The following is a 57,671-nucleotide window of genomic DNA, read 5'->3' as shown; positions in this document are numbered from 1 at the left end:
GAAAATCCATGAAAACCTCGAAGCAGTGGAATCCAGAGAAGTACCAGGATGCCAATAACCAGAACACAGCTTGAATATGATGCTAAAAACCAGCGCCAACGGGGGAGTGTTAGCAGCTTATATGCAGCTACAGATGCGCTGAACACACTTTCTTGTATTCGGTCTTTGAAACACTCTTTATTACCAGTAATCGTGCTCGTGATAGCGGCATGTGCAGGATTTACCATTTTGAGAAAGAGCGTAAGTATTAGTGCACCGACCATGAAAGCAATTGAGCTCATAAGTGACATGGAGAGACCCACGTAAAGAATTGCAATTGTTCCGATAGTTGGACCTAGTACACCAGCCATACCGTTAAACACTGCAATTGTGCCATTGATAGTAGGAATATCATCTTTTGTGAATAGGAATGGTACCAAGGAAAAAACGATAAGTTGTGAATATTGATGGATAAGATCAACAAAGAAGGCAAAGAACCAGACAAGAGAGACGGTAGTATTATCGCGGCTGAGAACCACTACTGCTGCAGCGAAAACAACTATATTAGCTATTTGTGTCACAAGAAATAGCCGCCACTTGTTGAAGCGATCGATGAAACCAGCACCGAGAAGAGTAACCAGTATTTCTGCACAATAACCTACCGCGTAGGTTGTAGTAACGGAAATGGTTTTGCCCGTGATCGTGTAGGCAATATTAGCAAACACCAAATCATAAATGGCCTCAGATAATGTGAGGAAAACCCCAAGCGCCACAAAAATAGTGGTCACCTTGGGATTATAAAGTGAGGAGGGCTGCACAATTATTTTTTCTAAATTAGACGGTTACAATTTCGATGTCTTTTGGCAGTACGGCCTTCAATTCATTCAGGTTTTGAAAGCTGCCTTCAGCTATAATGGCATCAATAGCACTAGTCGTGGGAGCTTGAATCTTTCCAAGAAGAGTTCGTAATGAACCAGGCTTATCGAGATACGGACTAAGTGCCTTTTCGAAAGCGATCAGTGCAGCAAGCTCTTCTTCCGTCTTCGCCGAAGCAACAAGAGAAGACAGTTCTTCTTTCCAGAAATCTAGAGATATATCTTGAACAGGTTTCATATGAATCTCCTAATAAATGAATAAAAGAATTTAATAAGTGAATAACAGAAAAAGTACAGCCCTATTCGGTAATTTCCATCTGTTGTTCTAGCTTCGCCATCTGATAAACAACAGAGTCAGGGCAGCGTATCTTTGGACGCTGTAGCCCATATTCCAATATGTCGTCAGTTATCAATATCAAGTCGTTGTTGAACATAGGAATGTCGCTACGAGGTTCATTTTCATCGACGAACACCTCATGCTCGCAGCGAACTAAAACATTCTTTGCACACCGTATAGAATAGGCGATGCCATTCTCAATAGTGATATTTATGCGGGGATCGCAGGTTATTTTAAGACGGGAACTTACCCCGAAAGTTTCAGAATCATTTCGCAAATCGACAAACTCGAATTCAATATCTAATCCTTGATGATTCAGAAGCGTGTAGCATTTCTTAGTTCGAGCATGGAGATATTTTGTTTTGTTTATAATATTCTCATCAATGGCAGTGGGAAGATGTAGAATGTCAGCCACGCATGCTGATGTATTTGGTACAAGTGTCCAAGAGCTTGGGCCAGTAAGCGCATACCGATTGCGTCTCACCTCAACGCCTGGAATAGTTGGAACATTGAGCAGTCTTTCGAGTTCATTGGCGTCGTCGCCCCATGTCTTTGGTTCTAACATGATAAACTGTTCTGTAGCGCCGATCTTTACAGGATATCTTGCAAGGTAACTTTTAGGTTTATCGAGTAATGCCTGAGAAAGTTTAGATAAAAACAGATGCCCGTCGTCTGGAAGACGATGTTTATTAACCTGTATTATTGGGAATAAATCTAGTTTAATATTTCGTATAACGGAGATAAGATCGTTGTCAATATTCCAAGCTGGATTGTTTGTATCGGAATACCAAATGGGTTCATCGCGGGTTACGATATGTTCTAGGTTATCAAACGTATGAGCAACTCCTCGAGGAATGATGAGTCGACGGTGAACACTTGGCGCAAACTCAAGAGCAACGAGTTTATGTAGAGTTGAGCTGCCTTGTCGACAATCAACGAAATATCCATGAATTAATTTACCATTTTCACCCATAAATGTGAGCCGATCATCTTGACCCACGTGAATACCATAAGTCGAATACTGAAAGTTTGATTCGTGCGTTACGAAATCCGATATAAGTGGGCCCTCACTAGACATCAATTTCTTGGTAAACCAACCGCCAGGCCCGCTAATTTCAACAACAGAATTGGACTCAAATTTCAATCCATCGATTCCAAACTGCTTATCACAAACATGATCGTCAACATTGAGCATTTTGGTTACCTATAGTTAAATTTCAATGGCACAGTTGTGTTAAGTGTCGTATTTCGGACAATCATCTAAGCAGAACCGCTACGGCAACTGCTATGCAAAGAGTACAGCCAGTTTTGCGATTCTTCGAGCTTTGCAGCAGCGGCAGGATTTATTCAAATGTTGCTATCATAGAGTATTATTATCCCAATATTGCCTATCACCACCAAATGAGATCGTGAACACGTAATAAGGAACCATTCACATTCAAGCCAATCATTTACAGCAACCATCTTAAAATCCAGTTTCGCTGCCGTCTGGAATATTTCATTTAGTTGCCTACCGCAATTAAAATGTTAATAACATGTTAATAAAGTGTTATATAAGAATGTTGTTTGAATAGCAATAGAGGAGACTGTAATTAAAATTATGCAGTTTTCTATTTTTGATATAGGTGTACATTACAATCGTGTGCAGCCATGGTAACTACTCCTGTTAGTTGCTGATGGTGAGCGGTGTCGTACTTCAACACTCTCCGTGCTGCTCCCCAAAAGTTGGGTCATGACTCCAATAGTTAGATATTGAGATAAACTGCCACTTTTTATTATTGGTGAGATATGGCTAAGGTTGATGTGGTTTGTCGTTACTGTCACAAAACAGAAGATGTTAAAGGACATGGAAAAGGGCGTAGTGGACATCCCCGTTATCACTGCTATGCCTGCCAAAACCTTTCAATTGAACTATACCTACCAAGCCTGCAAGCCCGGTATGAAAGAGCAAATTGCAGATATGGCGATGAATAACTCAGGTATCAGAGATACGGCTCGGGTTCTCAAAGTCGGCATTAACACCGTTCTTCGCACATTAAAAAGCTCACGCCGAGAAATGTAACCACACTGCCCCTGCCGGGATGTCACATTCAGATTATCTGTGAGATAGACGAACAAGGGTCATTTGTGGGTAACAAAAGAAATCAGCGCTGGCTTTGGTATGCTTGGGAACCCCGCCTGAAAAGGATTGTGGCTCACGTATTTGGGGCCGCAGCAAGAAGACATTGAAAAAATTGCTGGCGTTTCTCACCCCTTTTAACGTTCATTTCTACTGTACAGATGATTTTGCTCCTTACGCCATTCTTCCTGAAGAAAAGCATATTGTTGGAAAGCATTACACCCAACGTATTGAAAGAATAAACCTAACACTTCGCACTCGTTTAAAAAGATTAAACAGAAAAACAATCGGCTATTCCAAATCGGAAGAAATGCATGACAAAGTGATAGGTACCTTCATTGAAACGGAATACTATTTTTTTTTAATCAATCTAACTATTGGAGTCATGACCAACTTATCCCCTCAATTCACGGATAAAATATATAATCACTCCAAATCCGCTTTATATGGCTGTCTCTTGATCGTATTTCCGACTCAAGAGGCACCACCAGATGGTAGCCATCAAGGAGAGTTTGGACAAAATTAGTTGATGATGGCTCAGTAAGATTAGAAGGCTTTTACAAGCCTTCTAGCTCATCAAAATGCAGACTTTATTTCCAATGTTGTGCAATCAACACATGAGCTAACACGGCGATTAAAACCACCTAACGAACATGACGAGGTGTACGTTCTAGCAGTTGACCATCCCGATCGAAATATCGACTAGGCCAAATCTCTGAGGGATGTAGTTTAAGGTAATTGGCAATAATCCATTCGCCTTTAGGCCACGGACGTGCCAGTGTGTTGGCTAATGTTGGTGAGCTGAGTCCGGCTTCACGGGAGACGGCGCCTAAGGTTGTCCCACACTTACGTAATGCAGCAATAATGTCGGCTGGATGCCAGTCATTTTTAATGTTATTCATTCCTGCTACCCCTTCCACTAATTAACCTGAATTCCGTTTACGCCGTCATTGGAAAATCTTCTTCTGAGTAGAAAACTTTCAGTGACGGTTTTTTCCATTTTAGGCAGTAAGCAATTACACCACTTAAAACGGTCAATAGAAATCCTTTTATACTTCGATGCCGAGAATGCTCTATTTGAGAAATGGTTTTTAATTGCCCATTAATTGTCTCAATAATAAAACGCTTTAATAACATTATATTATCCCACTCAGCCAGCACTTGCGCTTTCATGTTACGGCGCTTTTTCGTCATGAAAGTCACACCGGTTTGCGCTAAATCGTCTGCCAGTTCCTGACTAAGATAGCCTTTGTCACCATAAAGAGAACCCGTTAATTCTTTTGCTAATTCCAGAACCGGTTCCCGATCATCCACATTACCGGCGGTGACTTTGAGTGCCAGAATTTCGCCCTTATGGTTAACAATCAAGTGTAATTTGAAACCGTAAAACCACCCCATTGAGGTTTTTCCGCGCTGTGCCACCCCCTCAAACATCTTATGACGCGGAATACGGATGTTATGGCACACGCGCAAACTCGTGGAATCAATAAAAGCAATCCCCGTGGGTTTTCCTTTTAATTGAGTCAGATAGCTGCATAGTGGCACTAAGACAGAAGGGGCGACACTCACAAAACGGGTATAACTGAGTAAGGTTGAAAAATCGTGATGATGATATTTCCAAATATGCTCCAGATAAAAATATTTAAAATCACGGTAATGTGACATGTGAAAGAGGATCAGGATGGTCATAATTTCACTGGGATACATTCGACCTTGTCTGCGGCGTAGGCGATGCTTCTTATTGAGACAAAACTGCTCCCATTGAGGAATGAAAAAACGACAAAAGTCATCGACATCGCAGAAAATTTCAACTAATTTGTTCATTGCCTGTTCCTTTTTAGAGCGGTTTTAGGTGTGCACCAAAATTTTGCTCTTGGAACAGGCGCTACAGCAATCCTTTATCCAGAATTCAGGTTAATTAAACATTGATGGTGGTGATTCAAGGCAGGGTTAGCAGACCGGGAGTAACCAACCGGCGAGGCCGAAGCCTCCCCTACCTGAATCACCATTGAAAGGGTGATAGCAAGCACCACTGATAGAAATCCTACCAGTGGGGTTACTCTTCAAGGCTGCTAAACCTTACCACTGGATTTTGCCAATGGCGGGGCTACTTTAACGGATTGTTTTATCTGACTCAATAAGCGAACCCGTATAACGAGCGGTATTTTTGCCGCGTTCTCCTGCGAATACCTATTTGGCGTTATTTCGAAGAATCCCTAATGCAATTAACCGTTCCCAGTAAGACTCGTCCGAAATAACCCAAAAACCAGCCTTACATAAATTAAATTTAACGAATATTCTCGTAAAACCCCGTATTAATCCCATCAACTTTAAACACACATAAATATTTTCGATAAAATACCGATGGAGGCTTCATCGAAAAAGGAACGATGTGAAAAACTTTGAACACTATTTTCAACATGAAATTGAATATCTCCGCGCACTACAGCGGTTGATCAGTCAGGAAAAGCCTCATCTGGCGGATATCCTCAATGGACAAGAACCCGATGTGGAAAGAACCCATGAAGGCTTTGCCTTTTTGGTTGCGCGCCAGCACCAAAAAATTGATGATGCTTTTCCTGAAATCACCCGCCCGACATTGCAAAGTTTGGACTCTCAGGTACTCAAGGGCTTGCCGGCAACCAGTGTCATGCAGCTGCACAATGGTATTGGCGCCGACTACGCGTGTTCAGTACCGAAAGGCAGCCAAATTACCACTGAGAATGAAAGTGTCTTTGTCACCAGTCGGCAATGTGACATTGAACCCCTGACCCTTATCCGGCGAGAAATTTATCATCAGGCGCAAGAAACCCAGCTGAAACTGACCTTTCAATATACCGGTAAGGATGACCATTGGCCGATCACACCCATCAGCCTGTTTCTCAGTGCGGATGAAACGGTTGCGGACAGCCTGATGTTGGCGCTGAGACAATATGCCTATGGCCTTCGGTTATCTCGGGGAGAGACGTTGTATCCAATGGACTGCATTCGTCTGGAACCGTTGCAGGGCACATCGCGGTTGATCCTGTCTCCCCCGCAAAAATCAGGCAACTGGGCACCTCAATTATTGTTGGAATCCCTTTATCTGCCGCATGTCCACCACTTTGTGACGTTGGTGTTGCCTACCTCGATGCTGCGCCGTTTATCCATGGCCGAAGCCGGTGAATTTTAAAATATTCACAATCTGAGTTTCAGTAAATCGTGCTTTTTTCATGTTAACCTCTGCAAATATTGGGGCAGAAAATCTAATTATAGCTGTCTCATTTTAGGGGAAGTGGACAGTTGCAGTCGATACTGTAAGAAAAGGGTAAACTATAGTATCTCTACATTTCCAATTTAAAGAAGACAAACAAATAAAATTATCTTTTTAGTCTTTATTCTCATTTTAATTTAACTTTCTTTATAGTAGGGTTTTTGGAATTATCGAGTTTCATTTGAAATTTTTTACGCTTACATCTACATAGAAGGAATTTTTATGGCTAATTTAATTTACGCAACTATAAAAGGAAAAAAGCAAGGCATTATTTCCGCGGGTTGTTCTACTTCTGATTCAATAGGAAATAAATATCAATTTGGCCATGAGGATGAAATTTTCATTATTTCTTTTGACCATGAAATGACAAGGATGAGCAACGTAAATCATCGCCCTGTTTCATTTATTAAACCAATAGATAAATCATCACCATTACTTGGTGTCTCAATATCTGACAATGAAGAGCTGGAAATAGAATTTTTCTTTTATAGAACTGCTATTAGTGGCGGAAACGAACTCTATTATTCGGTTAAATTGAAAAAGGCTTTTATAGAGAGAATCAATGTTAGTTATCCTCATGCTATAAATCACGCGAATCAGCAACCAGAGGAAATGATTTCTGTAAGATATGCCAGTATAACATGGCAGCACTTTGCTGCCGGGACATCTGGATATAGTTTCTGGGAAGATAGAGTTTATTAATATATATGAAAGCTCCTTTATGTATTGGAGGAGCTAACAATACATTAACCGTATGAAAAAACGCCATGCCCAATATGCTACCAATGTCAGCAGCATAATATTTAATTTCAATGAATTAAATTTAATTTTTATGACTTTAAACAATAGTGGCAACATAAACAAAGCTGACACGGGCACTGAAACATCTCTTGTATCATCAACTACGAACGTGCGATGAGCTACACATGCATTTTTGATTTCATCTCCATCAATATATATTTCCTCCTCAAAAAAAGAAAAAGAATATATAATTAACAGGCAGAACAAATAATAAATCACATACATTATTCTACTCATCACCGTTAATCCCCAATATCATATATATGGATTTTTTCTTCTCTAATATTCTTCTTCCATATGAACTATACTCCCTGCCTTTAGAACCGGGGGGTAATGATATTGAGTTTATAATATCATTTTTATCTCTAGCTATACCTCTATTGTATCTAGAACCAGCTAATATTAATTGTTCATCAGTTATAATACTTGTGTTTTTTATATCTGGATAATCATAAATAATGAGATCTCTTAAGTGCATTGCAACAACCTTTATATTAAAATCATCTGTGAGAAGACAATTTGAAAGTTGTAACTGCTGTTTTGTTGTTAGTGTCGATGGGTCTATTCCTAATGTTTCTGCCGCTGCTCTTAATTGAATAGCTAATACACCAACAGATGTTGAATTTGATTTTTTATTGTCGCCATTGAATGTATCATTGAAAATTTGTCTAATTTGTAGAACACCATATGCTTTAAATCTATCTGGCGTTCCTCCGGCCTCAGCAACAGCAACTCCAGCCAATAGGAGCACCGGTATATTAGCTTCATGTGCATATTTTATTATCAAATTCTTATTGTATTGAAGGTAAGCTGCTTTATATGCCCATAAATAGCTTTCTCCTGTTACAAGGGTATCACTGTTAAATAATAACTTATATCTAATAAAATCAACACCATCAAATCTTGGAAACCCTAATTCATCAACTGTACAGTAAGGATTTTTCACTTTAATATCATCCGTGTAATTATTAGTTATAACAATTCTGTAGTAACAGACAAAGGAAATCCACATTTATTTAGAGTCATTATGTATTAACCATAAACTGAACTCACATTGTAATATATTTTATATGCCAGCTAAAACAAAGAGATATTCCATAATGTTATCCCTTTAAATAACCTATTTATAAATATTTTCCCTTTTTTCGGAATTATCTGATGATTGTAAAGGCTTGTGTTCTTAATACCCCTATTTGCTTGAAAGTATCATTAACCACATAGAAATGTCGACCAGCAGATTAGCCAAAAAAAAGTTGGCACTGGAAGCGGGCAACAAGTTTTATGATAACCACGGATACCATGCCAGGCGGGAATATACGACCCAAAAACGGGAATCAGCTTATGAGTTCTGGTGCCGTTTGGCCGCGGAAGAAGGCATTATCTTCTGGTTTGAAGAAGATAAGATGTTCTTCAGCAACAGTCATTTGGGCATGACCGCCGATCTCCCGTTAACGTATAATCCGCAGCCGGATACCGACGAGACTGACGCGACCGTCTGGCAATGGGAATACGGGGAATACCTGTGCCCGGATCAATACCGCCATAAAGATTACAATTTCCAGCGACCTTCCCAGCCCATGTTGACCCAAAGTACCTTGGAGCCAGCGGGCAATCATGCCGTGTTCGAAAGTTACGGGCGTTTTCAGTGGAGTAAGGAAGGCCAGCCCTTGGGGGATATCTACCTTAATCAGCTGAACAGTGAAAGTCAGCTCGGCTCCGCGCAAAGCAACTGTATCAAGCTACGTCCGGGTAAAATATTCACGCTCAGCACCCACCCCGCGTTATCCATGAATGACCGTTGGCAGGTTGTCGGCATTACGCACACGGGGTCACAGCCGCAGGCTGCGGGGATCGGCGGGGAAGGCACCACCTTAACCAGCAACATGACCTTTATCCCCGGCCGCGATGACTGGCGGCCACCGTACCGTTACAAACCCTTGGCCGATGGTGATGAATTGGCCACCGTGGTTGGGCCAGAAGGCGAAGAGATTTTTACCAACGAGTACGGGGCGATTAAAGTGCATTTTCACTGGAACCGCTATGACAAACCGGGGGATGGCTCTTCGTGTTGGGTGCGGGTTGCCCAGGGCTGGAACGGCAACGGTTTTGGGTTTATGGCCATTCCGCGGATCGGTCAGGAAGTCATCGTTTCTTACCTGAACGGGGACATTGACCGGCCGATTGTGACCGGCTGCAATTACAACGGACGCAATAGCCCGCCATTGGATTTGCCGGCACAAAAAACCCGCACAACCTTCAAAACCCATACACATAAAGGTGAAGGGTTTAACGAATTGCGTTTTGACGATGCGAAGGGCAGCGAAGAAGTGTATATCCATGCCCAGAAAGACATGAATACCAAAGTGCTGAACAACCGCACGACGCATGTTGATGTCGATCATGAAGAGCGAATAGGGCAAGACCAGAAATTGACGGTGGTACGGGATCAATTTGAAGAAATTCAACGCAGCCGTCAAACCCTGATCAAACAGGATGACGACGAGTCCGTTGCCGGCCATCAAACCTTACAGGTTGAAAAAAATCAGTCCACCACCATCACCGGGCAGCAAAGCGTCAAAATAGGCAAAAGCCAGTTGCTGGAAATTGCCGATAACCAGGAAATCAAGGTGGGTAAGCATATCGTGCTGCAATCCCAAAGTGGACAAATCACGATAGGCAATGCCGGCGGCCAAATTATTATCGACCCGACAGGGGCTATCACGATTTCCGGCACCTCCATCTCAATGACGGAGCACGCCGCTGGAAAAGCTGGCAACGAGGCGCTGTTTGATTATTCCGCCCGTTATATTCTGACCAACAGTAAGAACGGGAATAAACCGTTGGTCAACACGCTTTACCAGATTAAAACCCCATCGGGGATGGTCTCCGGCCTCACTGATGAGGCCGGACGAACTGCCATCGTGCAGACTGAGCAAGCGGATACACTGGAATTGAGTATACCGGAAGAACAGTTACCGAAAAAAACCGAAACACTTTACCACGTGGGGAATAATCAGCCAGTAGATTACATCATGGAATTTAAGGAGAAATAATCATGAAAGGCAAAAAAACATTAACGCCTGGTGGAATATGCCCCGCTATTCCTTCTGTAACTTGTACAATAGAAGGAGCTGAATTCCCCGTAAATGAAAATCCCTGTTATCTTGCCCAAAAAGCAGCTTATGCTATTTGGGCGCCGAGAGTTGTGTATACCAAAGATGGCGCTAAGCGTTCACTGAAACAATTGGTGATGAGTGGCCTTATTCGTAAAGAAGAAACACATCATGACTGGCTATGGCCATATAAGGCAGAAGTGGTTTTTGCTATGAGGGGGAGAAGGACGCCATTGCCCATGCTTTCAACGAGTAAAGTTGGCGATCCTAAATATGACGGCAACTTACCGCAATCTATGAATGTATTTGCCCGCCCATCACCCGAGAAAGCAGTTGAATTTAAAGTTACTAGAATTAGGCGGCCAGATATCATTCTGGTAAAGAATAAGCAAGTTCGTTGGCCTGGGCGTGCGGAAACCTATTTTGATGGTTCTAAACATCCAGATAATCTTGAACGTTTAATTGAAGTTAAATTTCCAGGTGACATCTTATCGGAAGCACAAGAATCAGATTACAAGAAGATCTGCAAACCAGAACGTTTTTGTGTTCTGCATGTCAAGGATAACCGGGGTACTAAAGAGTGGGAAAGCCAAACAGAAGAAGCTAAGGAATTGGAATGGGAAAAAGTACAACAACATTCATCACAATTTAGTGGTCTGCCTCCACTTATTCAGGGGAATAAGCCTTCTCATACTCCAATGCCAGATTTACCAATGCCAATTCAGGATGGTATTCAGCGCTTATTGCTTGAGCATGTACCGCTGGTCAGCGAAAAAGTATGGCAATATAAACCCGTACTGAGTATGTGGCTGGCATTGGCTACGATTCCTATAAAGTTATCATTATTGCACGCATCTGAACCTAAGCCGGCCTCCTCTTTCTGGGAAAAAACCATAGAATATGCTGGAATGCCTATTACCTGGATTGTTAAGGGATATGATTATACTACAAATGCTATTGTTCGAGGCTGGGAAGTCACGTGGGATATGGCAGAAAATGGTCTCTATTACGTTACCGATAAAACCCGTGCTGCATTGAATGCTTGTGGTGCTTGGTTCCAAGACGCTGGAAAGTGGGTCGTTACGGAACTCATTGATCCAGTGACAAAGACGGTGGGATATTCCATTGATTGGATATGCCAGAAAACTGGCGAGGTTTTCCATCTGACAAAAGATAAATTGATCGAAACTTGGCATACGGTATGTAAATACACAGATATATCTCTAGAGGCATTAAAGCAGGTTAACTGGGTACAAATATCTGCGGATATGGGTAATGGTTTGATCGAGGTGGTTGTCGGTTTTGGGGAATTTATGAGGACGTATATTGTGCCTGTGCTCGCCGCAGCTGCAGTTATCTTGCTGTGTTCAATAGTCGTTGTACTTGCTGCGCCAGTAGAAGTAGGGGCAGCTGTAGCAGCAGCAGTAAGTGGTTTGGCTGTTTTAATATGGACGACATTAGAAGAAGCTACACCAGAAAATACTATATGAGGGAAATGTCATCATGAATAAAGAAGAATATTATGCTTCTATCAAGGCACAGTTAACCGGATTTACTCTGCAAAGTGAACGTGATGCCACTGTCACTCGTTTAGGATTGGCAATTACATTGTTTTTTAAGCAAAGCTATACATCCAATAAGAAAGGGAAAATTTTAGCTTGCTTTGCCCGTTTCCGTGAGAAATACGGTGAAAAATTAAAATATCATACCCATGAATTTAAGGGGTTGAAGAAATTTTCAGCTGAAAATATTGTTGAGGTTGAACAGAAAATTCTAAACAGTGAGGGGAATGATCCAGTTAGTTGGTACGTGAGTGATGCCAAAAATAGTGATCTTGCTCCAAATTATGTAATGCGTTTTCTTGGCTCAGATGAAGTTGATGAAAACGAAAGCAGTGCTTATCTATGTTTAGTCATGCCATGGGATATTTTAAGCACAGACGAAGGGCAAACTGAATTTCACGAATGGCTCAAATTTCTTTGTGAACAACTAAAACCTGATCATGGAGAATGTGGTTATATGTTGGTATTACCACGAGATTATCACGAATATATGCCTCAAGAGTACCAGCTTGCCATTCGTTACCCTGCTATACAAGTCAATTCAACCGTTCACATGATGGCAATGGATTATTTTAATTCTATACGTAGTATAGGTTGGATCACTTTGTTATCTCATCGCTTTATCAAACGGTTGGGCGGTGAACAATGGGTAAGAAAAAAACTCTCTGCTTATCCTGATGTACTCATTACTGAATATGAAAATGGGTTAATTATTCGTGCCGGTGAATACCCCGATTTAACACCACTTCCCGCTAACATACCGGAAAGTTATCTTGCGCTTAATGAATTGATTCGACCTATACGCTATGTGATGCAAGAAGGTGATTCTCTCCATATTTACGGTGAAGGCCATTTCACAGGCGAAACTAGCGCGCTCTGGTATGCCCGTTATGACCGTGGCGCGTTACAAGTAGAGCCACTAATGGCGGGTGAGCCTGCCAGGGTGGATGGTTACTGGACAACCAAAGGGCGTGAAGGGCTGGAAAACGTCATCCTGCAAGGGGATATCGCCCCGGATGTTGAAGGCAATGCACCGGGTACAACCGCGTGGCGGTTGGTGCGTCAGATTGAGCATGATGATATGAAAGATATGAAAGAACTTGAGGCGCAACAAAATGCGGGCAACCATTGACGGAAAGAAGATCATCCTGAAAGGGGACACCACAAACACGGGCGGTACGGTGCTGACCGGTTCGGGGTTAACTAAGCAGGGTGAACCCGTTGCTTGTGTGGGCGATGAGGTCTTTTGTCCTGCGTGTAAGGGCACCGGCTCTATTGCTGAAGGTTCCTCGCTGACGGTGATTCAGGGGAAGGCGGTTGCTTTGGAAGGGCACAAGGTAGATTGTGGCTGTCCTTCTGGCTGTACCCTTGTTGCTGCGGGTTAATTAAATAATCGGGCACATAGGTTATTGTAGTTAAAGTATTACTGCCACTGATTTAGTTGATCCTCAAAAAGATAAAATTATGGCGTAATGCTTTTAATGTTAAACAATTATGTTATGTATGAGGGAACCTATGAAAAAATCAACAACGGTTGGTAGTGTTGGCACTTTAGCAACAGCAGGTACAGCAGCTAGTACAGCATCAGCTGTAGTCGGTGGATCAGCTGCAACTATTATGTCAGCAACAGCAGGTACTACAGGTGCGGCTATAGCATCTGCGGCAGGTGCTTCTGGATTAGCGGGAGGAGCAGCAATATCATCAGGCATGGCTACGGTTGGCTCAGTTGTTGGTGGCGGTATGGCTGCAGGCGCTATAATTACTGCGGCAGCACCAATTGCAGTGATTACAGCTATTGGATTCGGACTATTCAAACTGTTTGAGGATTAATCATCTGTTAGGATAGATGATCAGTAGCACTCATTAAGCTGGATACCCTATCTCTAATGCCGTTATGTTGAATTGGCGGACGGCAATAATTTCAATACGCCGCCCGCCAATTTATATATAATGCGATTGTAAGAATTTCTTTAGTTAGGCATTGTGATTTGCTGATTATTACATTCCTATAAATCTGCCTAATGCGATTAGCCCAACTAACAATGCTATTCCCATTTCTAAGTTCATTATCTATCTCCTATTTTTACTGTCTTGTATGGTGTAGGTATGTTACTGGAACTATGGATATTGAAAATATTCAGCGTAATATGATGTGGATTATGCCGTACCGTTAATACTGTTACTCATATAAAAATCAGTGTATAGCATGTCTATTTCTCTTTCAGAAAATGCGTCCTGAATTGTGCCATTTTTTAAGTTGATTCTTAGTCGACTTATTGGCATCGAGTGAATTTCTTTTACTAGTTTTTTGGTCGGTTCGTGATTTTCAAACATATTAATGGCGACATCAGCCAATTTTGGTTCGCTTTTGTCTTCTATGTTTGATATGAATATGCCAGCTGCAATTATTTTTTTCTTCTTATTCCGTATTCCAACGATGTATGCTGTTTTCAAGACGTTATATGTTTCATCAGCCTTAAATCCAGTGTCTATATCATATTTGGTTTGTGTCACATCTGTATAAATACATAACGAAATAGGGATGTTTAACATTGATTGCCCTTTTGGTGGTATTGAAAATTTAGTTTTTGCTAATGAACTGAAATTAAAGATTATATAACTCTTTAATTATGAATTCTTGTTCTGGTTCCGTGCTTTTGATTAACTATTAGTCTTATTTCAATATGTTATAAGAGGTAATGGATTGATTGCCATATTCAGAGTTCTGAGGGAATGTTCCCACCAGCCGATTTGGCTATATACAATTCGGCAGTAAATTATAATATGCCTTTATATACTATTTTTTCACAGTAAGTCTATGGCCTATTCAATATAAACTACTGCCACAAGTGCATGATAAACTTCTTGGTTAATGTCGCAGGCCAATGAAAGCATATTGTGTAATTCGGTTGAACAGGCTTGGATGTTGGTTGGACTAGCTTGCTCAAGAATAATCTCATACAAAGATGTTCCTAATTTTGCCCGATGCATCGCCAGATCTAATGAAATAGTCCGTTTATTATTCAAACAATTCAATAATCTTAGTGACAATGGCGCAGGGGTATATTTCAAAAGGGCGTTATGAACCTCTTGATTGATATCACTCGCCAATGTAATCAGATTATTCAAATCTATTGAGCATTCATGTTTCGCTTTCTCGAAAATGAATTTGAATAGAGACGTTGCTATACCCGAAAGATATACCGCTTGTTTCAGAGAGATAGGGTTATTCATCACGATTTACCTCTGCAATTTCAACACGCTGTAATAAGTGAATTATTATTCCTGAGCGGTATTGCGAGGTGCACGTTCTAACTGTTGGCCATCCAACGCGAAATACCGGCTAGGCCAAATTTCGGAGGGATGTAGTTTGAGGTAATTGGCAATAATCCATTCGCCTTTAGGCCACGGGCGTGACAGTGCGTTAGATAATGTTGATGAGCTAAGTCCGGCTTCACGGGAGAGTGCTGCTAAGGTTGTACCACGTCTACGTAATGCAGCAATAATATCGGCTTGATGCCAGTCTTTCTTGCAATTAATCATCCTGCTACCCCTTCCATTAGTTGATGGTGGCGATTCAAGACAGGGTTCGCAGTACCGGGAGTCATCGTCCGGCGAGGCCGAAGCCTCCCCTGCCTGAACCGCCATTGAAAGGGCGATAGCAGACACACTGGCAGAAAAATCCTACCAGTGGATGACTCTTTACAAGGCTGCGAAACCTTGACCATTGGATTTTGCCAATGGCGGGGGTACTTTAACGGATTGTTTTATCTGACTCAATAAGTGAATCAGTATAATTGGCGATATTTTTGCATCATAACTCTATTAAAACTTATTGGGCGTTATCCCTAATATTATATTGTGATACATCATTAAACTATGCTGAATATGACTTACGCTAACAACCATTCAAATTAAGACTCGTCCTAAATAACAAAATCAAGCCTTACTTAAATTAAATTTGAAGAATAATCCAGTAAAATATCGCATTACCCCATCAATTTTAAATATACATAAATCTTTTCGATAAAGTACCGATGATTAATTCATCGATATGAACATGCAAAATAAGATGAAAAAAGGGCGTTACGATACACTGGAATTCGGCCTACCGGAAGAAAAGAAGGTAAAGAAAACCGAAACGCTTTACCACGTGGGGGATAACCAACCTGTAGATTACATCATGGAATTTAAGGAGGAATAACAATGGCGAAAAAACCGCAACAATTAAAACCGGGCACCATGTGTCCTGCCGTGACTTCAGTCAATTGCCGGATGGAACGCGTTGAATTCCCCAAAGATGAAGACCAATGCTACCTGGCAAGAAAAGCCGCATTAGCAATTTGGGCACCGAAGATAAGTTTCAGAAAAGGAAAATCGATCTCTCTTCGGCAGGCAACGCTGAGCCAATTGATTAAAGTAGAGGAAGAAGCATCTGATTGGCAATGGCAATATAAAGCGGAAGTGAGTTTTTATATGAGAGGGGAAATTGCACCATTGCCTAAATTAGCAACCAGTAAGAAAAAAAAGGCAATGTATGGAAGTAATTTACCCCACTCTGCAAGCTGGTTTCCCAATTTGTCTATAGAAAACATCATTAAATATGGCATTACAGGTTTGCGGCGACCCGATATTATTTTAGTCAAAAATAAACAATTACGTTGGCCGGGACTTAAGGCGACATATTTTGATAATTCTCAACATCCCGATAATTTGAAGATATTGATTGAAGTAAAATTTCCGGGAGACTCACTGTCAGAAGGTCAGGAAAAAGATTATCCCCTCATTGCTGGCGGTAGGGAGCGATTTGGCCTCTTTGTGGTTGAAGATAACCGGGATTCGGAAGAGTGGAAAAATCAGTCAGCAGAAGCCAAAGCCGCTGAGATGGACTACATTAAAAAGCATATGGCGCTATTTGGTGGCCTATTTCCGCCGGTTGGCGGTAGTAATCGCCCTCCATCACCTGCGCCCGCGCCCGCGCCATCACCTGACGTTAAACCGACACCCCCCCCATCCCCGCCATTACCTATTCCGACCCATACGGGAATAGTACGGTATATGCCGAAAAATCTCCCGCTGGTGAGTGAAAAACCGTGGCAGCATAAACCTGTGTTCAGTATCTGGATGGCGTTATCACGTGATCAAACTGTTCCCGCATTAATTCCCTCCCCTGATGAATCTTCATTTTGGGAACAAGTCGAAGCATTCTATGATCAGGGTATACAATTAGTGCAAGACGGATTTACTTATACCAAGGATAAAATTGTCCGTAGTTGGGAATGGACATGGGATTTTACGGCCAGTGGGTTTAATTACCTCACGGATAAGACGCGTGAAGCACTGGCCGCTTGTGGTGCCTGGTTTCGTGAATCGGGAAAATGGATAGCCGATGAAATTATCGATCCGGTGACGAACAAGCTGAGTTATGCCATTCATTGGGTCAGCGAAAAGACAGGTGAAATCGTCCGCCTTACCGAAGAAAAAATCACGGAAGCGGTAGAAATGGTATACCAACACACTGACTTAACCATTGAAGCATTAAAACACGTCGATTGGTATCAGATAGCGGCGGATTTGGGCAATGGAACCGTTGAGTTAATGGTAAAAATCGGCGAAGAAATCGTTACCCTGATTGAAACCATTGTTGTTATCGCGGCTATCGTTTTATTGGTTGGTTTAATTATTTGGGTGGGGAGTATTGTCGGCGGTGTTGCGTCGGCGGTATGGGCAATGTTGACCGTAGCAGCAGCGGGGATGGCCGCATTAAATGCGGCAACCGCATAATAAGGAAAAAGGATCATTATGAATCAAGACGCTTACTTCGAGCATATCAAGGCACAATTAACCAACTTTACCCTGCAAAGCGAACGCGATGTGACCGTGACACGTCTGGGGTTGGCCATCACCCTGTTTTTCAAACAAGGGTATACGCGTGAAAAAAAGGAACACATTCTCGCCTGTTACCGTCGATTTCGGGAAATGTATGGTGAAAAATTACGGTTCCATACTCACGAATTTAAAGGGTTAAAGAAATTTTCAGCCGACAATATTGAAAAGGTTGAGCAGCTAATATTAAAAGCTGACAATGGGATATTTGTAGGTAATAAGATATGTGGTTGGTATGTCAGTGATGCGAAAAATGCTGATGATGCACCGCAATATATTATGCGTTATCTCGACTCGTGGGAGACGTCAGGGAATAAAGCAAGTTCTTATTTATGCTTGGTATTACCGTGGGATATGCTGGCAACAGAAAAAGGACAAACGGAATTTAATGAATGGCTGGCCTTTCTTTGTGAACAACTCAATCCCGATCATGGTGAATGTGGGTATACGCTTGTCTTGCCCAGAGATTATCATCTCTATATGCCACATGAATATCAGCTCGCCATTCATTACCCTACTATGCAGGTTAATGCGATAGTTCATTCATGGGCGCATGAATATTATAATTCGATACGTAGTATTAATTGGATGACTTTGCTATCCCATCGCTTTATCAAGCGCTTGGGCGGTGAACAATGGGTAAGAAAGAAATTGTCTGCTTACCCTGACATTACTATCACAGAATACAGTAATGGATTAATCATCCGTGCCGGCGAATACCCTGATTTAACCCCGCTACCCGCCAGTGTGCCTGAAAGTTATATTGCGATTAATGAACTAACCCGCCCTATTCGCTATGTTATGAAAGAGGGCGATTCTCTTCATTTTTATGGTGAAGGCCATTTTACAAATGCCACCAGCGCGCTCTGGTATGCCCGTTATGACCGTGGTTCATTACAGGTTGAGCCATTAATGGCGGGTGAGCCTGCCAGGGTGGATGGTTACTGGACAACCAAAGGGCGTGAAGGGCTGGAAAACGTTATCCTGCAAGGGGATATCGCCCCGGATGTTGAAGGCAATGCACCGGGTACAACCGCGTGGCGGTTGGTGCGTCAGATTGAGCATGATGATATGAAAGATTTGAAAGAACTTGAGGCGCAACAAAATGCGGGCAACCATTGACGGAAAGAAGATCATCCTGAAAGGGGACACCACAAACACGGGCGGTACGGTGCTGACCGGTTCGGGGTTAACTAAGCAGGGTGAACCCGTTGCTTGTGTGGGCGATGAGGTCTTTTGTCCTGCGTGTAAGGGCACAGGCTCTATTGCTGAAGGTTCCTCGCTGACGGTGATTCAGGGGAAGGCGGTTGCTTTGGAAGGGCACAAAGTGGATTGCGGCTGTCCCTCTGGCTGTACCCTTGTTGCTGGGGGGTAATTCAATGTCACAGGCATATAGATAAAATGAAGCATCAAAAATCTGTACCTGTTCTGCATACCAAAATCGCTCAGTTTGATTTTTTATCTTCTTAATAAGCAGAATATTGTGTCCCCACGGTAATAGTGCCACAACCTGTGGCACTATTACCGAAGAAAAAATCACGGAAGCAGTGGAAATGGTATATCAAAACACGGACTTGACCATTGAAGCATTAAAACACGTCGATTGGTGTTGCTGGGGGATAATGAAATGTCACAGGCGGTAGAATGGCTACCGCTTTGTGAATACTTAATATTTAATCTTCTGCTCGCCCTGATATATCACATCTCCTCTCACCACTTGATTTTCATTTGCATATGAAAGCCAATAGCGAATTCTATAAGGGGTTATTTCCTTTTTTATCAAAACGCTCGCGTTATCTTTTGACATGACGTAATACTTAATTGGTTTCATTCCATTTTCAAATTTATCAAAATTTAACAGTAATCCCCTTTCATCACTGGAATCCGGGTCATAAAAGTACCCTTCATAATGAACAATTATGTTATCTTTAATAAAAAAAACACCTTGGGAAAAGTCCAAAAAACCATCAAATTTTAAGTTGATAATACGTTCAATACGGTTTGGATCTTGGCCACTATCGATGAAATACATGTAATCCCATTCAAATGGGGTGACGTTTGCCATGTTAACCACGCATTCCTCATTAGCATTACAATGCTTGTCTGTAAAATCAAATATTTTTTCGACGATATTATTTTGCTTATATTTATACAAAAAAAACACAGAGAAAAAAATAACAAACAAAGAAACTAATATACTCTTTCGCACTGATAAATGATTTTTTTGGTGAGAAATCATCTCTTACTCCCTTTATCTACGCTGTCCATTCATATAAAAAAGCCGGCTTTTGAACTGTCCCCCAAAAGCCGGGCTTAAGTTTACATTATATTGACATTATTAACCCGGATAATCTCGGACAACTAATGGTTCGTTCTTCATTTTCTCTACTACTTCGGGGGTGAAACCATTTTTATTGGTTCGATCAATTTCACTGTTCATATAATTAAACTGTTCATTTGTGATTTTTTCGTTCACCACGGCATATCCAGATGCATCTTTTTTGGCAACGTAAAGACCATTTTTATGAAAGTGATTTAAGACTTCTTTAGCCAGGTTTTTTTGTGTTGCCCCTGTGTTTTTCATGCCAACTGCACGTCCCTGTGGGTTATTGAGCATATCAATTGTTTGGTCGGCCTCTGGAAGTGTTTTGAAGTGGCGAACATTTAAATCCAGCGTGCGATACGTTTCATGTGCATCTGCAACACGAGACGCTGTTTTCTCACCAAATTTAGCGGTAATGGTAGCTTGCCATAGTGCATGTCGAAAGGCATTCACTTGGCTACCCTCAAAGTTGCCGTTTTCTTGGAGCACTCCATGAGGGTATTTATCACTATCTCCCAGCGTTGAAAAACGGGCTGCATTAGTTGAAATATTCGTTCTTCCAGGTGTATACATCCCTATCTCGAGTGCTGCTTCCATGTTTTCGAGGCCAAATATGGCTTGTTGTATGTCTCGTTGCCATTTGCTTTTCACTCCCGTTCCTGGGATAGCCCAATTGTATTGGTTTTCGACAATATCACTATTATTGCTATTTGCACCTGCTAGAAAATCTGACGTTAGCTCACCAATTTTTTTTACTTCTGGGCTAACTTTATTATTGTGCTCTTTTATAAGTTCATTTAATACAAAAATATTTCTCTTTGTGGGATTCATATTATTATATAATTCTTTAATAGCAGAATCATGATCTCTACCCGTTAATCCGGAACTACGCCCCGTGCCTTCAACGATACCCATATAGTGGTAGAAGCTATTATATTTGGGTTCCCTAGATTCATTGCCATAAGCAAATATTTGTAATGTGGTTTGGGTGTTAGCTGATAAGCTCTTAAATGAACCTATTTTTCGGTCGAGCAAAAAGCGATCGTTAAAAAGCCCCTTCAGATTATTTGTGGTTGAATAAAATTTCTTATCCTCAAGCATGGATAGGTGGCTCATGACAACAGGTGCTGTAGAGTTAAATGTGTTTTTGATAGTGAGTAGTGGTCGATAAAAATGGTAATCAGATCTTAGTAGTGCAAAATATTCACCATTAGGTTTATGGCGATATTTGTCCAGTAACCCTAACGCCTTATTCATTTCTTTTTCTATAAAAGGGCATTTTTTCCTTGAGCAAACAGGACATATTTCATCTTTTTCCCCATTATTTTTCCAAAAATCAAGCATATCGTAAGCACCAATCCCTCCGTCTGGCGCACACAAAGCACCATCTGTTAGAGCTGCACTAGGTCTTACAAAACCACCAGCCTTACCGTTTCCGCCAAAATCATGAAAAGAAGGCACAAAACTTGTTGGAGAATGCAAGTTCAATCTGTCGAAGATATCCATCCCAGCGCTTCCATTATCATAATATGGCACGCCATTTTCATAATAGGCAATTTTACTCATTACAATATCCTTAATTAAATTATTTAGTTGCAATAATGAAACAGCCCTCCTCAAAAAGGGCAATAAATGCTATAGCAACTTTAATTTAAAAATATAAAGTAAATATTGGTTTTATTATTTATGAATTCATAATTCAAATAAAATTGGAAAGTTTATAGCTTAATACTTTAAGAATATAAAGAGATGAGCAAATAATATCATCAATGATGAAATCAGGGGGCATTCGGTTCTTTTACTGACGATTAAATAATTAAGGAATGCAATCTAGAATAAATTACTGTTCAAACGCTTCGCAATCATTCATCTAACTCAGTTGTCTTGCCACAAAGAGAAATGACCGCTGCGATAGCTGTCAGTAGATCTACAGGATTTATGTCGTACCGGGTACTATTTTCTTGTTGACAGTCGCACCCTGTACGACTATAGTGATTCATATTGATGACAAGGATGTTTTTTATGGAATACTTAGTTTTTATCGAAACCCCCGTATTTAGTCGAGAACGGGTAGGGTTATTAACCGATGATGAATTCAGATTATTACAGGCGCACTTATTAAAGAATCATGAGCAAGGCAGCACGATTAGTGCCACTGGAGGGTGTAAAAAGATCCGCTGACAACGTGAAGGAATGGGTAAAAGTGGTGGTGTCAGAATTATCTATTACACCATAACCAAAACGGGAAGGCTCTATCTGCTTTTGATTTATCCTAAAAATAAAAAAGATAATATCACGGCAAAAGAAAAAGAAGTGCTCAAAGCCATCAGTAGCAAATTACAATAATCAACTCCGCGCAAACGTGCGGCTATGTACATACAACGGAGAAATTATGGACAAAAAATTGTTTAACGATTTGGTCGAAAGTATGGAACAGATGGTATCAATTGAAAAAGGTGAGCTTTCTGTTCCTAGTGAAAATATCTATTACCATCGTTTACCCGATGTAAAAAACTTACGTGAATCTTTTGGGTTAAAACAGAGTGAATTTGCTAATGTTGTGGGTGTTTCACCTTCTCTTATTCAAAGCTGGGAGCAACATCGCCGTATTCCTTCAGGTTCATCATTGAAACTACTCAAAATGCTTGAACGTAATCCAACCCTGATTAATGAGTTAAATTCACTTTAGCACAGCCACCAGCTTAAAACCCTATTCTTTTCAATGGAATATGTGTAATCCCTTGTAGACAGAGAGGAATTCAACCTATAGAGATTGACAGAGGGCGTTATGGATACAATGTTAAGAGAACCGACGACTGTGGGTGAAATGCTCTCAGAGGAATTTTTAAAGCCATTGAATATCACTCAAGTAAAATTAGGCGAGGCACTGAATCTTTCCCGCCCACGTATTGCTGAAATTATCAATGGCAAGCGCCGGATCAGCATTGAAGAGGCTGTCATGTTGGCGGCTTTGTTTGAGACTGACGCTGATTTCTGGATTAACGTACAAGCCACTCATGACCGTTGGGAAGCCCGGCAGTTGATGGCGCAGAAAATGAGTACCCAACCTATCAAGGCACTATTGGCGCGATGATTTCCATTAGATTAGAAGGCTTGTATAAGCCTTCTAACTTACCAAAATTCAAACCGTGTTAATCAGCACATGTGATAATACGGTGATGAGAAGCACGCACGTACTATTCAGCGTTATTCTGTTCTGACACACTTTCACGCTTATATTCAGCTAACTGAGCCACCAGCGCTAATTTCGCTTTTTCAACCGCCAATTGCTCCTGCTCTTCAGGAACGCCAATCACGGCATACTGATCGAGTTCAGCAACGCGGACGCAATACGCCCAGAAAGCAGGTTCCTGTTTAATCACGTTAGCGGTTTGCGACGAGATAAAAACCACATCATAGGTTTCCATATCGTTCTGGAAATAAACGTATGCGTTGCGATCAATACCGGCCTGCATTAACCCATTGTGGATGATGGCTTCAGTGATGCTGTCGGATTGAGTTACACAGAATTCAGGCAGTTTGTGTTGAAATGCGGTAGTCACATTGATGCCGGTGGATGCGCCATTTGAAGCAACACGCCATTGCCCCACTAAGGTACCGTTTACCGTGACGATAGGGTCAATGGTGACGGGATACTCCCGCATGATAAAGCGCGTAAAGAGTTCGTGCGTGATTGGATTGTAACAAGGGCAGTTATATTGTTCCGATAAGGCTTTTTCACGCTCCACATCGTGATGCTTGGCAATCATCCAGCTTAACCCGTTGGGCGCGCTCATCATGGCATCGCCTTCAGACGTGATGCTGTCGAGTTTAGAACCCGCCAGTAATGCCGTGGCAATATTGAGATCGAACGCGGAGTAGGTGCCTTCATCGCTGCGATTCAGCGTAAAATTATCAGCTAAAATATAACCGGTCATAATAATCCTTATTTCTCAGCCTTTGATTTTTCCGCTTTCACTTTCTCTGCTGAACGGGGTTCAATGTTAGCGGGGGTATCTGTGTGGCCAGCTTGGCCTTCAGCGCCTCGCTCAGCGAATTTGTCTTCTGTGACATCCTCAAACGAGGCTTTGGCCACTTCTTCAATGACGCCCTGGGCGACGCACATTCCTTCGCTGAAATGAAGGGTACGGGCGCCTGATTCAACAATCAGCTTAATGATAATCTCATCACGATAATCACAATCGATAATGCCGACACATTCCACCGGACGTGCATGATGTTTCTGGGCAAGCTCTGTATTGGCGTAAATCTTCATGCAATACCCTTCAGGTATCGCCACTTTTAACCCTGTGCGAATAAGATAGGCAAGGTGTGATTTACCTTTATCAATGTAGGTATGCAGTTTGTAATCTACAGCGATTAGATCGAACCCTGCCGCGTTTTCAGTGCGATAGGTAGGGATAGTGGCCTTGGGATGTGTGCGGCAAACAACGACAGGGATATGCTTAGCCATGAGAGGGGGCTTTCCTATATGAATTCAAACGATCCATATTAGAATGGAGCTTTAACGTAAAAGTAAATTGGTAGTTAGAATGTTGTATATGCACACAAACGGTGCTCATTTCCATTACAGGGATTAATAATAAAAATGTGTAAGATGCTGAAGATAAGGGAGTGTCTCAACTTCAGATTACTCCCTGTTTTTTCTTAAAAGGCGTTATCGGGACAACAGAGATAACACAGGCATCGATGTGAAAGTAGATATTGGTGAAGACAATACTGATTAATGCTTTTGTGCTGGTGGCAGTTGGTGACTTACCTTTTTCAAGGTTTTGTTTATGATTAAACGCGCGACCACCTCCATTCTATGGAGAGTTCGAGTATCAGTTTGAAACCTTGTCTTTTCCTCGTATATATGCTGATCAGATAACAGCCAAAAGATACATACAGCCTCAATATCTGCCTGAAAGCCGTCATACGACTGTGCAATTTCAATAACCTTGTCCCTTAACACAGTGAGGGACTCTGATTCCCACGGTAAGCTGATCAGGGTGCTTGTAATTGCCTCTTCAAAAACACTCGCATTGTAATCTTCAATATATTCCGCCAGAACACGATCCATATTCACACCTATATAATGATATGAGGGTCATTGTGCTTTTGAAGGAAAGGTGACACGAAAATCAAACCTTTCTATGATTTCTCCCACAACGGCCTCATATTTGTATAACAATTCATCTGAATGGCCATCATCACGGAATTTTTTTAACAAAATAAAGATGCAAGACATCCCCATATAAACCGGATTGTTAGCAATGGAAATACATGCAGAAATTTGGCCGGATAGCACCTGAGTGCTTTCATCTTGCCACGGCAACCCCTTTAAAAAATCAATATATTGAATCTTCTTTTCCAACAAACACCTCTCGTTCTAACCAAGATAATCAACTTAACTAAACATACTTTCATTTGTTATTATTTATTGTGTAAATTTAAAAATTCCCTGGTGAGCATTGAGTAGTTACGAAATCTCACTCATTGAGTCATCTTAATTAGATCATGGTGATCTATTCACGATGCCTATCAAGCATTCTGTAACAATGGTAAAAAAGAATCAAGATGCAACCCTAAATAAGATTAATATTTTTTATACATGAACCCACAAAGATTAGTAGACGCAAGAAAAGCCAAAAACCTCTCCCAACGTGAGGTTGGGGAAGCATTGGGGGTACCCAATAAAGAGCGCGCAAAGGCAAAAATAAGCCAATATGAAAGAGGTGTCTTAACCCCGCCATACAATGTGGCCAGCCAGATTGCCGCAATTTTAGATGTGCCAACCTGCTATTTTTATATCGATGATGACAGCTTCGCCGCTCAGGTTTTGCTCCTGTACAAAAAGAATTTTTGCCAAGGCAATGGATTCGAAAACGAACTCATTACCACGCTGACAGCGAAAACAAGAGAATACGAAAAAGCCTTCGAGCACTTTAAAGAGACAATGGAGTCCATCAAATCGGCTCACGAAGGAAAGCAGAAAACGTAAGGATATCTCTGGCACAAAGCCCCTTTTTACTGATATCCTTGCCCCTATGATTCAGCGGAAACACCCTGTTTTGGTTGGATTTGTGCGCTTAGAGAGCCGGTGCTTATGCATCGGCTTTTCTATTTTACTCCGTAAGGGTCTAACCCCACAAAGTCGTTCAGGTTTCACATAGAATTACCTTTATCAGTAGTGAACATCATCCGCAATTAGTTGCAAACTTCACACTATCAATGCCCTCGGTCTTCTGCTAATTTATTTTTAATATTGCACATCGTGTAATACTGTAATATAGTATTACACATTATGTAATACGGATCAGATAATGATTAAATCATTCAAGCACAAAGGGTTGAAGCAACTTTTTGAGAAAGGAATTACGTCTGGTGTACCGGCGCAAGATGCCGAGAGGATTAACGACCGTTTACAGGCCATTGATGCAGCAAATGAAATAGGTGAGCTAAACCGGCAAATCTACAAACTTCACCCGTTGAAAGGGGATCGCGAAGGTTACTGGTCTATTACCGTTCGGGCTAACTGGCGCATTACTTTCCAGTTCATCAACGGTGATGCTTACATTCTGAATTATGAGGATTATCACTAATGAGACAGTTTAAAATTTCCCACCCAGGAGAGATTATTGCAAGAGATTTGGCTGATATGGGTATTAGTGGTCGTCGCTTTGCACTCAATATTGGAGTAACACCGGCTACTGTGTCTCGTTTTCTTGCCGGTAAGACGGCGTTAACTCCATCGTTGGCGATCCGTATCGCAGCTGCGTTAGGAAGTACACCTGAGTTTTGGTTACGTCTCCAGAGTGCTTACGACCTGCGTCAGTTGGAAAATCAAATAGACACATCTGGGATCGTTTCATACGGCGATCAAGACGAAACAGAGGAATTCATCGCAAAACATTAAGTAGAAAATGTCGGGATCTACTACTTAATAATTGGAGGCATATAACGTGTTATATCCTATAGCGATTGAAATCGGTGATGAGAACGGCGCTTACGGCGTGGTAGTGCCTGATATACCCGGCTGCTTCTCGGCCGGTGGTTCAATGGATGATGCAGTAAAAAAGGCTAAGGAAGCCATCATAGGGCATTTAGAGATATTGACTGAGATGGGTCAATTACCTCCCGAAGCAAAGTTTTTGAATTACTGGATCAAAGATGAAGAATACGCAGGATGGGCTTGGGCTGTCGTTGAAATTGATGTAGAACCGTATTTAGGTAAATCGACAAAATTCAATGTGACTCAACCTGACCTGTTATCAAAGAAAATCGATGATCAGGTCAAAGCCAGTCCCAATTTATACAAAAACCGCAGCCACTTTTTGCAAGTGGCGGCTTTGCATGAATTGCAAAACAACATTTAGCAATCAATAACACCCATAAGCCTCATGTTTTTTGTGAGGCTTAAGAGAGTGTTAACAACTACTTTTTTACTTCCGCTAAGTATTTTTTTAACAAAGCTATCGAATGTGTAAAATTACCTAATTGACCTCTTAATTCATATGCCCATTTCAAGCCATGGAAGAAGTTATTTCTAAAACGAAAAACTATAATTAGGCAGACTATAAGTTGGTCTGTTGGATTATCATTTTCTTTAGTAAGCACTGAACGCACTAAATCTGCTTTATGGGGTTTTGCGCCCAACGCATCCAAAAGTGCCATGATAATAAATTAATGTTTTAAAATCATTGAATTATAGAATTATTCTGAATTTTTGATGGTTTTTGAAACTTTGGATATGGTATGTCTGGAACATCCCAATAAATAAACAATCGCGTTATAACTTTTTTTCTCTCTGAGAAGCCCTTCTATTTTTTGATGCAATTTTTTATCCACCGGGCGACCTTTATATTTACCTTCCTGTTTAGCTTTATTTACACCCTGAGCCTGACGACGGCGTCTGTCCTCGTAGTCTTTCCGGGCAACGGCGGCCAGCATATCAAGCATCATGTTGTTGAGTGCCGTCAACATACGTTCTGTGAACTCATCGGATCCCTTCATGAACTGATGGCTGGTCGGGAGATCCAGAGAAACCACTTTCAGTCCCTTATGGCTAATCATATATTTCAGTTTTTCCCAGTCAGCCGTATTCAGCCGACTGAGACGGTCGACTTGTTCAACTAAGAGCACATCGCCCGGCATAGCCACATCAAGCAAACGGAACAACTCTGGACGATGAAGCCGGGCACCGGATTCATTTTCTTCAAACCAACAGGCAACCTGAACGCCTAATTCACTGGCGAACTCAATCAGCTCATTTTTTGCCCTTGAAGCATCCTGCTCACTTGTCGATGCTCTCAGGTATCCGTAAATCCGCATATTGGCATTCATCAGTGCACTACACATGGTGTCATTATTATGGTGCATTATACATAGCGTTACGTTATTTTCTGCACTGGTATTTAGCCAGTGTATTAAAAGTACACCCTATCAGCACTCTTCGTGAACGTTTTTGGCCACCTTTGTTGGTACAAAAATCTATCAAGGAAAAACATGCAGCCGACGCGCCCAAGCCGGATACAAATTCTTAAAACCGATGAAATTGATGAGCTGTATCGCCGCCCCGAATTCAGTCAGACAGAACGTGAAGAATATTTTGCCCTGAATGACACACTGCTTGAACACATCCGCGCAATAGAGAAACTCGAAAACCGTATTTATTTTATTCTCTTTATTGGATATTTCCGGGCTAAGCCCGTTATTCCCAAATTCCATTTAAAGGACGTTAGACCGGATGTTATGTATATTTGCCAGACCTACTTTTCAGGCGCAAAACCACGGTACACTGAGTTGGCCAAATCAACCCGATCCCGGCTAATCAATCAGGTTCTGGCCTTGCTTAGTTTTGAGCAGCTAACCCCCGCCATAACTGACAATTTGGTCTTACGTCTCCAGGACGTCGCAATCATCTATGCTGATCCCCGATATATGTTCGATGAATGCATCGCATTCTTTAGTCAGCAGCGTATTGCCCTTCCGGCATACAGCACGATCCAGACGCTTATTACCCGGACGCTCAGTGCCGAGAGAAAGCGAACCGAAGCCATTCTATCCCGACAGATGTCGGAAAATACGGTTAACACCCTACAGAGCATCATGGCAGACAAAGGACTACTTAACAGCCTGTCCGGATATAAGGGATCAGCCCGTAGCTTTTCGCCCTCAGAGCTGGAGCGTGAGCTGAATACACACAGAACCATAAAGAGTATTTACCCTGAATTAAAATCTCTGCTTGAGGCTCTTCGATTATCCCGTGGAAATAGGCTCTATTACGCCTCCGTTGTAAAGCACCGTTCAGTTTATAAAATCAGGCGAATGCCCAAGTGGCAGGGGCTTCTCTATCTGTGTTGTTATCTCTTTTTTCGATATAGAGAAAACAACGACAGGCTGGTGACCGCATTTTGCTATCTTGTCACAAAACATCATGAATCCGCAAAAACGTTTGCCCAGCAAAAAATCGCTGAAGAACTGGAAGTGGTCAGAAATAAGCTTAAGTATGCAGGCAACGTTCTGAGCTTATTTGTTGATAATACACTCAGTGACAGTGTTCCGTTTGGTGAAATTCGCAAACAGGCATTTTCACTGATTGATGAAGGTGATATGAGAAAAATCAGCCAGCATCTTTGCAAGGAGAATTTTGATCTCATTGACTATCAATGGCAATACACTGACAAACACGCCCGCAGAACATCAAATTCTCTGCGCAAGCTGTTCAGGGCTATTGATATTGAGTGTTCCCCTGACCAGCCTCTGATAGCGGCGCAAATAACCACTGCAAAAGCTGACCTGGACAAACACAAACGAATCACGTGTGTGACGCAGGAATTCATCCGTCCACGTGACCTGCGTTATCTTCTTGATGGCGATGACATTCATCTCCAGCGGTTTGAGTTCTATTTGTATCACCGGATTGATCATATGATTAACAGCGGCAGAATCTATGTGACCGAGAGTGAAAAAAATAAACGTCTGGAAGATGACCTTATTCCGGTGGATGTCTGGATGAAGGAAAAACCAGAGCTGATTGAAAAAACAGGACTTAATCGTCTTAGTGAGCCCATTACTCAGACGCTGATGCAGTTGGAAACGAGGTTAAATACCTTGTTTGATCGCGTAACAGCTAACATTAATGCGGATGCCAATGATTTCGTAAAATGCCAGCCCCGCTCTAACCGTCTGACATGGAGTCTGGCGAACCGTCGCTGGAAAGCCGGTATTGACAACCCGGTTTACAGCCAGCTCAAGCACAAAGGAATTATTGAGATTATGAGTTACGTCAACCGCAAAACAGGCTATCTCAGCGCCCTTGAAAACATGACAACCTATAAGAAAGAGTCAGAGAAACGGGAAGGCGATTTGATTGCCTGTATTTTCGGCAACGGCGCAAACTATGGTCTACATCGAATAGCCGCTGTTTTCGATCGCAGCGTAGGCGCGCTCCGGGCTGTCAATGATAGTTATATTCGACCAGAAACGACCCACGCTGCCAATGATATTATTTCCAATGCGATCGCCCGCTTACCCATATTCAAGTATTACACCATCAATGAGGCTGCGCCTTTTGGTAGTATCGATGGACAAAAACACGGTTGCCGGATAAACACATTCAAGGCTCGCTTTTCTGCCAAGTATTTCCGCAAAGGTAAAGGGGTATCAGCATTGTCGCTGGTCGTCAATCATGTTCCGGTCAATACTGTCGTGAACGCACCGAATGAGTTTGAGGGGCATTTTGCTTTTGATCTGCTCTATAACAACAGCAGTGATATCCAGCCGCTCTCGGTTTCGACGGATAATCATGGGATCAATAATGTCAATTTTGCCTTGCTGGATATTTTCGGTTACCAGTTTGCCCCTCGTTATGCCAAGTTCAAAAAAATTTTTGAAGAATTGTTCGATATCACCTTACTGGGTGAAAAACTCCATATTTCTTTGAAAAAACAGATAAAGTACAAGTTAATCATGGAGGAATGGGAACATATCCAGCATATTGTTTGCTCATTGAGCCGCAAGGCAACCAATCAGAGTACCGTGGTCAGAAAACTGTCAAATGGCAAAAGAAGTCACTCGACGTTGTCTGCCCTACGTGAGTATGACAGGTTAGTAAAATGTATCTATTTGCTTGAATACGTGGACAATCAGACACTGAGGCAGTTTGTGCAACAAGCATTGAATCGGGGAGAAGCCTATCATCAACTCAGAAGAGCCATCGCGTCTGTTAATGGCAATCAGTTTCGGGGCGGAAATGATTATCAGGTTGAACAATGGAACGATTGTGCCCGCCTGATCGCCAATTGCATTATCTACTACAATTCAGCCTTGTTATCCGGACTGGTAGAACGATTTGAAAAACAAGGTAACAGCGAGGCAATTGAAATATTGGCCAATCTCTCCCCAGTGGCTTGGAGCCATATCCAGTTGGCAGGGAACTACATTTTCGCAGAACAAAGCGACACCTTCAGTCTTGACAGTTTACTAGAAAATGTAGACCCGCTGCTCGAATCAAAAATGGATGATAGTGATGAGTATGATGCTTACGAGGAAGCAGGCTGATTATTTTCATTTAATATATTGAAATAACTGGATAATATTAACATTATGGAACTTTTCGCTGAATTGGGCGCAAACCCCCATTTTCTCACAAAGAGTTAAACGACAATAAATATTTATCTGATTACTCTGGATCATCTAATCCTGCATTTTGGCATGATGGATATTATAATGAAGCAATATATTCTCAGTTAAATGAATTTCCATTGGGTTATCCTTCGGCGATTTCATTAGAAGATGATGTGACTACTTTTTTGAAAGTACGAAATTTTTCTAAACGAATTCCTGTCAAAGATGGCAGTGTTTTATATTTTAAAACATGCCAAAAATCAATATCTGGAACCCCTCAATCTTCCATTGTTATTAGGCTATATGATGCTTTAAATAATCTAGTTGCGGTAGATTTTTTAGGTATTACATTGACTGATGAATGGAAAGATTATTACCGCAGTTACACTTTCAGTTTAGAGAATGTGACTTTCTGTGAAATAGCTATAACTCCAGGGAGTTATGATAATTCTCCATCAAAAATGGGTAAGATAGGTATTGCAGTATTGAACATATCAAGAACAATTATTGGTTAATTAACCTGAATTCTGGATAAATAAATTGAACTAAGTGCCTGTTCCAAGGTCGAAGTTTTCGACCAAGGAAAAACCGATCTAACAAGGAACAGGCATGAACAAATTAGTGAAACTTTTCTGTGATATCGACGATTTTTGTCAGGTTTTTATTCCTCAATAGGAAAGAATGCGTCTCCAAAAAGGCCTTCGCCAACGTAATAGCCGTATTAGTCCGTTAGTTTCTCTAGGTAATCACTCCAATGTGGGAAGCGCATTCCGCGTAAGTTTTCAGTTTTAATAATATTATGGCCAAAATTTTCTTCTCCAGACACCAATACAGTACCATAACGTGACAAATTTTTTCACCGTAAATATCATTCCGTCTCTTTGATTAGCATAGGTAAACGTCGGGTTTTATCCAAAAGTAAGCAAGTCACATCTGGCCTTGAATAATGCCCCGCAGGATCTGCAACCGATTTTGCCAATGTAATATCACTCAGATCAATATTCGCATATAACAGCCCTTCTTCATTGGGAGGCAGCGGCTTGGCAAGCTGTTTTCCTTCGGGGCCGTAAATACAGGCATAGCCTCCCCCTGTTTCAAGCAACGTTCTGTGCATTTCTGTTTGGCACATCATATCAATCATTTCTTGTGAAACCAGGCCACAGGCGCCAATAACAAAGCACTGGCCTTCTAATGCATACACATTACTGACAGCCGTATTCATTTCACCTGACAGAGCATGAACATGCCCTTTATATATAGAAAAGCTCGGCCAAGAACCAATATGAATTTGTTCATTTTGGGCAAACATCGCGTATTTGGATAGCGGTTGGAGATGCTCCCAACAATTTAAAGCGCCGACTTTCCCGAGAGATGTCTCTATAACATTTAAACTGCTGCCATCACCTTCGCCAAAAATCGTTCTTTCTACATGGGTGGGCTTCAGTTTTCTTCGTGTCAGTAATGTCTTGCCTGTCGGGTCAATAATAGATTGGGAAATATAAAGACTACTGTTGTTTTTTTCACTGAAACCCAGCACGACCATAATGTTATTGTCAGCGGCCGCTTGTTCAATTCTTTTATATTGCTCGCTATTGATAACCAATTAATTGTCATGATATTGCTTGAGGAATTGCATACCCCATAAAGGTGAATCCAGCCATATGAACCACGGATATCCCGGTATCCAAGTTTCAGGGAACGCAATTAATTTAGCGCCGTGATCGGCTGCTGACTCGATAAGTGAAATGGTCTTTTCGAGGGTAGCTTCCAGATCGAGAAAAATAGGGGCGGCTTGCACTGCAGCGACCCGAAATGTTGTTATCGACATAATATTTAGTTTCTCCGAAAATTTGACAATTATGGATAATTATCATCATCCATAAAGTGAAGACATCTAAATATTATAAAATACTCTTAACTCCCAAAAAAAAATCTCATAAAAGCTGCATTTTGATTTACAGCGTGATTTTATTCTTTACAACATCACTTCAGCCACATAACGTTATCTATGCTCACTGGGTTTAATGAGAGTTCTGCCTTTCACCAGAAACCAGCCTTTGGCTGGGGAAATTCATTCCGACGAATGTGTCTTTCCCTTGCTGTCGTGCTGCACCTTGAAATCCATTGGATATGCGTCTGACTTCTAGCTGACTGACTAATCTCTGAGATTTGGGAACTATAAAATGAATACACAGCATAACGACACATCAGATAATGTTCTAACTTTCGGTTGTGAACTCCCTCTAAGTTCTACTCAACAAGTTATTTGGTTTGATCAAATTACCCATCCTGATTCTTTCGATTATAACCTTAGTATAATAATTTGCTTTGAGGGAAAACTGGATGAAGCGTTATTTACTCGAGCACTTGAAAATGTGGTTTCTCGCTATGATGCATTGCGTTTACGACTGGTCAATACACACATAATACCCCGACAAACAGTTGTTAAAACTCTCCCGACATCCTTAATCCGGTATGATTTTTCACAAGTAGCTGATGCTGAAACCTGTGCTGAACAGCAGATCCGAGCTAATTTCATACGCCCCTTCCCTTTGTATGAAAAATTGTGGCGCTGCGGGTTATTTCGCGTCAGCAAGGAGCGTTGGTACTGGCAATTTTGCTGTCATCACTTAATCTCAGACGGTATAGGATTGAAGCTGATTATCACCACACTGTTAGAAAACTATAATCGTTTGGTCAACGGGGAAACATTACCCGACGATATAGCCCCTTCCTATCTTGATTTTATTGTTGAAGACAGCACCTATATTAGCTCTAAATTGTACACTCGAGATCTGGCATTTTGGAAAGAGCGTTATGAAACGTTGCCACCGGCTCTGCTCCCTCCTCCGAGTTCAGTGAGCTCCGATACTCACAAATTCGCCAAACCGGTTCTTTGGAAATTGAACGAAACACTTTCTCTACAGATCGAAAATACAGTAGCTGCTCATGGGCTATCTGTTCTCCATTTTATGTATGCCATTCTGGCTTGCTATTTTGCACGCACGACACTTTCACATACGACAGGTGCAAAAGAGATTGTTATTGGCATTCCCGTGCATAATCGAAAAAATGCAAAACAAAAGTGCACACTAGGTATGTTTTCGTCAGTTATCCCTATCAAAGTAGTCATTCATTCTGGGGACTCATTTCTTGATATCATGCATAAAGCTGCGGCTGAGTTACATCACTGTTATAAACATCAACGAGTTCCAATCACAGAGATTAATCAGCACACACAGATAAAACAGAAAACAGGACACTCTCAACTTTTCGATATCGCTCTGTCATTTGAGCCTTTTGATGTGAATGTCAATCTTAATAATACCGTCGCAACGTTAAAAGGAACGTATCGTGGCGTCACGTTCCCTCTTATGATAGCCATTCATCAATATCTATCCTCCTCATCCCAAATTGAAAAGGGAAATCAGCCTTTCACCCTTGAATTCCGCTATAACATGGATTATCTGTGCCATGAAGAAGTTGTTTCCCTCCAGTCCCGTTTGGCATTATTAATAGAATCAGCCGCCACATCTTTGGATGTATCTGTTGAACAAGCTCCTTTATTGACAGAAACGGAGCGGCAAAAATTATTAGTTGATTTCAATGCCACACAAGCCGATTTCCCCCAGGATGCGCTGATCCATGAACTGTTTGAGCAACAGGCCACCCGCACCCCAGATGCTATCGCCGTGGTATACGAAAAACAGGTTATTAGCTATGCTGAATTGAATCGCCGAGCTAATCGGCTGGCCCATCACCTGATAGAATTGGGAGTACAACCGGATGAGCGGGTTGCACTTTGTATGGAACGCAGTCCAGACATGATTATTGGATTGCTGGCTGTCCTCAAGGCTGGTGGCGCTTATGTTCCCCTTGATCCGACTTATCCTACAGACCGGCTGACATATATGCTGGAAGACGCTGCACCTGTAGCTCTGCTCACTCAGAATTCACTGGTTGAGAAGGTTGAGAAACTAGTCAGCTCCATCCCTGTCGTACTACTCGATAAGGCAACGTACCTTGCCATTCAGCCAGACATAAATCCGAATATCGCGGTTCTGGGATTGACATCACGCCATCTGGCCTATGTGATTTACACCTCTGGCTCTACCGGACAACCCAAGGGCGTGATGATCGAGCACCGGAGTGTACTGCGCCTGATTATCCATAATGGCTTTGCTGACATTGGCCCTGATGACTGTATAGCCCATTGCGCTAATATTTCATTTGATGCTGCTACGTGGGAAGTGTGGTCAGGTTTAGTGCATGGTGCCCGTATTTTGCTGATCCCAGAAAAAACCCTGCTGCATCCCGCTGAATTTGGTCAGTGCCTGTCATCGGAAAGCGTCAGCGCACTGTTTCTGACTACCGCCCTATTTAACCAATACGCAGGCTTGATTGCACCATCGTTATCAGGCCTGCGTTATGTCCTGTTCGGCGGGGAACAAGCTGATAACCGATCAGCCATTCGCCTCAGGGCGGAGCATGCACCAAAACATCTGTTGCATGTTTACGGGCCGACAGAAACCACCACATTCGCCACCGCTTATGACATGCCATTGCTGGAAGGAGAAGACAGAAAACTCCCCATCGGGAAACCCATCAACAATACCCGCATCTATATTCTGGATGGGCAAGGCCAACCCGTTCCCCCAGGCGCTGCCGGTGAAATCTATATTGGGGGCGATGGCGTTGCCCGTGGTTATTTGAATCGTCCTGAACTGACCGCCGAACGTTTCCTGGTCGATCCTTTCGTCTCAGAAACCGATGCCCGCATGTACAAAACCGGTGATCTCGCCCGCTGGCTGCCGGACGGCAATATCGAATATCTCAGCCGCAATGATTTTCAGGTCAAGCTGCGGGGTTTCCGCATTGAATTGGGGGAAATTGAAAATGCCCTGACCGCCCACCCACAAATCAAACAAGCAGTGGTGATGGCTCGTGAGCATAACGGCCATAAAACACTGGCCGCTTATTTGGTTACAGACGGCGCATTATCCGATGACTTATTCTCCAATCAAGCGTTGATCGCACATTTATCTGACCGCCTGCCGGATTATATGATCCCTGCCAATTTTACCCGCCTTGATTCCATTCCGCTGACCCTAAACGGTAAGCTGGATCGCCGAGCCCTGCCGGAGCCGACATGGGAAAACAAAAACAGTTATGTGGCACCCCGCAATGCACTGGAAACTCAGCTTTGTGCCATCTGGCAGGATGTTTTTGGGCTGGAACACGTTGGCATTGAAGATAACTTCTTCCGCATTGGCGGCAACTCCCTGCTGGCCATTAAACTGACGGCGGCTATCCGTCAACGTTTGGCAACGGATATCACATTGGCCCAATTGTTTGAGCAGAAAACCATTGCGGGCTTAGCAACGCTAATACAACAACCAGAGCAGCAATCCTGTATCGTCATTCCCCATCTGATGACAGAACATTATCCCTTGTCATTTGCCCAAGAGCGGATGTTGTTTATTGAGCAGTTTGAACAAGGCACCGACGCTTACCATATCCCGTATCTGGTTCAGTTGGATAACGATGCTTGCCTCCCTTTGTTAGAAGCCGCCATCAATCAATTGGCTGAACGCCATTCTGTGCTGAAGATGGTGTACCTCAATCGTGATGACGGGCAAATCCATCAACAAAAACTGGACACGCATCTGCCCATCCAATCAATGCCGCCTTGTGACGATGCAGACCGGCTTCTGGATACCGTGTGCGCGGAAATTGCAACGCCATTTGATCTGTCCACCGAGCCGAGCCTGCGCCTGCGTCATTATCGGGTCGATAATCAGCATTACTTGCTGATGTTGTGGCACCACATTGCCTTTGATGGCTGGTCGGTCGATATTTTTATGGATGAGCTGGCGCAGATTTACCGTGCCCTGTCAGAAGGCAGTGACAATCCATTGCCGCCGCTGGAGATTACGTATAGCGATTATGCCGCATGGCAGCGGGATTATTTGCACGGTGGCATTGGTGAACACCAACTTGCCTATTGGCAACAAACGCTGGCAGGCCATGAACCGCTGGCCTTGTCGACCGATCATTCCCGACCGGCTCAAGTGAATTATCAAGGCCGTGACGTAAACTTTACGCTGGAAGAAACATTATCCAACCAGTTACGGGCGTTGGCAAAAGCGCAGGAAACGACACTGTACACCGTATTGCTCAGTGCTTTTTATGTCACGCTGGCAAAACTGTCCGGACAAGAAGATATTGTGGTAGGTACACCCACGGACAACCGCCACCATGCCCAAACCCAGCCCCTGATTGGCATGTTTGTCAATTCGCTGATATTGAGGGCACAACTTCAGCAAACCGCCAGCGTGGAAACCCTGATTGGGCAGATCCACCAGTTAGTTGCGGAAGCTAAAACCCATCAGGATATCCCGTTTGAACAACTGGTTGAAGCATTGGGAATTGAACGTGACACCTCCCGTCACCCGATTTTTCAAGTTGTCTTCACCTTAGATAATTTCGATGAAAGCCAGCCGGATAAACTCCATTTGCCATTCCGTCCGGTTGCGTTGGCTGAACCTCTGTACAGCCCCGCTAAGTTTGATATGAGCCTGTTTCTGTCCGATGGGCAAACCCACATCACGGGTTGCCTGAATTATGCGGTCAGTCTGTTTAACGAATCCACCATCGTCAGGCTGGCGGGCATTTATCAACACGTGTTGGCGGCATTTGTGGCAGACCAGAAACAATCTCTGTCGGAACTTGACATTTTATCCGCACAAGAGCGCCATACGCTGCTTCACCGCTGGAATCAAACCGCTGCACCTTATCCGCAGGACAAGACCCTGCAACAACTGTTTGAAGTTCAGGTCGCCCAACGCCCCAATGCCATTGCCGTCATATTTGAAGACCAGCAAATCAGTTATGACGATCTCAATCGCCGTGCCAATCGGCTGGCGCATCATTTGATTGCGTTGGGTGTGCAACCGGATGATCTGGTTGCCATTTGCCTCGAACGAAGCCCGGAGATGGTGGTAGGAATACTCGCCATCCTCAAGGCGGGCGGGGCTTACGTGCCGCTCGATCCGACCTATCCGGTTGAACGACTGGCCTATATGCTTGAAGATTCCACACCTGTGGCTTTGTTAACTCAGACAACACACGCCAAAAAACTAAGCAGCGCCATTGCGTCAACAAAAATTCCCACTGTATTGCTTGATGATCAGGCCGCATTCCTAGAAACCCTGCCGGACACCAATCCAGATACGCAGGCATTGGGACTGACATCACGTCATCTGGCCAATGTCATTTACACCTCCGGCTCCACCGGGCAGCCCAAAGGCGTGATGGTGGAACACCGCAGCGTTTTACCCCTGATTATCAATAATGGTGCTGCCGACATGGGTACACACGATTGTGTTGCCCATTGCGCCAATATTGCGTTTGATGTATCAACGTGGGAAATCTGGTCAGCCCTGCTCAACGGGGGACGCCTGTACATCATTCCACAATCCACGTTGCTTGATCCTGTGCGTTTCCGCGCCGCCCTTATCCAAGGGCAAGTCACAGCGCTTTGGCTGACTGCTGGTCTGTTCAACGAATATCTCGATACCCTCCAACCGCTGTTCGGGCAATTGCGCTACCTGCTGGTCGGCGGTGATGTTCTCGATCCACAGAGAATCCGGCAAGTACTGTCAGCGGACACCAAACCAGCACATCTGATTAGTTGCTATGGCCCGACGGAAACCACCACATTCTCCACCACTTACTCGATTAAACCCCCGCTTGATGTGGCTCATTCCATTCCCATCGGCCGCCCGATTGCCAATACTCGGATTTATATTCTGGACGCGTATGGGCAACCGGTTCCCCTCGGTGTTGCGGGTGAAATTCATATTGCGGGGGCAGGCGTTACCCGTGGCTATCTGAAAAACCCTGAACTGACGGCTGAACGCTTCCTCACTGATCCCTTCTCGCCGGAACCGGATGCACGCATGTACAAGAGTGGCGATCTCGGTCGTTGGCTGCCGGACGGAAATATTGATTTTCTTGGCCGCAACGATTTTCAGGTCAAGATTCGGGGATTTCGCATTGAACTGGGAGAAATCGAGAGCCAACTAAGGCAATGCATCGGAGTACGCGAAGTCGTGGTTCTGGCCCGTGAAGACAAAAATACGGGGACAAAACAATGCCTGATTGCCTATGTTTTGCCCCAGCCCGGTGTTGAATTAAAACCCACTGAACTGTATCGGCAATTGTCGCAAAAGCTGGTGGAGTTTATGCTGCCCAAAGCCTTTGTCATTATGGATACCTTTCCCCTAACCCCCAATGGTAAACTTGACCGTCAGGCGCTGCCAATGCCGGACCAAGCTGCAGTAATCACCCGTGACTATGCAGCACCAGTGGGTGATGTTGAAACCGCACTGGCGGATATCTGGCAAGAGCTGTTAGGGTTGGAACAGATTGGCCGCTACGACAATTTCTTTGAGCTTGGTGGGCACTCCCTGATTGCCGTCAGTCTGATTGAACGGCTGCGTAGTCAAGGATATACGCTGGAGGTTCGCAGTATTTTTTCATTTCCGCAACTGACAGACATGGCACAAGCGGTGATGCAGGTTCGATCAGAGGATATGCCGGACAGCATCGTACCTCCTAACCTCATTCCCGTTGGCTGTACTGCCATTACCCCTGATTTTCTGCCACTGGTAACGCTGTCTCAGGCGGATATTGACACAATTGTCAATAACGTGGCTGGCGGAGCTGCTAATGTGCAGGATATCTACCCACTGGCTCCCTTGCAGGAGGGAATTCTGTTCCATCATCAGCTACAGGAAAACACAGATACCTACCTGTTAAGCAGCCTGTTGGCCTTTGACACTCAAGAATACCTTGATGATTTCTTGAATGCCCTGCAACAGGTGATAGACCGCCATGATATTCTGCGAACCGCTGTTTGTTGGCAGGGATTGAGCCAACCTGTCCAGGTAGTCTGGCGGCAGGCCCCACTGCCAATCATTCCGTTTGTCCCTGTGCCAGCAAAGAACATTACAGCGCAATTGCAGGCACATATGATCACACGGTTAAATATCAGTCAAGCGCCGCTGTTCTCCGCCTGTACTGCCCACGACCCAGAAAATCAGACATGGTTGCTGGCACTAAGTTTTCATCATCTGGTTTGCGATCATATGACACTGGAACTAATCATAGAGGAAATTCGCCTGTTACTGCAGGGGTTATCAGAAGCCCTGCCTCAACCGCTACCATATCGGAACTTTGTTGCCCAAACTTTAAACGTACCGGCTGCGGTACATGAAAATTATTTCCGTGAACGGCTTGCTGACATTAATGAACCCACCAGCCCCTTTGGCTTGCTCAATGTGCAGGGCAATAGCCAAGTAATTACCGAATCCCATTTGTTGCTCGATGAGTCACTCACACGAACTCTCCGTACGCAAGCCCGCCAACTGGGAGTTAGCCCGAGTGTGCTGTTCCATGTGGCCTGCGCACAGGTATTGGCCCACACCAGTGGTTGCGAGGAGGTCGTCTTTGGCACTGTATTATTAGGACGGTTACAGGGTTTAGTCGGTGCGGATCAAGTAATGGGTTTATTTATCAATACATTGCCGGTTCGGATATCCCTTAGCAATCAAGGGGTGCTGGTGGTGGTGCAGGCAACAGCCAGAGAGCTGGCAACCCTGCAGACACATGAACAGGCACCATTAGCGCTAGCCCAGCGTTGCAGTGGCATCATTCCTCCCATGCCTCTGTTCAGTGTGTTGTTCAATTACCGACACACCTCATCAGACTTTGCAGAACAACCTGTCTTGGAAGGTATGCGCCTGTTGGCGTCAGAGGAACGGACTAACTACCCACTGGCTCTTTCAGTGAATGATTTCGGCGACGGTTTTGGTCTGGTGGCTCAGGCTATGGCCGGAATTGACCCCGACCGAGTAGTAAATTACCTGCTTACAGCTCTCCAAAAACTAACTGAAGCATTGCAAGCCGAACCCCAACGACCTGTTCTTAGCCTGTCCATCTTGCCGGAGGCTGAGCGTCAGCAATTATTGGTGGATTTTAATGCCACCCAAACCGATTTTCCACAGGACTTCCTGATCCATGAACTGTTTGAGCAACAGGCCACCCGTACCCCAAATGTTATCGCGGTGATCTACGAAGAATCTTGCCTTAGTTATGATGCCCTGAACCGCCGCGCCAATCGTTTGGCCCATCATTTGATTGCACTAGGGGTGCGTCCTGATTCTCGGGTGGCAATCTGTGTCGAACGAAGCCCGGACATGGTGATTGGTTTACTCGGTATCCTCAAGGCTGGCGGAGCTTATGTCCCACTCGATCCGGCCTATCCGCCTGAGCGTCTGGCCTACATGCTTGAGGATTCCGAGCCAGTTGCGTTGTTAACTCAGGCAGCACTCAAGGGTAAGCTGAATACCACCATTGCCACCGTACTGCTTGAGAATGTACTTTATCCTCAAGGCGCGTTAACGGAGGCACAACCGGAACACAATCCGGTTAGCCAAATGCTGGGGCTAGCATCTCATCATCTGGCGTATATTATCTATACCTCAGGTTCAACCGGCCAGCCTAAAGGTGTGGCAATTGCCCACCGCAATACGGTTAACTTCCTCACGTGGGCACAACATACGTTCAGTCCGGAAGAATTTGCACATACCCTTTTTGCGACTTCACTGAACTTTGATTTGGCGGTGTTTGAATGCTTTGCGCCCCTGCTTGCTGGTGGCACAGTGCATCTTGTGCCTGATGTGTTGTCGTTACTGACTCAAGAACATATCGCCCAAAAACAAGGCGCACCTGAACCCTCCATCAGCCTGATCAACACAGTGCCCTCCGCCATGGTCCGGTTAATGGAATCCAACACCATTCCCGCAAGTATCCGGAGTGTCAACTTAGCCGGTGAAGCGCTGAAATCACATCTTGTCGAGCGGTTATTGACTCATACCTCCGTACATCATGTCTGCAATCTGTACGGGCCTTCTGAAACCACAACCTATTCGACTTGGACGCGAATGACGTCAGAAACCGGATTCGTCAACCATATCGGCCGACCGATCGCGAATACCCGAATTTATATTCTTGACCGTCATCATCAGCCTGTACCTCTGGGGGTTATTGGCGAAATCTATATTGCCGGTGCAGGAGTGGCCCGTGGTTATCTTAACCGCCCTGAACTGACGGCGGAGCGTTTTCTTGCTGATCCTTTTTCCCAAGACACCCATGCGCACATAACCAATGAGCGTATGTATAAAACAGGGGATCTCGGCCGCTGGCTGCCGGACGGCAATATCGAATACCTCGGCCGCAATGATTTTCAGGTTAAAATACGTGGTTTCCGCATTGAGCTGGGGGAAATCGAGACTCGGTTAATACACTGTGACGGGGTACGTGAGGCAGTGGTTTTGGCCCGTGAAGAGGATGAAACCAAGCAAAAACAGCTGGTTGCTTATCTCTTGCCACAAGTCGGGGCTAAACTGGTTCCGGCTGAATTGCGTCAGCAACTCTCAAGATACTTTGCCGAGTACATGTTGCCCAGTGCTTTTGTCATTCTTGATGCGTTCCCGCTGACCCTCAATGGCAAACTCAACCGTCAGGCACTCCCTGCCCCCGGTTTATCCGCCATGATAACCCGACATTATGAAGCGCCAGTCGGCCAAACCGAAACAACTTTGGCACAAATTTGGCAAGATTTACTGGGCGTAGAGCGCATTAGCCGCCATGATCATTTCTTTGAACTGGGTGGGCATTCACTTATCGCGATGCAGTTGTTGAACCACATCAGAAAACAAGGCATGGAGGTGTCATTAGCAACGTTATTCTCCCATCCGACATTATGTGATTTAGCTTTGGCGATTAGCAGCCACTCCATCAAACCCAGTTCACCTTTTACTGCCAATCCGGTGCCTTTAAGCCCTGCTGGTCATTTACCACCCCTATTCTTGATACATGAAATCATGGGTGATTTGCTGGTTTATTCTCAGCTAGTCACTTTATTGCCAGCAGAATTGCCTGTCTATGGGTTACAGGCCCTTGGCCTACACACAGTCAAGAACCCACCAACTTCTATTGAAGCACTTGCAGCTTACCATATCCATGCCATTCGTCGAATTCAGCCTCATGGTCCTTATTATCTGGCAGGTTGGTCCATAGGTGGAACTATCGCTTACGAAATAGCTCTGCAATTGAGTAGTGTCGGAGAGAAAATCGGGTATGTTGGCATGATCGATTCCTACAATTTCAGCGGGCATAAAAAAAACAGTCTTCAATTTGTCGATGATAGACAGAAAAACATCAGCACATTGATTCAATATCTGGCGGATAATAGAGAGAAGCTTACTGAAGACAATTTGGATGCGCTTTATGCTCTACACGGTTGTGAAGTGCTCCAATGGTTACCAAAAGAAATTCCCAAAGAAGATATTCTCTTTCGTCTACGTACTTTGGAAATCATCATACAGATTAGCCATAGGCATATATCTTCAGCTTCCTCTTTGCCCATCCATCTTTATACTTCAGCCGATTCAGTTTCCGGATTCGATTGCTGGCATGGATGGCATGATATTGTTGGAGAACACTCCGTGCTCCAACTTATTGGAGGAGATCATTACACTATCATGCAGTTACCTTGGCTCAACCAGTTGGTTAATTCCATGATCGGGCATTTGTTATTTGATAAGAAATTTCAATGAATTTCAAGATGCAGCCAGCCAGCTGGCTGGCTGCCATTGAATGAATTGTGATTTCAATTAGTTGTGATTTCAATTAGTTGTGAATGATTAATTGTGAATGGTTACACTTTCGTCAACAGAAATACGCCCCATGCGGACATGATGAGTCGGCGCCTTTGGGTCAGCATATCCAAACGAGATACCGAATAGCAGACGATACTGTTCTGATACACCGAGTATTGCTCTTACTGTGTCAGCATGAAAGCCAAGCAAAGTTTGGGGTATACCAGCGTAACCTCTGGCGACAAGTGATAAAAGAAATGTCTGCCCATACATGCTGCAACGCGAATGTTATCACCAAATGAAGGCATGAAAAGAAAAGCGACATGAGGTGCGCCAAAAAATTTAAAGTTGCGTAAATAGACTTCATCCCGTTTGGCTTTGTCTTCACGCGCTACACCGAGGGTTTCATAATAAATCTGGGCCTGCTCTTGGCTGCGGTCAAAATAATCCCCATAAAAATCCGCATAATCAAAAGTAAAATCAGGTGTAACAAGCCCTTCTGAACTATTTTGGGTCATAGTCTTCTCAAGTGCATCTTTTGTTTTGCCTGATGCAATATGCACATGCCACGGCTGGGTGTTGCAGTTAGATGGAGAACGCTGTGCATCTGCTAAAATCTGACGTATTTGTTCATCTGTGAGAGGATCCGGTAAAAACGCACGAGGAGAAAAACGGCTATGAATGTAGTGGTTTAATAAATTTGGCCACCTGAACAGAGGTGATATGCTCACCTCAGAACAACACAGGTGCCTTAATGAAAAAACGAAATTTCAGTGCAGAATTCAAACGTGAATCCGCTCAGTTGGTTGTGGATCAAAACTATGCTGTTGCGGATGCTGCGAAAGCCATGAATGTCGGGCTTTCCACTATGACCCGGTGGGTAAAGCAGCTGCGGGATGAACGGGCAGGCAAAACACCGAAAGCCTCCCCCATCACCCCGGAGCAAATTGAGATACGTGAACTAAAGAAGAAACTTCAACATATTGAAATGGAAAACGAAATATTAAAAAAGGCTACCGCGCTCTTGATGTCAGACTCCCTGAACAGTTCTCGATAATCGGGAAACTCAGAGCGCATTATCCTGTGGCTACACTCTGTCACGTGTTCGGGGTTCATCGCAGCAGCTACAACTACCGGAAAAACAGTCCTGAAAAGCCAGACGGCAGGCGGGTCGTATTACGCAGTCAGGTTCAGGAACTACACAGCATCAGTCATGGCTCCGCAGGCGCAAGGAGTATCGCCATAATGGCAACGCTCAGGGGCTTCCGGATGGGACGATGGCTTGCCGGCCGGCTCATGAAAGAGTCGGGGCTGGTGAGTTGTCAGCAACCTGTTCACCGGTATAAACGTGGAGGCCATGAACATATCACTATCCCGAATCATCTTGAGCGGCAGTTCGCAGTGACAGAGCCCAATCAGGTGTGGTGCGGCGACGTAACGTATATCTGGACAGGTAAGCGCTGGGCATACCTCGCCGTTGTACTCGACCTGTTCGCGAGGAAACCAGTGGGCTGGGCCATGTCGTTTGCTCCGGACAGCAGATTGACCATCAAAGCACTGGACATGGCATGGGAAGCCCGCGGCAAACCAGCCGGAGTGATGTTCCACAGCGATCAGGGTAGCCACTATACAAGCAGGCAATTCCGCCAGTTACTGTGGAGATACCGGATTAGGCAAAGTATGAGTCGGCGCGGAAACTGCTGGGATAATAGCCCAATGGAGCGCTTCTTCAGGAGCCTGAAAAACGAGTGGGTACCCGCGACTGGCTACATAAGTTTCAGCGAGGCTGTTCATGCAATAACAGACTACATCGTCGGGTATTACAGCTTACTCAGGCCGCACGAATATAACGGAGGATTACCCCCAAACGAATCGGAAAATCGGTATTGGAAAAACTCTAAAACGGTGGCCAGTTTTAGTTGACCACTACACACCGGCTGGGTGAAATCAGAGATAGAGGGCTGGAGAATCAGAGCTATCGTGCCAGCGGTTTGACGTTGCTGACTGCGGCGATCTCACTGTGGAATACGGTATATATAGAAAGAGCCATAGATTCCCTGAGACGAAAAAGGATCCAGATTAATGGGCAACTGATTTCTCACCTGTCACCGCTGGGATGGGAACATATCAACCTGAGCGGGGATTACGTCTGGCGAACCAATCTTAAACTGGGATTAGGGAAATACCGTTCGTTACGCTCAGTAGATAGTGATTTTAACGTTTTCGTAAAATGACATCGGGGTTTGAGACGAGGCTGCTGTTATCGGCGATATCTCAAGTATAAAAAGCGCGGTAATTCTGAGTCTGTCTGCCCATGAGCCATCGTAAGCGTTCTTCCCAATGGTAAATGAGTCCACTTTCTCATAACCATCTGGGAAGACTTGCGGAGATTTATCGCTGTCTTTCCAGACAAAAATGTTGGTAGAATATCCGGTTTTGTGCAATTTTCTTGCCATCCATCTCGTCGATCGATCTGGGCTAAGTTTGCTACTACCCAATGAGCTACGGCAATATCGTTCAATCGCCTTCTGCTTCGGGTTGTAGAGTTTTATGGAAAAGTTAACCTGGCGATAAAATTCATTAAAATTGGAAGGATACTCCGCCGGATCCATAATATCCGAGAGTCGACCGTCTGCGGTAATGTTCACGTAGGATATCCGAAGATCTTCGTACGTATAGTTATAGGGCAGCTTTGCGGAAATTGTAGCTGATATAGGGGGGTTTTGTGGGGGCTTGTAAGGGCTTGTCGCGTTCGCTGGCACTATTTTGGGAATCAGGCTAAAACTGTTAGCCGTTAATCCCCCCACATAGAACGTTACGATGTTTATGTTAGGATCACTAACATTCGGATCATTATTTGTTCCCACCGTTTTTACAAACTCATTGGGCGTGGCAGTGTAAAACCATCCTTCAGCGCCGTAGGAGGGTGGCGCGGTTGTGGTGTCATACGGAGTCTCGTACCACTGCAAATTGTCACCGGTGCTCGCATCCGCCAACCAGACGCACTCTTGCGCGACGGCAGGATCCAACTTAGGAAGTGTTTTGCCACTGGCATCTTGCGCAAGGAATGAAACAATAATCCTTATCATATTGAGCCCGTTGGCTTGAATAGACACGGGAACGTCGTCTGAACTCGGTGAAATTCCAACAAAGGCGCAATTCGCCCATTCGCCCTGCTGCAAGTTGCCATGAACTTCAGTGTTGGTTTTGTGTTTCCGCATAATCCCTCCTATAAATGCCTGTGGGGCGACGTTATTGTATAAGTCACGGTGGCTGCGCGCTGGGCGGACGTTCACATACAACGTCGGGATGAATAGCTCTATTTCCAAATTGAGAATTCATTTTATACACAAATTTATACGGAAATATTTCTAACAATTTTTGTTATGGATTAAAAGCTTTGAAAATCTACCACCAAGCCGCACCGCGTAGCCCTATTGAGGTTTGAGTCCGGAATTCGCTCTGTCGGGTTGAGGTACACTCAAGCAGCACTGTCAATTATGCTGCTTATACTCCATCAACCTATGATGGAACTTTTTGCTGAATTGGGCGCAATACCCCTTTATCGCTCCGACGAAGGTTCAAACGATCAAAGTGATAACTTTGTTTACCTTCAGGAAAATATCTATCAGAAAAATAAGTAATATGATCATCAATCCAACCACTATTAATGATTTCTGGATCTATTTCTTGGGCTTTGTCAGCTATTTGTCCGGCAGATGCATTTGTGTCTAAAACATTAGCTTCGAACAAAGTCCACAATAGCGTGAATTCATGCATAGCTTCCAGCTCTTTGGGAGAGAGTTTGGATATACCTGGCGCTATTGTTTCTAAATTATTTAATTTAGTCATGGGGTTTCCTTTTCGCCTTCTAGAAAGGCACTTATTATAAGTTATAACGCCACTTGATTAAGACTTTCCTTCTACCAACTCAATCATCACACTCTTTTTCGCCTCAATATTGCGGATATAGCCCAACACGGTTTCGGGTTTTTTCCAGGCGCCTTCATGCATGATCTGGGCGAGGCTGTAGCCCGATTCGGTCATGTCCTGCGCCGCGCCGACCCGCGCACTGTGGCCGGTCCAGGTGGCATAGCGGCCTTTGTTTCTGGCCGCTTTTTTATCACCGTGGACGACCGACCACGCGGCCGAAAAAACCTGAGACAGGTTAAATTCGTCCATCGGTTTTTCGGTGGCCACAATGGCTTGGTTAGAACGATGTACCCGGCAAAAAATATACGCGTCGGGATGTTCAATCAGCCCTGACACCTGCAGCCAGTGTCGCAGGCTGGCGGAGGCGCGGGGGCTGAGCGCCTTAATGCTGCCTTGCCCGTCCACTTGGGTTTTGGTGTAGCCGATGTGCAGCATGACACTGCCATCCGGGTTAAACGTCACGTCCCCGACTTTCAGGCGCGCCAGGTTGGAAATGCGCAATAACGTATTGTAGGCCACAAACAGGAACGCCAAGTTTCGGCGCTCTTTCAGGCTGGCTGAGTCTTGCCACGCGGTATCTACCTGGTTCAGGTCGGCAATGCGAAAGGGGATCGCCTGACCGGCTTTTTCCCCGTGAACAATCGCCACCCGATGAATTTTTTTCAATATCCGTTTCACCTTTTGGCTGTCCCCCGCGGGGATCAATCCCGCCTGCCGGTGTAACAGATTCAGCATGGCGGCATAGTTACTGATCGTGGCCGGTGCCAGCCCGTTTTCGTGCAGTTCCCACAGGTAATCCCGCAAATAATCCGCATCCACCGGCAGATAAGGACGGCCTTTGCCAATACACCACTGGCACCACAACCGGCTGGCTTTCATCAATTGCTGCCAGGTGTTGTCCGCAAAGGCTTCCTTGTCTTTCATAAAGGCATGGAGGTTGCGTAGTACATCCTCATTCAGCTCCGGATTATCCGGAATGAATACCACCTCCTGGTCAATCAACGATAAGCCACCTGCCATAAAAACCCCTTTCCATTTTTGGTTGCGCTACGTGAAAAGTGGCGCATTACTCCCCACAAAGTGGTTCAGATTTCACGTAGACGCATCATTTATTAGTAGTAAAAATCACCCGAAATAAGGTGCCGTTGTCATACCGCCAAAGCCCCCTACTCAATATTTCGATTTCTAACATGGGATAAGTCCCATTATCCTATGTTAGACCCTTTTTAACAGCTTAGCATAAGAAACATGTAAAAACAGACAGAATCGTATATGCAGCGCGGAAATTTAATTACAAAAAGATATAATGATAATGACACTTATTTACATGGGTATAGTTGCTTATGGGTATTTTCTGGCAGGGGAAAGATGTGAGCGCAAATTTGCTTATCAGGATGATTCATTCCAAACGTGAATGTTTAAACGTATATAATCAGAATACGTTATCTTAAACGTCGCAAATTGACGGCTTTACTTATTTTTTATCCTTATGTTTCACAGGGTATATTTACCACAGGGAATTATTTCAATAATGAATATTAAGCACTACACAACAACACACATTATAAACATGGCTACAGCGTTACACCTTGATCCCCATGACTGCGCATTGCCTCACATGATAGCCCGGCATCTGTACACGCTGGGTTGCGCCATCGATGATGACGGTTCCCCCTGTGATTACCCGACCATTTTAAACCAGATGCTGGAAAGTTTGACTTAAAACGCGGATCTGCCACTTTTAACCGGTTAATTCGAACTAATTTTTTATTACTTTTACCAAACCTGATAAAGTTATAAATTAACATGTTCAAGATATAACCCGTTAGGAGTCGTTAATGGATGCTTTCAATGACAGCATTTTTGAAGAAAAGTATAAAGACTTTCTGAAAGTCCGTAGTGAATGGTTAAAGCTCGTATTCAAACACGCTGTTTATACCGATCTCAATACGCAGGGCGAGGCTTGCCGCCCTGTGGCGCTATTGACAAATAATACCGAGCTGGCGCGGGCGGAATCCCTGCTGCTGGCATGGAACCAGTTTGCAGCGTTCGCAGAACACAAGCGCAGTGCCGGCCTGTCGTCGATTTCGACACAACTTTATTTGCCAGCACCGATCATACTGAGCAATGTAAACAACTTTACGATTGGGTCGTTCGAATCCACCACCACCCTCAATTTTGTCCGGGAAGAAATACTCAGAAAAATAGATAAAAAACTGAACCAGTTATACAAAGCAAAAAACAAAGACCATTTTACCATCACCGATCTGGAACAGGACAAAATCCTGATTGGCCGCTATCCCGAAGGGACACGCTTTCGCCGCCGCACAACGGGTTACAAGGACGTAATAATCGATGCGTATAATGCCGTCAATGAGGAGCGTCATCGCGTCGGGATGCATGGTGTTCTCGTTGATGGCCGCAGTTTAACGCAGCCTGACGCTTACGACATCAACTCAGGGGATAAATACACCGCCTATAACAGCTGCTATGACATGATATCGCCGGTACGGTGTTCACTGTTTGCCGGCGCGAGTCTGTATCTCATTGATGACATCGACAGTGCCAAATCAGCGCGCAACCGCGTTTCCCAGAAAAAAGCCCGTGAAAACCAAAAGCAAGATTCAGCCCGTCGCCGGGATAAAGATTGGTTGGCTCAACACCAGCGTCTACGGGAAGAAAAACGCCTCAATAAAATTGCCGAGGAAAAACAGAAAGCACAACACTATGCCCAGCAACAAAAACTGTATTAACACGTTGTCCATCGGCATTGAAGAAACCGTATCCCTGTATCAGAATCAAATACATTATTGAATAACATGAGATATCCTTCCGTCAGTTCAGGAAGCTGACGAGGGGTGCACAACGGTATGTGTTGTCAGCTTTCATCGTCATAGTCATCAAGGTATTTCATCGCTGCAGAACGGGTTGACGTGTCTTCAACGCCGACCTCGTCATAAGCGGGGACAAAGTCACACAGCATCCCAAAACAATACGTATCCCACCTATCCGGAGAGCGAATATTGAGTTTCGCTCTCATCATTTCTTTTTTCATGATAACCCAGCGCCCGCTTTCATCAATCCTGACCGGTATTTTTGAGGCCTGCTCAGCGGTTTTGCTACTGTTGTCCAGCCGCATTCTTCCGCTGCGAATGGCACGCTGCGCCGCCACATTGGCATAGGCACGCTGATTGAGGTACCGGTTACGATCATATTTGCTGAACATCGGTTTCCCCCACCGGATACGCTGCACATCACGCCCCCGCCGCTCCAATATGCTGGCCGTATCCGAGCCAACCCCGTCACTGTCAACGACCAAACTGATATTGGCGTAAATGGCAGGATCACATTCCAGATGAATAAACTCCCCAAACTCCACCGGATCACAGGCGCCGTCCATTTCTATCATTTTGTAATTCACCAACCGGCGCTTATCGCCTCGCGTACCGGAGACTTTGCACAGGTTAATGATGGACTTATCCCGCCCGTTCCCCACGTCACACAACGCCACCCAGCCCCAACCCTTTTCAAGATAGACTTTGCGTCTGGCCGCCCTGTCACACTCATCACGCCCTAACAGGTACCCCGTCACCGATTTAGGAAACTGCCCCAAGACCTTAATCTGGTATTCGATGCTGTCACGACCGCCGTATTCCGCCAACTTCATTTTAATGAATTCCGGTTCTACCAGGGGAGACTCTTCAGAATTCAGCGTGATCGCCACGTACAGGCCATTGGGGTTATCAGGGTGCTTGGCGAGGCCATGGTGAGTATCGTAAAAATACCCGCTGGGACGGGTGGGCTGGGAAAGTAACAGGATACGGTTATCTTTCTGCGTTAAGGCGCCGGTGATGATGCCAAAGGCTTTATCGGATACCCCCGATGCTTCATCCACAATGTAAAACAGGTATTCCGCGTGCTCGCCGGCCAACGCTTCTTCGTTACCTAACCGAAAGCCTTTGGGAATGACTGTCCAAACACCTTTGCCGCCGACGGCATAAAATGATGTATCCGTTATGACAAAGTAATTTTGCAGCCACGGAAAACGCCGGACACATTCATGCCAGTTCACCTTCAGGTATTTGAAAATCCCCGTCATGACCTGCTGAATTTTGTTGGCAATGATGATCACGCGGGCATTGGGATGGAACAGGATAAAACACAGGATCATAATACTGGTCATATCCGACTTTCCCGTACCATGACCCGAAGTGACGCTGGTCTTGCTGCCGCATTCCTGTACGGATGTCAAAATGAGATCCTGCTGCCAGGTCGGGGTTTTACCGAACAGCTGTACGGCGGCCAATCCCCAATCGTACCGGTATTGGATAACCATGTCTCGCCAGCGGGGATCGCGGACTACACTGCGGGATTTTTTTTGTTTGACGGCCACTAACTGTTGTCCTCATCCACATAAACATCTTCCGTGGCCTCATAGTCATAATCCGGCTCATCATCCAACGCCTCCAGCAATTCACCTTCCCGTCCCTCGCCGTAGTGATTTTTATCGCCGTACCCCCCCCGATCCACAATGTCACTCACTTGCCGGCGCTTTGTTGCAATATAGGCATCACGGCCAGCCTGTTTATCCCGATATGCCCTGGCCTCTCTGTCCAGTTCGTCCTGGTCTATCACTCCATTATCCACGTCCTCGTTCTGTCCCTGTTTCATCTCGTGGCGCAATGTCTCTAATAAAACGGGGGGCACCTTACCGCCTTGGGATTCAATGTAGATCGCTGTTTGCATGGCACCCCATTCATGCGCTTGTTGGTGTTGGTAGGCAGTGGCAATCGCCGTCGTTTCACCCATCTTAGCCGCATGTTTTTCCTCATCACGACGAGTTTTCAATAACCCTTGTTTCATGGCTGCCATAGTGCGCATGAAATCAGTCATGGCATACGAACAATCGTTCAACATCTTCAATTGCTTAAAGGCCGGATGCAGGGCGCCTTCTTCGGCGCTCATGGCAAACTCCGCCTCCTGTTTTTCCAGCTCTTCAATGGAGCGGTCACGCACCCGCTCAACCAGTTCGAAATGCGCCAATGCCCGCCGCATTAAATCCACTTCCAGAACGTCCAAATACCCGGCGTCCATCAAGGTATCCGCTTTGTTTAGATCGATGCTTCGGGGAGTCGCATACCGGCCATGTTTCATGGCAATTTCATTGCCCACTGCCAAGCGACGGCCTTTCCCCCGCGGTAATTTTTGATGCATCATGATCACGTCAGGCGACGTGATCATTTTCGCGTTCCCACTTTTGGCGTTTTTTACCTGTGGGTTTCGCTTGCTGGTGTTTGTCCCCCTCTTGTTTTCCCGCAGGATGTCAGTGTGGGTGCGGATTTTAGCCACGTTCTCTTTTTCTTGCCTGGCTTTTTTTGGGGAGGAATGTTGATCATGCTTTGCTGTATGATCATTCACATGATCATCGGCCGGAGCGGAATTGGCCGAACGCAGATAGCGGCGGGCAGTGTTGGGATTGAGGTTGTACTGTTCGGCATACTCACGGATGCTGATTCCAGTTTCAGCGCGTAGCCTATTGAAATTAGATGCGTGTTCCTGCCAGTTCATCCCTATCGACTCAAGTAACCCCTCAATGAGCTTGATGATACACAAGCATTAATATGTTCCATTAATGTAATATTTCAGCATAATCCAACCTTTATACTGAGTAACTAGATCAACTTGAAACCATCTCTTAAATATAAAAACAACGGGTGACGAAAGAAAAAAGTGAAATTTCCCCGCAACTTTATTCATTTATATCATTATGATTTAATAGGATTTTTAAGAAAAATTTCAAAGTGAAATTCCCAGTAAATCATCTGATTTTCACCTGTTTTTTCTTCGATTTTACCGCAGGAATGATCGAGTAGACTGGATGCCACTTCTGAAAACAAAAATCTTGTTTTTATGATTCATTATCGGCACGTATCTGACAGTAAGCAGGAAATTCTAAGAAATATTCAATGATAGTTTGTCCCGTTTGTTCAACGACACTTTTTTGATATTGAGAATTCTACAAAATTGACTAATAAATCCAGTTTCCCATGAATTCCCTGTAACGATATAACACCCATCATTTTACAACCACTTGAGACATAAACGAATCTTTTAGTCAGATTAAGAATTTTTTGGGTTCTTGATTTGCTGGTATGAAGTATGAGAGTTACACTCTTTGATTTAAGATTCGAAGCCTTTCACCAAAGAGAATAACTCTCTTCTTTTCAAATAGAAGTGTCAGATCTAGTCTGAGTGAATACACTTGAAACCGTAGGAATTTTTGTCTTCAAGGTACGTAAGCGTCAATGATTATCAACTGAGAATGTTTCTTCATTTTCAGATGATTCAAAAATTTCATTTAAAGCTAAATCAATACGTGATTGAAGTTCTTTATCAAGGCGCGAAAATTCATACACAACTGTTCTGTTTTTCTGGTGTTCTTTGCGCCGTGCATAAGTGCGTTTATCTTCAAATATCCTCAATTGACTCACAGTAACGGGATCTGAATGGCTGGATTTCCGTGTTAGTTTTACACTACGGAAATGACTCATAATAGCGTTTTTAATGGCATCTGGAGTTTGTTCTTTTATTTCAACCTGTTCCATCTTGTCACGGATTTCATCCAATATTTCGTCTAATGAAAGATTTAATTTCTTAACCTGTTCCATCATACTCAGCAAGAACTTATAGTCTGATAGAGATAATTCGGAAACAACTGGGAAAAAAGCAATCATTTCTGCTGGAACTGACGCTGCTTGCAATGCTCGCGTGACTTTTGCAGTTGAAATACCCTCAACTTCAGCAATATCACGCTGTTTCATTCCACTATCCAGCATGAACTGAAAACGCAATCCCAATTCTCGTAAATTATGTTCTTTAGCTGTCTGTAAATCCGCGGCCAATTGGCGGGCATCTTGCACGTCAATGCTTTCATCAGTAAGTAGAACATCCAACCCTATATTCAGAAAAATACAGGCGGCACGACGGCGTGAACCATCCAGTATTTCAATATTCCCATCAATGACACGCCCGATGGCCGGGAAAAACTGCTGTAGGATTATCGTTCTAATAATATCCTGTAAGGATTCTCTAGTTAACGTGCTTTGGTCGCGGCCATTAATGGCAGGATCAACAAATGTTTTTTCTTCCAACTCATTTGCAGGAATATGCTGGCGTGTAAAAACCACTTTTTTTCCAGAGGAAAGAGTAAAGGTTCGTTTTTCAGCTTCCTGAGAATTCATCATATGATTGAGTGGAGAATTTCCCATTGTCCGCCCAAGTCGCCGAATGGTTTTGTTTTTGCTCATTGTTGACTCCTTATATACTCAATTCTGTCGAATACAGCACGAACGAAAATATCCGCCTGGTTCTTGGCATTCCTTAATGCATCTGGGCTTCCTGGATACGATGCCGGATTGGCACTAATTACCGTATCAAAAGTTTCACCACAACGTTCAAATCCATCTAATCGTGGAAGTGATGCATCAAGCATTGAAGCAGTGAAAACTTCACGGGCATAGCTTTGTGAAGTTTGATGGTCATATTTGAGTCCCATTTTCGACATGAAACCAATATTACCCTGCAAATTTAGTTCTATTCCCTCTTCCTCAATACGTTCGATCATTTCAGGCAATCGAGTCAGATATTTCATTGTTGAATGGAAATCAACTTGGGCTGGGGGAGTTGGAGTCAGCAAAAGATTACTGGCTGCAATGGCATTAAGCATAAATGCATCCAGATGTGGCCCCGTATCAATGAAAATAAAATCATAATCTTTAGAAAGGCGCTCAATAACCGTTTTTCGTAACACATTAGACGGAGACATACCGGGCAAATATTGTTGCACCAGTTGATTCCACTCGCTTGCTACAAAGGCATCATCAATAGAAGCTGGCATTACATCTACGCCAGGCATAACCGTAGGATGGACAAATTGTTCTAAAAGTTGTTCACGACTTACGTTATTAAGCATAGCTTGAGCCGCTGTTTCCAAAACAGAGCCAATGCTATTGTGGTGACTTAAAAACATTGTGCTAGATGCCTGTGGATCCATATCAATAACTAATATACGTAAATCGTTATGAATTAAAGATGGATGCGCACGTAAACCATGAGCAAGTGTCACGGTTGACACAGTTTTTGATACCCCACCTTTAAGATTAACCACGAAAATACTGAAGGCATCTCCCCACTTCTCTCGATAAGTAGGAATATTACGGTGTTTATAGATATCTATAACATTTTGAAGTGTTAGTGCATACTGAGAAGTAGAACCAGTCTGACGCCTGCTAAATTCATATCCTTGTTCTTCCATCTCTATTATGGCTTGATCTACCGATCGCCGATTTAGCATAGGCATCTTGGCAACAGAGTTTTTTGTAAATCTCTGGTAATATTCAGTTTGATCAAGTTCTATTCGTTGTTGTTCAATTTGATCACTTAGCCCTTGTAGCATGAATTCAGCTCTTTTCGCTATATCTGGAATCCCGCCGTAATTTTTTTGCATATACACAACCCTTATGTAAATGTGTAAGATAATTATGATTGTACATACTTTTTATGTTTTTTCAAAAAAACAATGTACAATTTACAAAAATATCATCCATATAATTTTTTATCGATATAACTTGAAGCAAATTCCAGTAGAAAATTCCTTTACTGGCAAACTTAGTTGGTTCTGCTGCATTAACAATGAAAGTCAAAACGAAAGTAGGATTGGTTGGTTTTTACTACAGAGAATTGATAGAAAAAGACGGCGAGTGAGGCCAAACTTGCTAATTTTTGTGATTATTGCCCTATACGTGACTTACTGACCAGTATAGGGCACCTGAATTTCAATTTTCATGAACACTTTTCGGCTAATGCCACTGGCATGACCTCTTCCCATTTCTGCGGATTACATCAAAAACATTCAGGTTTAAAAATATTCTGAATGGGTTCTATGAAATATTAGTCTTTCCTCTCTTACGGATAATGTCATCCCAAATTTTACATAATAAGGCTGCATTTTTTGCGGCCTTTTTTTCATCATCTTTAACCCCACCAGCAGGGATTACTGTTGTAGAGAAATCAATAAAGACTCCATTGCGTGGTTTGAAGTGTGCTTGTGTGATGTATTTCATCTCAAAGGT

51 protein-coding genes and 4 pseudogenes (2 of these 55 cut by a window edge) are annotated in these 57,671 nt (G+C 43.8%); 26 read left to right on the top strand and 29 right to left on the bottom strand.

Features of this window, described 5'->3' with window-relative positions:
• From BM100_RS12320 to BM100_RS12310, 3 genes are all read right to left on the bottom strand, one after another.
• Window positions 1-797, bottom strand: the 5' portion of a protein-coding gene (locus BM100_RS12320; RefSeq protein ID WP_211284505.1) for an MFS transporter. 448 nt of this gene lie to the left of the window's left edge; 797 of the gene's 1,245 nt are visible here — the first part of the coding sequence; it begins with the start codon at window positions 795-797; its stop codon lies beyond the left edge, outside the window.
• A gap of 16 nt (window positions 798-813) precedes the next feature.
• The gene (locus tag BM100_RS12315) at window positions 814-1,092 is read right to left on the bottom strand and encodes a hypothetical protein (protein ID WP_092511349.1); all 279 of its coding nucleotides are present in this window, start codon (window positions 1,090-1,092) and stop codon (window positions 814-816) included.
• A gap of 61 nt (window positions 1,093-1,153) precedes the next feature.
• Window positions 1,154-2,386, bottom strand: a complete 1,233-nt coding sequence (locus BM100_RS12310) for a dTDP-4-dehydrorhamnose 3,5-epimerase family protein (RefSeq protein WP_211284504.1) — start codon at window positions 2,384-2,386, stop codon at window positions 1,154-1,156.
• Window positions 2,387-2,979: 593 nt separating this feature from the next.
• Here BM100_RS12310 and BM100_RS12305 point away from each other — a divergent pair.
• Window positions 2,980-3,665 (top strand): annotated as a pseudogene (locus BM100_RS12305) (IS1 family transposase); the annotation flags it as partial.
• Between the two features lie 289 nt (window positions 3,666-3,954).
• On the opposite strand, the gene BM100_RS12300 reads toward BM100_RS12305, so the two are convergent.
• Complete coding sequence (locus BM100_RS12300) at window positions 3,955-4,212, bottom strand: helix-turn-helix domain-containing protein (RefSeq protein ID WP_092511347.1); 258 nt, start codon at window positions 4,210-4,212, stop codon at window positions 3,955-3,957.
• 37 nt (window positions 4,213-4,249) lie between these two features.
• Complete coding sequence (locus tag BM100_RS12295) at window positions 4,250-5,134, bottom strand: IS982 family transposase (RefSeq protein WP_092511345.1); 885 nt, start codon at window positions 5,132-5,134, stop codon at window positions 4,250-4,252.
• A gap of 568 nt (window positions 5,135-5,702) precedes the next feature.
• Between BM100_RS12295 and BM100_RS12290 the strand changes: the two genes are divergently transcribed.
• Both BM100_RS12290 and BM100_RS12285 read left to right on the top strand, forming a co-directional pair.
• Window positions 5,703-6,482, top strand: a complete 780-nt coding sequence (locus BM100_RS12290) for a type VI secretion system baseplate subunit TssF (protein ID WP_092511343.1) — start codon at window positions 5,703-5,705, stop codon at window positions 6,480-6,482.
• A gap of 303 nt (window positions 6,483-6,785) precedes the next feature.
• The gene (locus BM100_RS12285) at window positions 6,786-7,265 is read left to right on the top strand and encodes an Hcp family type VI secretion system effector (protein ID WP_092511341.1); all 480 of its coding nucleotides are present in this window, start codon (window positions 6,786-6,788) and stop codon (window positions 7,263-7,265) included.
• A 33-nt stretch (window positions 7,266-7,298) separates the two neighbouring features.
• On the opposite strand, the gene BM100_RS24075 is transcribed toward BM100_RS12285, so the two are convergent.
• Together BM100_RS24075 and BM100_RS12275 are read right to left on the bottom strand one after the other, a co-directional pair.
• Window positions 7,299-7,589 (bottom strand): DUF2645 family protein, encoded by a 291-nt coding sequence (locus BM100_RS24075; RefSeq protein WP_420855325.1) that lies wholly within the window; start codon window positions 7,587-7,589, stop codon window positions 7,299-7,301.
• A 4-nt stretch (window positions 7,590-7,593) separates the two neighbouring features.
• Window positions 7,594-8,310: a hypothetical protein gene (locus tag BM100_RS12275; RefSeq protein ID WP_092511441.1), complete on the bottom strand. Its 717-nt coding sequence runs from the start codon at window positions 8,308-8,310 to the stop codon at window positions 7,594-7,596.
• 277 nt (window positions 8,311-8,587) lie between these two features.
• On the opposite strand from BM100_RS12275, the gene tssI reads away from it, so the two are divergent.
• From tssI to BM100_RS12250, 5 genes are all read left to right on the top strand, one after another.
• Window positions 8,588-10,417 (top strand): type VI secretion system tip protein TssI/VgrG, encoded by a 1,830-nt coding sequence (gene tssI / locus BM100_RS12270; protein WP_092511337.1) that lies wholly within the window; start codon window positions 8,588-8,590, stop codon window positions 10,415-10,417.
• Between the two features lie 2 nt (window positions 10,418-10,419).
• Window positions 10,420-11,967 carry a VRR-NUC domain-containing protein gene (locus tag BM100_RS12265; protein ID WP_092511335.1) on the top strand — a complete coding sequence of 516 codons (1,548 nt, stop codon included), beginning with the start codon at window positions 10,420-10,422 and terminating at the stop codon, window positions 11,965-11,967.
• 13 nt (window positions 11,968-11,980) lie between these two features.
• A complete protein-coding gene (locus tag BM100_RS12260) occupies window positions 11,981-13,171 on the top strand; it encodes a type VI immunity family protein (RefSeq protein WP_092511333.1) in 1,191 nt (396 codons plus the stop codon).
• Window positions 13,155-13,424 (top strand): PAAR domain-containing protein, encoded by a 270-nt coding sequence (locus BM100_RS12255; protein WP_092511331.1) that lies wholly within the window; start codon window positions 13,155-13,157, stop codon window positions 13,422-13,424. The genes BM100_RS12260 and BM100_RS12255 overlap by 17 nt, the downstream gene beginning before the upstream one ends.
• A gap of 118 nt (window positions 13,425-13,542) precedes the next feature.
• Window positions 13,543-13,869, top strand: a complete 327-nt coding sequence (locus tag BM100_RS12250; RefSeq protein ID WP_169924730.1) for a hypothetical protein — start codon at window positions 13,543-13,545, stop codon at window positions 13,867-13,869.
• A gap of 327 nt (window positions 13,870-14,196) precedes the next feature.
• Here BM100_RS12250 and BM100_RS12245 read toward each other — a convergent pair whose 3' ends face one another.
• The 3 genes from BM100_RS12245 to BM100_RS12235 all read right to left on the bottom strand — a co-directional run bounded on the left by BM100_RS12245 (window position 14,197) and on the right by BM100_RS12235 (window position 15,582).
• A complete protein-coding gene (locus tag BM100_RS12245) occupies window positions 14,197-14,592 on the bottom strand; it encodes a negative control protein of sporulation (protein ID WP_092511327.1) in 396 nt (131 codons plus the stop codon).
• Window positions 14,593-14,862: 270 nt separating this feature from the next.
• Window positions 14,863-15,273 (bottom strand): hypothetical protein, encoded by a 411-nt coding sequence (locus BM100_RS12240; protein WP_092511325.1) that lies wholly within the window; start codon window positions 15,271-15,273, stop codon window positions 14,863-14,865.
• Window positions 15,274-15,318: 45 nt separating this feature from the next.
• Window positions 15,319-15,582: a helix-turn-helix domain-containing protein gene (locus tag BM100_RS12235; RefSeq protein WP_092511323.1), complete on the bottom strand. Its 264-nt coding sequence runs from the start codon at window positions 15,580-15,582 to the stop codon at window positions 15,319-15,321.
• Between the two features lie 517 nt (window positions 15,583-16,099).
• On the opposite strand from BM100_RS12235, the gene BM100_RS23045 reads away from it, so the two are divergent.
• From BM100_RS23045 to BM100_RS12220, 4 genes are read left to right on the top strand one after another with little or no spacing between them, the layout of a single operon-like run.
• Window positions 16,100-16,243, top strand: coding sequence for a hypothetical protein (locus tag BM100_RS23045; RefSeq protein WP_169924731.1), 144 nt, complete (start codon window positions 16,100-16,102; stop codon window positions 16,241-16,243).
• 2 nt (window positions 16,244-16,245) lie between these two features.
• On the top strand, window positions 16,246-17,823 hold the full coding sequence (locus BM100_RS12230; RefSeq protein ID WP_092511321.1) for a VRR-NUC domain-containing protein: 1,578 nt from the start codon (window positions 16,246-16,248) through the stop codon (window positions 17,821-17,823).
• 18 nt (window positions 17,824-17,841) lie between these two features.
• On the top strand, window positions 17,842-19,047 hold the full coding sequence (locus tag BM100_RS12225; protein ID WP_092511319.1) for a type VI immunity family protein: 1,206 nt from the start codon (window positions 17,842-17,844) through the stop codon (window positions 19,045-19,047).
• Window positions 19,031-19,300, top strand: a complete 270-nt coding sequence (locus tag BM100_RS12220; RefSeq protein WP_092511317.1) for a PAAR domain-containing protein — start codon at window positions 19,031-19,033, stop codon at window positions 19,298-19,300. Before BM100_RS12225 ends, BM100_RS12220 begins: the two co-directional genes overlap by 17 nt.
• A 291-nt stretch (window positions 19,301-19,591) precedes the next feature.
• On the opposite strand, the gene BM100_RS12215 is transcribed toward BM100_RS12220, so the two are convergent.
• Window positions 19,592-20,164, bottom strand: a complete 573-nt coding sequence (locus BM100_RS12215) for a hypothetical protein (RefSeq protein WP_092511315.1) — start codon at window positions 20,162-20,164, stop codon at window positions 19,592-19,594.
• Window positions 20,165-20,263: 99 nt separating this feature from the next.
• Window positions 20,264-21,814 (bottom strand): DUF6973 domain-containing protein, encoded by a 1,551-nt coding sequence (locus BM100_RS12210; RefSeq protein WP_092511313.1) that lies wholly within the window; start codon window positions 21,812-21,814, stop codon window positions 20,264-20,266.
• 456 nt (window positions 21,815-22,270) lie between these two features.
• Between BM100_RS12210 and BM100_RS12205 the strand changes: the two are divergent.
• From BM100_RS12205 to BM100_RS12195, 3 genes and pseudogenes are all read left to right on the top strand, one after another.
• A pseudogene (locus tag BM100_RS12205) lies at window positions 22,271-22,594 on the top strand (type II toxin-antitoxin system RelE/ParE family toxin).
• A gap of 46 nt (window positions 22,595-22,640) precedes the next feature.
• A complete protein-coding gene (gene nadS / locus BM100_RS12200) occupies window positions 22,641-22,937 on the top strand; it encodes a NadS family protein (RefSeq protein ID WP_092511311.1) in 297 nt (98 codons plus the stop codon).
• A gap of 99 nt (window positions 22,938-23,036) precedes the next feature.
• Complete coding sequence (locus BM100_RS12195) at window positions 23,037-23,342, top strand: HigA family addiction module antitoxin (RefSeq protein ID WP_092511309.1); 306 nt, start codon at window positions 23,037-23,039, stop codon at window positions 23,340-23,342.
• Between the two features lie 103 nt (window positions 23,343-23,445).
• Here the strand turns inward: BM100_RS12195 and BM100_RS12190 are convergent, their stop codons facing one another.
• From BM100_RS12190 to BM100_RS12175, 4 genes are all read right to left on the bottom strand, one after another.
• Window positions 23,446-24,186 (bottom strand): hypothetical protein, encoded by a 741-nt coding sequence (locus BM100_RS12190; RefSeq protein ID WP_092511307.1) that lies wholly within the window; start codon window positions 24,184-24,186, stop codon window positions 23,446-23,448.
• An 8-nt stretch (window positions 24,187-24,194) separates the two neighbouring features.
• Complete coding sequence (locus tag BM100_RS12185) at window positions 24,195-24,722, bottom strand: dUTP diphosphatase (RefSeq protein ID WP_092511305.1); 528 nt, start codon at window positions 24,720-24,722, stop codon at window positions 24,195-24,197.
• Between the two features lie 270 nt (window positions 24,723-24,992).
• Window positions 24,993-25,331, bottom strand: a complete 339-nt coding sequence (locus tag BM100_RS12180; RefSeq protein ID WP_092511303.1) for a hypothetical protein — start codon at window positions 25,329-25,331, stop codon at window positions 24,993-24,995.
• A 27-nt stretch (window positions 25,332-25,358) separates the two neighbouring features.
• A complete protein-coding gene (locus BM100_RS12175; protein ID WP_092511301.1) occupies window positions 25,359-25,625 on the bottom strand; it encodes a hypothetical protein in 267 nt (88 codons plus the stop codon).
• A 237-nt stretch (window positions 25,626-25,862) separates the two neighbouring features.
• Here BM100_RS12175 and BM100_RS12170 point away from each other — a divergent pair, with 237 nt between their 5' ends.
• The 4 genes from BM100_RS12170 to BM100_RS12155 all read left to right on the top strand — a co-directional run bounded on the left by BM100_RS12170 (window position 25,863) and on the right by BM100_RS12155 (window position 27,627).
• On the top strand, window positions 25,863-26,252 hold the full coding sequence (locus tag BM100_RS12170) for a helix-turn-helix domain-containing protein (protein ID WP_092511299.1): 390 nt from the start codon (window positions 25,863-25,865) through the stop codon (window positions 26,250-26,252).
• Window positions 26,253-26,574: 322 nt separating this feature from the next.
• Window positions 26,575-26,853, top strand: coding sequence for a type II toxin-antitoxin system RelE/ParE family toxin (locus tag BM100_RS12165; protein ID WP_092511297.1), 279 nt, complete (start codon window positions 26,575-26,577; stop codon window positions 26,851-26,853).
• Entirely contained in the window at window positions 26,853-27,167 is a 315-nt protein-coding gene (locus tag BM100_RS12160) for a HigA family addiction module antitoxin (protein WP_092511295.1), read from the top strand. The genes BM100_RS12165 and BM100_RS12160 overlap by 1 nt, the downstream gene beginning before the upstream one ends.
• A gap of 46 nt (window positions 27,168-27,213) precedes the next feature.
• Window positions 27,214-27,627, top strand: a complete 414-nt coding sequence (locus BM100_RS12155; protein WP_092511293.1) for a type II toxin-antitoxin system HicB family antitoxin — start codon at window positions 27,214-27,216, stop codon at window positions 27,625-27,627.
• 58 nt (window positions 27,628-27,685) lie between these two features.
• Here BM100_RS12155 and BM100_RS12150 read toward each other — a convergent pair whose 3' ends face one another.
• Window positions 27,686-27,925, bottom strand: coding sequence for a hypothetical protein (locus BM100_RS12150; protein WP_092511291.1), 240 nt, complete (start codon window positions 27,923-27,925; stop codon window positions 27,686-27,688).
• A gap of 39 nt (window positions 27,926-27,964) precedes the next feature.
• The gene (locus BM100_RS12145) at window positions 27,965-28,630 is read right to left on the bottom strand and encodes a recombinase family protein (RefSeq protein ID WP_244590668.1); all 666 of its coding nucleotides are present in this window, start codon (window positions 28,628-28,630) and stop codon (window positions 27,965-27,967) included.
• Between the two features lie 126 nt (window positions 28,631-28,756).
• Between BM100_RS12145 and BM100_RS12140 the strand changes: the two genes are divergently transcribed.
• The gene (locus BM100_RS12140) at window positions 28,757-31,813 is read left to right on the top strand and encodes a Tn3 family transposase (RefSeq protein ID WP_092511289.1); all 3,057 of its coding nucleotides are present in this window, start codon (window positions 28,757-28,759) and stop codon (window positions 31,811-31,813) included.
• A 203-nt stretch (window positions 31,814-32,016) separates the two neighbouring features.
• Complete coding sequence (locus BM100_RS12135; RefSeq protein ID WP_092511287.1) at window positions 32,017-32,394, top strand: hypothetical protein; 378 nt, start codon at window positions 32,017-32,019, stop codon at window positions 32,392-32,394.
• A 353-nt stretch (window positions 32,395-32,747) separates the two neighbouring features.
• Here BM100_RS12135 and BM100_RS12130 read toward each other — a convergent pair.
• Window positions 32,748-33,707 (bottom strand): annotated as a pseudogene (locus tag BM100_RS12130) (carbon-nitrogen hydrolase family protein).
• A 355-nt stretch (window positions 33,708-34,062) separates the two neighbouring features.
• Here BM100_RS12130 and BM100_RS12125 point away from each other — a divergent pair.
• Window positions 34,063-44,565, top strand: coding sequence for a non-ribosomal peptide synthetase (locus tag BM100_RS12125; protein WP_092511285.1), 10,503 nt, complete (start codon window positions 34,063-34,065; stop codon window positions 44,563-44,565).
• A gap of 87 nt (window positions 44,566-44,652) precedes the next feature.
• On the opposite strand, the gene BM100_RS23830 is transcribed toward BM100_RS12125, so the two are convergent.
• The gene (locus BM100_RS23830) at window positions 44,653-44,880 is read right to left on the bottom strand and encodes a nitroreductase family protein (RefSeq protein ID WP_274539948.1); all 228 of its coding nucleotides are present in this window, start codon (window positions 44,878-44,880) and stop codon (window positions 44,653-44,655) included.
• Window positions 44,790-45,338 carry a nitroreductase family protein gene (locus tag BM100_RS12120; RefSeq protein WP_244590667.1) on the bottom strand — a complete coding sequence of 183 codons (549 nt, stop codon included), beginning with the start codon at window positions 45,336-45,338 and terminating at the stop codon, window positions 44,790-44,792. Before BM100_RS12120 ends, BM100_RS23830 begins: the two co-directional genes overlap by 91 nt.
• A 23-nt stretch (window positions 45,339-45,361) precedes the next feature.
• Here BM100_RS12120 and BM100_RS12115 point away from each other — a divergent pair.
• Window positions 45,362-46,530, top strand: a protein-coding gene (locus tag BM100_RS12115; protein WP_092511283.1) for an IS3 family transposase whose coding sequence is annotated in 2 segments (ribosomal slippage) — window positions 45,362-45,611 and window positions 45,611-46,530 — 1,170 coding nt in all. Because the reading frame shifts where the segments join, the coding sequence is not laid out codon by codon here.
• Between the two features lie 8 nt (window positions 46,531-46,538).
• A pseudogene (locus tag BM100_RS12110) lies at window positions 46,539-46,841 on the top strand (Tn3 family transposase); the annotation flags it as partial.
• Here the strand turns inward: BM100_RS12110 and BM100_RS12105 are convergent.
• From BM100_RS12105 to BM100_RS12095, 3 genes are all read right to left on the bottom strand, one after another.
• Entirely contained in the window at window positions 46,806-47,828 is a 1,023-nt protein-coding gene (locus BM100_RS12105) for a hypothetical protein (protein WP_092511281.1), read from the bottom strand. The pseudogene BM100_RS12110 and the gene BM100_RS12105 overlap by 36 nt on opposite strands.
• Window positions 47,829-48,129: 301 nt before the next feature.
• On the bottom strand, window positions 48,130-48,459 hold the full coding sequence (locus BM100_RS12100) for a hypothetical protein (protein ID WP_092511279.1): 330 nt from the start codon (window positions 48,457-48,459) through the stop codon (window positions 48,130-48,132).
• A gap of 57 nt (window positions 48,460-48,516) precedes the next feature.
• Window positions 48,517-49,560: a tyrosine-type recombinase/integrase gene (locus BM100_RS12095; RefSeq protein WP_092511277.1), complete on the bottom strand. Its 1,044-nt coding sequence runs from the start codon at window positions 49,558-49,560 to the stop codon at window positions 48,517-48,519.
• 511 nt (window positions 49,561-50,071) lie between these two features.
• Between BM100_RS12095 and BM100_RS22580 the strand changes: the two genes are divergently transcribed.
• Window positions 50,072-50,263, top strand: coding sequence for a hypothetical protein (locus BM100_RS22580; RefSeq protein WP_099139545.1), 192 nt, complete (start codon window positions 50,072-50,074; stop codon window positions 50,261-50,263).
• 115 nt (window positions 50,264-50,378) lie between these two features.
• Entirely contained in the window at window positions 50,379-51,293 is a 915-nt protein-coding gene (locus BM100_RS12090) for a hypothetical protein (RefSeq protein WP_092511275.1), read from the top strand.
• A gap of 125 nt (window positions 51,294-51,418) precedes the next feature.
• On the opposite strand, the gene BM100_RS12085 is transcribed toward BM100_RS12090, so the two are convergent.
• The 5 genes from BM100_RS12085 to BM100_RS12065 form a co-directional block, all read right to left on the bottom strand.
• Window positions 51,419-52,933, bottom strand: a complete 1,515-nt coding sequence (locus BM100_RS12085; RefSeq protein WP_244590666.1) for a terminase — start codon at window positions 52,931-52,933, stop codon at window positions 51,419-51,421.
• Window positions 52,933-54,153 carry a hypothetical protein gene (locus BM100_RS12080; protein WP_153044895.1) on the bottom strand — a complete coding sequence of 407 codons (1,221 nt, stop codon included), beginning with the start codon at window positions 54,151-54,153 and terminating at the stop codon, window positions 52,933-52,935. Before BM100_RS12080 ends, BM100_RS12085 begins: the two co-directional genes overlap by 1 nt.
• 689 nt (window positions 54,154-54,842) lie before the next feature.
• The gene (locus BM100_RS12075) at window positions 54,843-55,847 is read right to left on the bottom strand and encodes a ParB family protein (protein ID WP_092511271.1); all 1,005 of its coding nucleotides are present in this window, start codon (window positions 55,845-55,847) and stop codon (window positions 54,843-54,845) included.
• Window positions 55,844-57,046, bottom strand: coding sequence for an AAA family ATPase (locus tag BM100_RS12070; protein ID WP_092511269.1), 1,203 nt, complete (start codon window positions 57,044-57,046; stop codon window positions 55,844-55,846). Before BM100_RS12070 ends, BM100_RS12075 begins: the two co-directional genes overlap by 4 nt.
• A gap of 433 nt (window positions 57,047-57,479) precedes the next feature.
• A protein-coding gene (locus tag BM100_RS12065) for a hypothetical protein (protein ID WP_092511267.1) crosses the window boundary here: on the bottom strand, window positions 57,480-57,671 show its 3' end. It continues 204 nt past the right edge of the window; 192 of the gene's 396 nt are visible here — the last part of the coding sequence; its start codon lies beyond the right edge, outside the window; the stop codon is at window positions 57,480-57,482.

It is taken from the genome of Xenorhabdus mauleonii (assembly GCF_900113945.1).
Classification (GTDB): Bacteria; Pseudomonadota; Gammaproteobacteria; order Enterobacterales; family Enterobacteriaceae; genus Xenorhabdus; species Xenorhabdus mauleonii.
Note: the sequence above shows the minus strand (reverse complement) of the source record. Positions and strands in the feature narration are given on the sequence as shown.

Coding starts and splice junctions, on each gene's coding strand:
- BM100_RS12315 (WP_092511349.1), bottom strand. CDS start 1,092: ATGAAACCTGTTCAAGATATATCTCTAGATTTCTGGAAAGAAGAACTG.
- BM100_RS12310 (WP_211284504.1), bottom strand. CDS start 2,386: ATGCTCAATGTTGACGATCATGTTTGTGATAAGCAGTTTGGAATCGAT.
- BM100_RS12300 (WP_092511347.1), bottom strand. CDS start 4,212: ATGAATAACATTAAAAATGACTGGCATCCAGCCGACATTATTGCTGCA.
- BM100_RS12295 (WP_092511345.1), bottom strand. CDS start 5,134: ATGAACAAATTAGTTGAAATTTTCTGCGATGTCGATGACTTTTGTCGT.
- BM100_RS12285 (WP_092511341.1), top strand. CDS start 6,786: ATGGCTAATTTAATTTACGCAACTATAAAAGGAAAAAAGCAAGGCATT.
- BM100_RS24075 (WP_420855325.1), bottom strand. CDS start 7,589: ATGTATGTGATTTATTATTTGTTCTGCCTGTTAATTATATATTCTTTT.
- tssI (WP_092511337.1), top strand. CDS start 8,588: ATGTCGACCAGCAGATTAGCCAAAAAAAAGTTGGCACTGGAAGCGGGC.
- BM100_RS12265 (WP_092511335.1), top strand. CDS start 10,420: ATGAAAGGCAAAAAAACATTAACGCCTGGTGGAATATGCCCCGCTATT.
- BM100_RS12260 (WP_092511333.1), top strand. CDS start 11,981: ATGAATAAAGAAGAATATTATGCTTCTATCAAGGCACAGTTAACCGGA.
- BM100_RS12255 (WP_092511331.1), top strand. CDS start 13,155: ATGCGGGCAACCATTGACGGAAAGAAGATCATCCTGAAAGGGGACACC.
- BM100_RS12250 (WP_169924730.1), top strand. CDS start 13,543: ATGAGGGAACCTATGAAAAAATCAACAACGGTTGGTAGTGTTGGCACT.
- BM100_RS12245 (WP_092511327.1), bottom strand. CDS start 14,592: ATGTTAAACATCCCTATTTCGTTATGTATTTATACAGATGTGACACAA.
- BM100_RS12240 (WP_092511325.1), bottom strand. CDS start 15,273: ATGAATAACCCTATCTCTCTGAAACAAGCGGTATATCTTTCGGGTATA.
- BM100_RS12235 (WP_092511323.1), bottom strand. CDS start 15,582: ATGATTAATTGCAAGAAAGACTGGCATCAAGCCGATATTATTGCTGCA.
- BM100_RS23045 (WP_169924731.1), top strand. CDS start 16,100: ATGCAAAATAAGATGAAAAAAGGGCGTTACGATACACTGGAATTCGGC.
- BM100_RS12230 (WP_092511321.1), top strand. CDS start 16,246: ATGGCGAAAAAACCGCAACAATTAAAACCGGGCACCATGTGTCCTGCC.
- BM100_RS12225 (WP_092511319.1), top strand. CDS start 17,842: ATGAATCAAGACGCTTACTTCGAGCATATCAAGGCACAATTAACCAAC.
- BM100_RS12220 (WP_092511317.1), top strand. CDS start 19,031: ATGCGGGCAACCATTGACGGAAAGAAGATCATCCTGAAAGGGGACACC.
- BM100_RS12215 (WP_092511315.1), bottom strand. CDS start 20,164: ATGATTTCTCACCAAAAAAATCATTTATCAGTGCGAAAGAGTATATTA.
- BM100_RS12210 (WP_092511313.1), bottom strand. CDS start 21,814: ATGAGTAAAATTGCCTATTATGAAAATGGCGTGCCATATTATGATAAT.
- nadS (WP_092511311.1), top strand. CDS start 22,641: ATGGACAAAAAATTGTTTAACGATTTGGTCGAAAGTATGGAACAGATG.
- BM100_RS12195 (WP_092511309.1), top strand. CDS start 23,037: ATGGATACAATGTTAAGAGAACCGACGACTGTGGGTGAAATGCTCTCA.
- BM100_RS12190 (WP_092511307.1), bottom strand. CDS start 24,186: ATGACCGGTTATATTTTAGCTGATAATTTTACGCTGAATCGCAGCGAT.
- BM100_RS12185 (WP_092511305.1), bottom strand. CDS start 24,722: ATGGCTAAGCATATCCCTGTCGTTGTTTGCCGCACACATCCCAAGGCC.
- BM100_RS12180 (WP_092511303.1), bottom strand. CDS start 25,331: ATGGATCGTGTTCTGGCGGAATATATTGAAGATTACAATGCGAGTGTT.
- BM100_RS12170 (WP_092511299.1), top strand. CDS start 25,863: ATGAACCCACAAAGATTAGTAGACGCAAGAAAAGCCAAAAACCTCTCC.
- BM100_RS12165 (WP_092511297.1), top strand. CDS start 26,575: ATGATTAAATCATTCAAGCACAAAGGGTTGAAGCAACTTTTTGAGAAA.
- BM100_RS12160 (WP_092511295.1), top strand. CDS start 26,853: ATGAGACAGTTTAAAATTTCCCACCCAGGAGAGATTATTGCAAGAGAT.
- BM100_RS12150 (WP_092511291.1), bottom strand. CDS start 27,925: ATGGCACTTTTGGATGCGTTGGGCGCAAAACCCCATAAAGCAGATTTA.
- BM100_RS12145 (WP_244590668.1), bottom strand. CDS start 28,630: ATGCACCATAATAATGACACCATGTGTAGTGCACTGATGAATGCCAAT.
- BM100_RS12140 (WP_092511289.1), top strand. CDS start 28,757: ATGCAGCCGACGCGCCCAAGCCGGATACAAATTCTTAAAACCGATGAA.
- BM100_RS12125 (WP_092511285.1), top strand. CDS start 34,063: ATGAATACACAGCATAACGACACATCAGATAATGTTCTAACTTTCGGT.
- BM100_RS23830 (WP_274539948.1), bottom strand. CDS start 44,880: ATGTATGGGCAGACATTTCTTTTATCACTTGTCGCCAGAGGTTACGCT.
- BM100_RS12105 (WP_092511281.1), bottom strand. CDS start 47,828: ATGCGGAAACACAAAACCAACACTGAAGTTCATGGCAACTTGCAGCAG.
- BM100_RS12100 (WP_092511279.1), bottom strand. CDS start 48,459: ATGACTAAATTAAATAATTTAGAAACAATAGCGCCAGGTATATCCAAA.
- BM100_RS12095 (WP_092511277.1), bottom strand. CDS start 49,560: ATGGCAGGTGGCTTATCGTTGATTGACCAGGAGGTGGTATTCATTCCG.
- BM100_RS22580 (WP_099139545.1), top strand. CDS start 50,072: ATGAATATTAAGCACTACACAACAACACACATTATAAACATGGCTACA.
- BM100_RS12090 (WP_092511275.1), top strand. CDS start 50,379: ATGGATGCTTTCAATGACAGCATTTTTGAAGAAAAGTATAAAGACTTT.
- BM100_RS12075 (WP_092511271.1), bottom strand. CDS start 55,847: ATGAGCAAAAACAAAACCATTCGGCGACTTGGGCGGACAATGGGAAAT.
- BM100_RS12070 (WP_092511269.1), bottom strand. CDS start 57,046: ATGCAAAAAAATTACGGCGGGATTCCAGATATAGCGAAAAGAGCTGAA.